The 57671-nt window shown below is 67.8% G+C and carries 52 protein-coding genes, 4 tRNA genes and 1 other RNA gene (1 of these 57 running past the window's edge); 36 read left to right on the top strand and 21 right to left on the bottom strand.

All coding sequences use genetic code 11. The annotated features are described in order from the left end of the window. Together MOM01_RS13225 and MOM01_RS13220 are read right to left on the bottom strand one after the other, a co-directional pair. A protein-coding gene (locus MOM01_RS13225) for a TOMM precursor leader peptide-binding protein (RefSeq protein ID WP_241385894.1) crosses the window boundary here: on the bottom strand, positions 1–415 show its 5' portion. 482 nt of this gene lie to the left of the window's left edge; the window shows 415 of its 897 coding nt (coding positions 1–415); the start codon lies at positions 413–415; its stop codon lies off the left edge, out of view. Positions 416–510: 95 nt separating this feature from the next. Further along, a complete protein-coding gene (locus MOM01_RS13220; RefSeq protein WP_241385893.1) occupies positions 511–1959 on the bottom strand; it encodes a zinc-dependent metalloprotease in 1449 nt (482 codons plus the stop codon). 87 nt (positions 1960–2046) lie between these two features. Between MOM01_RS13220 and MOM01_RS13215 the strand changes: the two genes are divergently transcribed. Further along, complete coding sequence (locus MOM01_RS13215) at positions 2047–3072, top strand: YlbL family protein (RefSeq protein ID WP_241385892.1); 1026 nt, start codon at positions 2047–2049, stop codon at positions 3070–3072. 27 nt (positions 3073–3099) lie between these two features. Here the strand turns inward: MOM01_RS13215 and MOM01_RS13210 are convergent, their stop codons facing one another. Further along, positions 3100–3702, bottom strand: coding sequence for a PPA1309 family protein (locus tag MOM01_RS13210; protein ID WP_241385891.1), 603 nt, complete (start codon positions 3700–3702; stop codon positions 3100–3102). Positions 3703–3894: 192 nt separating this feature from the next. Between MOM01_RS13210 and MOM01_RS13205 the strand changes: the two genes are divergently transcribed. Both MOM01_RS13205 and MOM01_RS13200 read left to right on the top strand, forming a co-directional pair. Then, positions 3895–6903: a UPF0182 family protein gene (locus MOM01_RS13205; protein WP_241385890.1), complete on the top strand. Its 3009-nt coding sequence runs from the start codon at positions 3895–3897 to the stop codon at positions 6901–6903. Between the two features lie 112 nt (positions 6904–7015). Continuing rightward, positions 7016–7092: transfer RNA gene (locus tag MOM01_RS13200), tRNA-Met, on the top strand. A 55-nt stretch (positions 7093–7147) separates the two neighbouring features. Here MOM01_RS13200 and MOM01_RS13195 read toward each other — a convergent pair. The 4 genes from MOM01_RS13195 to hisN all read right to left on the bottom strand — a co-directional run bounded on the left by MOM01_RS13195 (position 7148) and on the right by hisN (position 12599). After that, positions 7148–8857 carry an acyl-CoA synthetase gene (locus MOM01_RS13195; protein WP_241385889.1) on the bottom strand — a complete coding sequence of 570 codons (1710 nt, stop codon included), beginning with the start codon at positions 8855–8857 and terminating at the stop codon, positions 7148–7150. 208 nt (positions 8858–9065) lie between these two features. Next, complete coding sequence (locus tag MOM01_RS13190; RefSeq protein ID WP_241385888.1) at positions 9066–10280, bottom strand: acyl-CoA dehydrogenase family protein; 1215 nt, start codon at positions 10278–10280, stop codon at positions 9066–9068. Positions 10281–10308: 28 nt separating this feature from the next. After that, positions 10309–11703: an acyl-CoA dehydrogenase family protein gene (locus MOM01_RS13185; protein ID WP_241385887.1), complete on the bottom strand. Its 1395-nt coding sequence runs from the start codon at positions 11701–11703 to the stop codon at positions 10309–10311. Between the two features lie 110 nt (positions 11704–11813). Next, a complete protein-coding gene (gene hisN / locus MOM01_RS13180) occupies positions 11814–12599 on the bottom strand; it encodes a histidinol-phosphatase (RefSeq protein ID WP_241385886.1) in 786 nt (261 codons plus the stop codon). A gap of 108 nt (positions 12600–12707) precedes the next feature. Between hisN and prfB the strand changes: the two genes are divergently transcribed. From prfB to MOM01_RS13100, 16 genes are all read left to right on the top strand, one after another. Further along, positions 12708–13826 (top strand): peptide chain release factor 2, encoded by a 1119-nt coding sequence (prfB, locus tag MOM01_RS13175; protein ID WP_241385885.1) that lies wholly within the window; start codon positions 12708–12710, stop codon positions 13824–13826. Between the two features lie 21 nt (positions 13827–13847). Continuing rightward, positions 13848–14735 carry a mechanosensitive ion channel family protein gene (locus MOM01_RS13170; RefSeq protein ID WP_241385884.1) on the top strand — a complete coding sequence of 296 codons (888 nt, stop codon included), beginning with the start codon at positions 13848–13850 and terminating at the stop codon, positions 14733–14735. Next, complete coding sequence (locus tag MOM01_RS13165; RefSeq protein ID WP_241385883.1) at positions 14732–15205, top strand: hypothetical protein; 474 nt, start codon at positions 14732–14734, stop codon at positions 15203–15205. Before MOM01_RS13170 ends, MOM01_RS13165 begins: the two co-directional genes overlap by 4 nt. 31 nt (positions 15206–15236) lie before the next feature. Further along, entirely contained in the window at positions 15237–15926 is a 690-nt protein-coding gene (ftsE, locus tag MOM01_RS13160) for a cell division ATP-binding protein FtsE (protein ID WP_241385882.1), read from the top strand. A 46-nt stretch (positions 15927–15972) separates the two neighbouring features. Continuing rightward, on the top strand, positions 15973–16878 hold the full coding sequence (gene ftsX, locus MOM01_RS13155; protein WP_241385881.1) for a permease-like cell division protein FtsX: 906 nt from the start codon (positions 15973–15975) through the stop codon (positions 16876–16878). Between the two features lie 69 nt (positions 16879–16947). Beyond that, on the top strand, positions 16948–17424 hold the full coding sequence (smpB, locus tag MOM01_RS13150; protein ID WP_241385880.1) for an SsrA-binding protein SmpB: 477 nt from the start codon (positions 16948–16950) through the stop codon (positions 17422–17424). After that, a complete protein-coding gene (locus MOM01_RS13145) occupies positions 17421–18278 on the top strand; it encodes a DMT family transporter (protein WP_241386101.1) in 858 nt (285 codons plus the stop codon). Before smpB ends, MOM01_RS13145 begins: the two co-directional genes overlap by 4 nt. Positions 18279–18381: 103 nt before the next feature. Then, the gene (locus MOM01_RS13140; RefSeq protein WP_241385879.1) at positions 18382–18807 is read left to right on the top strand and encodes a TIGR03667 family PPOX class F420-dependent oxidoreductase; all 426 of its coding nucleotides are present in this window, start codon (positions 18382–18384) and stop codon (positions 18805–18807) included. Positions 18808–18923: 116 nt separating this feature from the next. Next, positions 18924–19292, top strand: a transfer-messenger RNA (tmRNA) gene (ssrA, locus tag MOM01_RS13135). Positions 19293–20032: 740 nt separating this feature from the next. Beyond that, positions 20033–21661 (top strand): phosphoglucomutase (alpha-D-glucose-1,6-bisphosphate-dependent), encoded by a 1629-nt coding sequence (gene pgm / locus MOM01_RS13130; RefSeq protein ID WP_241385878.1) that lies wholly within the window; start codon positions 20033–20035, stop codon positions 21659–21661. 60 nt (positions 21662–21721) lie between these two features. Further along, positions 21722–22939 carry an MFS transporter gene (locus tag MOM01_RS13125; RefSeq protein ID WP_241385877.1) on the top strand — a complete coding sequence of 406 codons (1218 nt, stop codon included), beginning with the start codon at positions 21722–21724 and terminating at the stop codon, positions 22937–22939. 26 nt (positions 22940–22965) lie between these two features. Beyond that, positions 22966–23457 (top strand): MauE/DoxX family redox-associated membrane protein, encoded by a 492-nt coding sequence (locus MOM01_RS13120; RefSeq protein WP_241385876.1) that lies wholly within the window; start codon positions 22966–22968, stop codon positions 23455–23457. A gap of 37 nt (positions 23458–23494) precedes the next feature. Further along, the gene (locus tag MOM01_RS13115; RefSeq protein WP_241385875.1) at positions 23495–24244 is read left to right on the top strand and encodes a thioredoxin domain-containing protein; all 750 of its coding nucleotides are present in this window, start codon (positions 23495–23497) and stop codon (positions 24242–24244) included. 142 nt (positions 24245–24386) lie between these two features. Next, positions 24387–24459, top strand: a tRNA-Ala gene (locus MOM01_RS13110). A 73-nt stretch (positions 24460–24532) separates the two neighbouring features. Further along, positions 24533–24605 (top strand) — tRNA-Ala (locus tag MOM01_RS13105). A gap of 73 nt (positions 24606–24678) precedes the next feature. After that, positions 24679–24751, top strand: a tRNA-Ala gene (locus MOM01_RS13100). 90 nt (positions 24752–24841) lie between these two features. Here MOM01_RS13100 and MOM01_RS13095 read toward each other — a convergent pair. Together MOM01_RS13095 and MOM01_RS13090 are read right to left on the bottom strand one after the other, a co-directional pair. Continuing rightward, positions 24842–26686 carry a siderophore-interacting protein gene (locus MOM01_RS13095; protein WP_241385874.1) on the bottom strand — a complete coding sequence of 615 codons (1845 nt, stop codon included), beginning with the start codon at positions 26684–26686 and terminating at the stop codon, positions 24842–24844. A gap of 68 nt (positions 26687–26754) precedes the next feature. Then, the gene (locus tag MOM01_RS13090) at positions 26755–28347 is read right to left on the bottom strand and encodes an AMP-dependent synthetase/ligase (RefSeq protein ID WP_241385873.1); all 1593 of its coding nucleotides are present in this window, start codon (positions 28345–28347) and stop codon (positions 26755–26757) included. Between the two features lie 83 nt (positions 28348–28430). On the opposite strand from MOM01_RS13090, the gene MOM01_RS13085 reads away from it, so the two are divergent. After that, on the top strand, positions 28431–29708 hold the full coding sequence (locus tag MOM01_RS13085; protein WP_241385872.1) for a LuxR C-terminal-related transcriptional regulator: 1278 nt from the start codon (positions 28431–28433) through the stop codon (positions 29706–29708). A gap of 17 nt (positions 29709–29725) precedes the next feature. On the opposite strand, the gene MOM01_RS13080 is transcribed toward MOM01_RS13085, so the two are convergent. After that, positions 29726–31492, bottom strand: coding sequence for a cutinase family protein (locus MOM01_RS13080; protein ID WP_241385871.1), 1767 nt, complete (start codon positions 31490–31492; stop codon positions 29726–29728). Between the two features lie 283 nt (positions 31493–31775). On the opposite strand from MOM01_RS13080, the gene MOM01_RS13075 reads away from it, so the two are divergent. The 3 genes from MOM01_RS13075 (at position 31776) to MOM01_RS13065 (ending at position 34586) form a co-directional block, all read left to right on the top strand. Then, positions 31776–32861, top strand: a complete 1086-nt coding sequence (locus MOM01_RS13075; RefSeq protein WP_241385870.1) for an S-(hydroxymethyl)mycothiol dehydrogenase — start codon at positions 31776–31778, stop codon at positions 32859–32861. Continuing rightward, positions 32858–33493, top strand: a complete 636-nt coding sequence (locus tag MOM01_RS13070; protein WP_241385869.1) for an MBL fold metallo-hydrolase — start codon at positions 32858–32860, stop codon at positions 33491–33493. The genes MOM01_RS13075 and MOM01_RS13070 overlap by 4 nt, the downstream gene beginning before the upstream one ends. 70 nt (positions 33494–33563) lie before the next feature. Continuing rightward, positions 33564–34586 (top strand): CobW family GTP-binding protein, encoded by a 1023-nt coding sequence (locus tag MOM01_RS13065; protein ID WP_241385868.1) that lies wholly within the window; start codon positions 33564–33566, stop codon positions 34584–34586. 7 nt (positions 34587–34593) lie between these two features. Here the strand turns inward: MOM01_RS13065 and MOM01_RS13060 are convergent, their stop codons facing one another. The 4 genes from MOM01_RS13060 to MOM01_RS13045 all read right to left on the bottom strand — a co-directional run bounded on the left by MOM01_RS13060 (position 34594) and on the right by MOM01_RS13045 (position 38829). Then, entirely contained in the window at positions 34594–36024 is a 1431-nt protein-coding gene (locus MOM01_RS13060; RefSeq protein WP_241385867.1) for a DEAD/DEAH box helicase, read from the bottom strand. Between the two features lie 207 nt (positions 36025–36231). Then, positions 36232–36645: a molybdenum cofactor biosynthesis protein MoaE gene (locus MOM01_RS13055; RefSeq protein WP_241385866.1), complete on the bottom strand. Its 414-nt coding sequence runs from the start codon at positions 36643–36645 to the stop codon at positions 36232–36234. Next, the gene (gene moaCB / locus MOM01_RS13050; RefSeq protein ID WP_241385865.1) at positions 36638–37642 is read right to left on the bottom strand and encodes a bifunctional molybdenum cofactor biosynthesis protein MoaC/MoaB; all 1005 of its coding nucleotides are present in this window, start codon (positions 37640–37642) and stop codon (positions 36638–36640) included. The genes MOM01_RS13055 and moaCB overlap by 8 nt, the downstream gene beginning before the upstream one ends. Then, positions 37639–38829, bottom strand: coding sequence for a molybdopterin molybdotransferase MoeA (locus tag MOM01_RS13045; protein WP_241385864.1), 1191 nt, complete (start codon positions 38827–38829; stop codon positions 37639–37641). The genes moaCB and MOM01_RS13045 overlap by 4 nt, the downstream gene beginning before the upstream one ends. Positions 38830–38953: 124 nt before the next feature. Between MOM01_RS13045 and moaA the strand changes: the two genes are divergently transcribed. Both moaA and MOM01_RS13035 read left to right on the top strand, forming a co-directional pair. Beyond that, positions 38954–40012 carry a GTP 3',8-cyclase MoaA gene (moaA, locus tag MOM01_RS13040; protein WP_241385863.1) on the top strand — a complete coding sequence of 353 codons (1059 nt, stop codon included), beginning with the start codon at positions 38954–38956 and terminating at the stop codon, positions 40010–40012. Continuing rightward, complete coding sequence (locus tag MOM01_RS13035) at positions 40005–40283, top strand: MoaD/ThiS family protein (RefSeq protein WP_241385862.1); 279 nt, start codon at positions 40005–40007, stop codon at positions 40281–40283. The genes moaA and MOM01_RS13035 overlap by 8 nt, the downstream gene beginning before the upstream one ends. On the opposite strand, the gene nadE is transcribed toward MOM01_RS13035, so the two are convergent. Continuing rightward, on the bottom strand, positions 40280–41116 hold the full coding sequence (nadE, locus tag MOM01_RS13030; protein WP_241385861.1) for an ammonia-dependent NAD(+) synthetase: 837 nt from the start codon (positions 41114–41116) through the stop codon (positions 40280–40282). The two genes, MOM01_RS13035 and nadE, sit on opposite strands and share 4 nt — an antisense overlap. 74 nt (positions 41117–41190) lie before the next feature. Here nadE and MOM01_RS13025 point away from each other — a divergent pair, with 74 nt between their 5' ends. After that, the gene (locus MOM01_RS13025; protein ID WP_241385860.1) at positions 41191–41970 is read left to right on the top strand and encodes a fructosamine kinase family protein; all 780 of its coding nucleotides are present in this window, start codon (positions 41191–41193) and stop codon (positions 41968–41970) included. After that, entirely contained in the window at positions 41967–42515 is a 549-nt protein-coding gene (locus MOM01_RS13020; RefSeq protein WP_241385859.1) for a nucleosidase, read from the top strand. Before MOM01_RS13025 ends, MOM01_RS13020 begins: the two co-directional genes overlap by 4 nt. A gap of 12 nt (positions 42516–42527) precedes the next feature. On the opposite strand, the gene MOM01_RS13015 is transcribed toward MOM01_RS13020, so the two are convergent. Genes MOM01_RS13015 through MOM01_RS13005 form a run of 3 tightly spaced genes read right to left on the bottom strand, consistent with a single transcriptional unit; the run spans position 42528 to position 44408 of the window. Further along, positions 42528–42953, bottom strand: a complete 426-nt coding sequence (locus MOM01_RS13015; RefSeq protein WP_241385858.1) for an META domain-containing protein — start codon at positions 42951–42953, stop codon at positions 42528–42530. Between the two features lie 23 nt (positions 42954–42976). Then, positions 42977–43768 (bottom strand): META domain-containing protein, encoded by a 792-nt coding sequence (locus tag MOM01_RS13010; protein WP_241385857.1) that lies wholly within the window; start codon positions 43766–43768, stop codon positions 42977–42979. 4 nt (positions 43769–43772) lie between these two features. Continuing rightward, positions 43773–44408, bottom strand: coding sequence for a TetR/AcrR family transcriptional regulator (locus MOM01_RS13005; protein ID WP_241385856.1), 636 nt, complete (start codon positions 44406–44408; stop codon positions 43773–43775). 90 nt (positions 44409–44498) lie between these two features. Between MOM01_RS13005 and MOM01_RS13000 the strand changes: the two genes are divergently transcribed. After that, entirely contained in the window at positions 44499–45056 is a 558-nt protein-coding gene (locus MOM01_RS13000; protein ID WP_241385855.1) for an NAD(P)H-dependent oxidoreductase, read from the top strand. 52 nt (positions 45057–45108) lie between these two features. On the opposite strand, the gene fepB is transcribed toward MOM01_RS13000, so the two are convergent. Beyond that, positions 45109–46140, bottom strand: a complete 1032-nt coding sequence (fepB, locus tag MOM01_RS12995) for a Fe2+-enterobactin ABC transporter substrate-binding protein (protein ID WP_241385854.1) — start codon at positions 46138–46140, stop codon at positions 45109–45111. A gap of 154 nt (positions 46141–46294) precedes the next feature. Here fepB and MOM01_RS12990 point away from each other — a divergent pair, with 154 nt between their 5' ends. The 7 genes from MOM01_RS12990 (at position 46295) to nrdF (ending at position 54657) form a co-directional block, all read left to right on the top strand. Further along, on the top strand, positions 46295–46882 hold the full coding sequence (locus MOM01_RS12990) for a 2Fe-2S iron-sulfur cluster-binding protein (RefSeq protein WP_241385853.1): 588 nt from the start codon (positions 46295–46297) through the stop codon (positions 46880–46882). Continuing rightward, on the top strand, positions 46879–47880 hold the full coding sequence (locus MOM01_RS12985) for an FAD binding domain-containing protein (RefSeq protein ID WP_241385852.1): 1002 nt from the start codon (positions 46879–46881) through the stop codon (positions 47878–47880). The genes MOM01_RS12990 and MOM01_RS12985 overlap by 4 nt, the downstream gene beginning before the upstream one ends. Continuing rightward, the gene (locus MOM01_RS12980; RefSeq protein WP_241385851.1) at positions 47877–50000 is read left to right on the top strand and encodes a xanthine dehydrogenase family protein molybdopterin-binding subunit; all 2124 of its coding nucleotides are present in this window, start codon (positions 47877–47879) and stop codon (positions 49998–50000) included. The genes MOM01_RS12985 and MOM01_RS12980 overlap by 4 nt, the downstream gene beginning before the upstream one ends. 564 nt (positions 50001–50564) lie before the next feature. Next, a complete protein-coding gene (locus MOM01_RS12975; RefSeq protein WP_241385850.1) occupies positions 50565–50795 on the top strand; it encodes a redoxin NrdH in 231 nt (76 codons plus the stop codon). A 105-nt stretch (positions 50796–50900) separates the two neighbouring features. After that, complete coding sequence (gene nrdI / locus MOM01_RS12970; RefSeq protein WP_241385849.1) at positions 50901–51353, top strand: class Ib ribonucleoside-diphosphate reductase assembly flavoprotein NrdI; 453 nt, start codon at positions 50901–50903, stop codon at positions 51351–51353. Between the two features lie 84 nt (positions 51354–51437). Beyond that, positions 51438–53603 (top strand): class 1b ribonucleoside-diphosphate reductase subunit alpha, encoded by a 2166-nt coding sequence (nrdE, locus tag MOM01_RS12965; RefSeq protein ID WP_374112300.1) that lies wholly within the window; start codon positions 51438–51440, stop codon positions 53601–53603. A 52-nt stretch (positions 53604–53655) separates the two neighbouring features. After that, a complete protein-coding gene (gene nrdF / locus MOM01_RS12960; RefSeq protein ID WP_241385848.1) occupies positions 53656–54657 on the top strand; it encodes a class 1b ribonucleoside-diphosphate reductase subunit beta in 1002 nt (333 codons plus the stop codon). 74 nt (positions 54658–54731) lie between these two features. On the opposite strand, the gene MOM01_RS12955 is transcribed toward nrdF, so the two are convergent. Together MOM01_RS12955 and MOM01_RS12950 are read right to left on the bottom strand one after the other, a co-directional pair. Beyond that, positions 54732–55208 (bottom strand): NUDIX hydrolase, encoded by a 477-nt coding sequence (locus MOM01_RS12955; RefSeq protein WP_241385847.1) that lies wholly within the window; start codon positions 55206–55208, stop codon positions 54732–54734. Between the two features lie 46 nt (positions 55209–55254). Continuing rightward, positions 55255–56313, bottom strand: a complete 1059-nt coding sequence (locus tag MOM01_RS12950; RefSeq protein WP_241385846.1) for an ABC transporter substrate-binding protein — start codon at positions 56311–56313, stop codon at positions 55255–55257. Positions 56314–56653: 340 nt separating this feature from the next. On the opposite strand from MOM01_RS12950, the gene MOM01_RS12945 reads away from it, so the two are divergent. Continuing rightward, the coding region (locus MOM01_RS12945; RefSeq protein ID WP_241385845.1) for a cbb3-type cytochrome c oxidase subunit I at positions 56654–57671 on the top strand (1018 nt) is incomplete at its 3' end.

Here is a 57671-nt window from a genome sequence, read left to right as displayed (position 1 = left end):
AGCGCACTTCCCAGGGCGGGAGATCATCGACGATCGCAGCCGCGAGCGGTCCCGAACCGTACACGCGGACCCGGCGTGGACGCAGCCGTTCACCCGAGGGCCCCGGAGCTTGCCGGACCACGCCGCTCGCGACGAGTTCGTCGAGCAACTCGCGGACCGGGGCCGGCGACAATCCGCGCAGTGCGGCAGCCGCGAGCACCTCCTCGCCGGTGAGCCGCCCGTCGAGCAGACGGAGCAGTACGCCCACGTCGAAGCCGTCCATGCCCTCGGGGGGAACGACGACCGTCGCGGTGTCGGGACCCCAGCCGAGCTGGACTGCTCCGTCGGATCGTTCCAGCACCGGCAGTTCCGGATCGACGAGCAGACCGGAGGTCGCGGGCGGGGTGTGCGCGGAGACAGAGGATGCGGTGGTCATGCCCGTCACGGTGACATCCCCCGCACGCCCGACAGGCGTGCGTGGGGGAGTTGTCCACAGGCCCGACGCTCCGGCCGGGAGGAATATGTGCCGGTCTACGAGGTGCCGCTGTCTCCGGGGCGATCGTCCTTCGGCTCGTCGTTTTCAGCGGCACGTTCCCGCTCGGCCTGTTCGCGTTCCATCGTCTCGCGCAACTGCGCGATCGGATCCTCGAACGCCCCCGTACCCCCGCCGATCACCCGGTCGACGAACGCCGCCGGATTGTCGAGATCGGACGAGTCGGGCAGCAGGTCGGGGTGCGCCCACACCTGGTCCCGGGCATCGGCACCGGCATCGGTCGTCAGGCGCCGCCACAGTGCCGCCGCCTCGCGAACCTTGCGGGGCCTCAGTTCGAGCCCGACGAGCGTCGCGAAGGTCTGCTCCGCGGGTCCGCCCGTGGCCCGGCGCCGACGCAGGGTCTCGGTCAGGGCCGACACACCGGGCAGCCGGTCGCCGAGCGCGTCCGTCACGACCGTCTCGACCCAGCCTTCGACGAGCGCGAGCATCGTCTCGAGCCGCTCGAGCGCGGCTTTCTGCTCGGGAGTGGTCTGCGGCTCGAAGGCACCCTGCTTGAGGATCTCCTCGAGCTTGGAAGGATCGGTGAGTGCAGACGGGTCGATGCCCTGGGCGAGGTCCTCGATCGACGACATGTCCATGCGGATGCCGCGCGCGTACTCCTCGACCGCCGCCAGCACCTGCTGCCGCAACCAGGGCACGTGACTGTAGAGGCGCTGGTGAGCGGCTTCCCGTGCCGCGAGGAAGACGAGCACTTCCTGAGCGGGCTGTTCGAGGCCTTCTCCGAAGGACTCGACCGCAGCGGGGAGCAGCGCCGCCGTCCCGGCAGGGCCGAGGGGGAGCCCGATGTCGGTGGAGGTGAGCACCTCCTTCGACAGCTGCCCGAGTGCCTGGCCGAGCTGGGAACCGAAGGCCACCCCACCCATCTGGGAGAACATGCCCATCATGGGCCCGGCCATCGCCTTGGCCTCCTCGGGCAGGCCGGCCAGCATCATGCCGTTGACCTGCTCGGCGATCGGATCGCACAGGCGCTTCCAGGTGTCCAGGGTGTTGTCGAGCCAGTCGACGGGCGTCCATGCCACGGCTTTCGAGGCACCGGCCGGCAGGGTCGTGGCGGCATCGAGCCACAGCTCGGCGAGACGTGCGGCGTCGGCCACCGCGTCGGCCGTGCGCGAGGAGATCGGCGAGACCGAGCCGATCTGCTGTCGTGCGAGCTTCGTGGCGATGTCGTAGTTCACCGGGCCGGAGCCCCCGGAACCCATGGCGCTGCCCATGCCGGCGAGCATCTGACCGAACTGGCTGAGCATCTGACCGAACTGCGCGGGATCGAAGCCCTGCGCACCGAACGGATTGTCGCCGCTGCCCCCGCTGCCGGGGAGCCCGAATCCGAACGGCATACCGCCACCGGTGCCGCCGCTACCGGAACCCTCGTCCTTCTTGCGGTCGGGGTCGTCGTCGGGATTCGAGAATCCGAAGGGCGTGTCGCTCATGCAACCAACGGTACAAGGCATGGCGCCGGAGGATCCGCATCGTGGTCACGCTGACGGCGAACACGGTGCGCCCGATACCCTGGCCGGGTGAATCGTCGCCTCGTCATGCCGCTCGCGCTCGCGTTCCCGATCCTGATCATCGTGGTGGTGGCGTTCAACGTCCGGGCTCCCTATGTCGCGCTCGGTCCGGGCCCCACCTTCGACACGCTCGGCGAGATCGAGGGCACGCCGGTCGTCGAGATCGACGGGATCGAGGCGGACCGGACCGAGGGCAGCATGTACATGACGACGGTCGGCGTGACCGACAATCTCACCCTCGCCCAGGCGGTCACCGCCTGGATCAGCGGACGGTACGGCGTCGCGCCCCGCGAGCAGGTCTACCCGCCGGACCGCAGCAAGGACGAGGTGCAGGCCGTGGATCAGGCGCAGTTCGCGCAGTCCGAACGCTCCGCCGAACTCGCCGCCCTGCACTATCTGGACCTGCCGGTGACGCTGCGCGTCGCGGAAGTGGGTCAGGGCGCTCCCGCAGCCGGTGTGCTCGAAGCGGGCGACGAGATCGTCGCCGTCGGCGGAGAGGACATGACCACCGCCGGCCAGGTGCAACGCACGGTGGGCGCGGTGCGGCCCGGCGAATCGGTGGAGGTCACCGTCCGGCGCGGCGATACCGAGCAGACGCTCGAGGTGCCGGTCGGCGAGCGACCCGGCGAGTCGGACAAGGGATTCCTGGGCATCGCGACCGAGGAGGTTCCCCAGGTGCCCTTCGAGGTCACCTTCAACCTGGCGGACATCGGCGGCCCGTCGGCGGGTCTGATGTTCAGCCTGGCCGTCGTCGACAAGCTCAGCCCCGGACTGCTCAACGGCGGGATGAACGTCGCGGGCACCGGCACGATCGACTCGGACGGAAACGTCGGGCCGATCGGCGGCATCACCCACAAGCTGACCGCGGCGGCGGAGGACGGAGCGACGGTCTTCCTGGTTCCCGCAGACAACTGCGCAGAGGCGTCGAGCGGGGCTCCCGAGGGTGTCCGGCTTGTGAAAGTGGACACACTCGACGGCGCGATCGATTCCCTCGAAGCGATCGCGGCCGGGCAGGACGCGCCCGCCTGCAGCTGACCCACCGCGCCCGGCGGTAGCCGGAAGTCAGTCGTCGTCGCCCGCCTCGAGGGTGGCGTACAGCGCCGCGACGACGTGCGGGGCGAGATTGTCGTAGCTCCGCAGTTCGGCCCCCGCGAACGGATCGTCGTCGTCGAGCGGACGCAACTGCAGGAGGGAGAGCGACGGCCCGTCGCGCAGCACCGCGGAGATCAACCGCGCGGCGCGCCGTTCGGGATGGCTGTGGGCGGCGTGACGCGCGGCCTCGTCCGCCGCATGCGCGTCCGCGAGCAGCGGGGCGAAGGCGTCGTCGAGCTCGTTCTCCGCCGTAGGAGGAAGGATCACCACCTCCTGGACGAGGGCACACCCGGCGACCGAGTCCGGCCAGGTGGTGGTGGCGAGGAACTCGTCGAGGGCGGGGCTGCCGCCCTCGACGTCCTCGGGGAAGTCGTCCTGGGCGATCGGCGTGTACTCGTGGCCCTCGTCGAGCTGGTCGGCGAGTGTCGGTTCCGCGGCGGCGAGCAGCACCGTCGGGACGAGCGCGAACATGACGGGAGGGCGGTCCCAGCCCTCCGCATCCGCGAAATCGATGATCTCGTGGACGGCGCGCGCGAGTGCTCGTTCGGAAGGCACGGGAAGACGTTGGCTCACCCGCCTATCCTGGCACTCGTAGACGGGTGTGCGTTGCCGGACCCGAGTCGGACGACCTTCCCGTCGAGGATTCCGTAGAGTGGGGCGAAACGGTCACACCATGGAAACGAAGCATGTTCGCATGCTTCGTGCAGCGCGTGATGGACAGATGCGGTGCGAGCGCGCCGCCGGACGAGTTTGGAGTGTGGGCACGTGGGCATGAGGCCCCCGACCGGAGTACCTACATTGTCGAAGCGGAGCAAAGTTCTGCTGGTCCTGGCAGTGGTGGCCGCAGCGCTGCTTCTGCTCGGACCACGGTTGGTGGACACCTACACCAACTGGCTCTGGTTCGGCGAAGTCGACTTCCGGGGCGTTTACGTCAAAGTTCTCCTGACCCGGATCGTGCTCTTCCTGGTGGTCGGGCTGTTCATCGGCGGCGTCGTCTGGCTCTCGATGCTGCTCGCGTACCGATCCCGGCCGGTGTTCGTGCCGACCACCGGACCCAACGATCCGGTCGCGCGCTACCGCACCACCGTGATGACGCGTATGCGTGCCTTCGGCATCGGCATCCCGGTCGTTCTCGGCGTGCTCTCGGGTCTGGTCGCCCAGGCCGGCTGGGTCACCGTGCAGATGTTCTTCAACGGCGGAGACTTCGGCACCACCGATCCGCAGTTCGGCCTCGACGTCGGCTTCTACGCCTTCGACCTGCCGTTCTACCGCTTCGTGCTCAACTGGCTCTTCGTAGCGATCGTGCTGGGCTTCATCGCAAACCTCGTCACCCACTACATCTTCGGTGGGATCCGCCTCGCCGGTCGTGGCGGGAACATGTCGACGGCCTCGCGTGTGCAGCTCGCCGTCCTGGCAGGCCTCTTCGTCGCCTTCAAGGCGGTCGCCTACTGGCTCGACCGCTACGAACTGCTGTGGAGCAGCCGTAAGGAACCGACCTTCACCGGCGGTGGCTTCACCGACATCAACGCGGTCCTGCCGGCCAAGCTCATCCTCCTGGCCATCGCGGTCATCTGCGCGATCGCGTTCTTCGCCGCGATCTTCCTGCGCGACCTGCGCATCCCCGCGCTGGCGACGGCCTTGCTCGTGCTCTCGTCGATCCTCGTCGGCGCTGTCTACCCGCTGATGGTCGAGCAGTTCTCGGTTCGCCCGAACGCTGCCGACAAGGAGAGCGAGTACATCGAGCGCAACATCGCCGCCACCCGTGATGCCTACGGCATCACCGACGACAAGGTCGAATACGAGGACTATCCCGGGGTGGGCACGACCTCACCGGAGAACATCCCGGCCGACATCACCACGATCGCCAATGCGCGCCTGCTCGACCCGAACGTGCTTCCCCGCACGTTCACCCAGCAGACGCAGCTGAAGAACTTCTACGGTTACCCGGAGTCTCTCGACATCGATCGGTACGAGATCGACGGTCGCGTCGAGGACTACATCGTCGCGGCCCGTGAGCTCTCGCCCACCAGCCTGACCGGCAACCAGACCGACTGGATCAACCGGCACACCGTGTACACCCACGGAAACGGTCTCGTCGCGGCCCCGGCCAACCGGGTCAACGCCGCCGCGAGCGCGTCGGCCGAGGAAGCCGCCAACAGCAACAGCGGCTATCCGGTCTACTTCGTCAGCGACCTCGCGTCGCTCGGGGCCGAGAACCAGGTGATCCCGGTCGAGCAGCCCCGCATCTACTACGGCGAGGTCATCGCCGAGGCCGATCCCGACTACGCGATCGTCGGCAACAGCGGAGACGCGTCCGGCCCGCGCGAGTACGACACCGACACCGAGAAGTACACGTACACCGGTTCGGGTGGCGTGGACATCGGCAACTGGTTCAACCGGCTGGCGTTCGCCGCGAAGTACGGAGAGCGCAACATCCTGTTCTCGAGCGCGATCGGTGACGATTCGAAGATCCTGTTCAACCGCGACCCGCGTGAGCGTGTGACCAAGGTCGCGCCGTGGCTCACGGCCGACGGCGACGCCTACCCGGCGGCGATCGACGGCCGGATCGTGTGGATCGTCGACGCGTACACCACGCTCGACTACTACCCCTACGCGCAGCGTGCCTCCCTCGAAGGCCTCGTCGAGGACAGCATCGACCAGAACACCGGCCGGTTGCTGCCCCGCAAGGAGGTCTCCTACATCCGCAACTCGGTCAAGGCCACGGTCGACGCCTACGACGGCACCGTCACGCTGTACCAGGTCGACGAGCAGGATCCGGTCCTGAAGGCGTGGATGGGGGTCTTCCCCGACGCGGTGACCCCGCAGGACCAGATCTCGGACGAGCTGCGCGCCCACTTCCGGTACCCGGAGGATCTGTTCAAGGTGCAGCGCGAGATGCTCGCGAAGTACCACGTCGACGACCCGCGCGAGTTCTTCACGAACAACGCGTTCTGGTCGGTGCCGGCCGATCCCACCGTGGACACCAGCGCGAACCAGCCACCCTATTACCTGCTGATGGGTGATCGGGAGACGGCGGATCCCCGGTTCCGGCTGACCTCTGCGATGGTGGGCTACAACCGGCAGTTCCTGTCGGCGTACATCTCCGTCGAATCCGATCCGGAGAACTACGGGAAGTTCACGATCCTGCAGTTGCCGACGGACACGCAGACCTTCGGTCCCGAACAGACGCAGAACGCCATGATCTCGGACACCCGGGTGGCGTCGGAACGCACGCTGCTCGAACGATCCAACCGGATCCAGTACGGCAACCTGCTCACCCTGCCGATCGCGGACGGCGGCATCCTGTACGTCCAGCCGATGTACACCGAACGCAACGCGACGGCGGGCAGCACGTCGACCTTCCCGCAGTTGTCGCGTGTGCTCGTCAGTTACCGCGAACCCGGCGCGAGCGGCGGTGTGCGGATCGGCTACGCGCCCACCCTGGCAGGTGCACTCGACCAGGTCTTCGGATCCGGCGTCGGAGACGCCGCGACCGCTCCCGGTGGGGAAGCGGTGCCCACCGCCGAGGTCGAGGACGAGACCCGTGGTGAAGTGCCCGGCGAAGGCACGGCGGAGCAGAATCAGTCGGGAGAGCAGCAGCCTGCGACACCGGCGCCGTCGGCTCCGGCCGACCGTGATGCTGCCGTCGCCGAGCTGGATTCGGCACTCGCGGAGCTCGCCAACGCACAGAGCAGTGGCGACTTCGAGGCCTACGGCCGGGCCCTGCGACGGGTGCAGCAGGCGGTCGACGCCTACGAATCGGTCGGTGGCTGATCCCGAGCGATCGGACAGAAGGCAAGGCCCGCGGCGTTCACGCCGCGGGCCTTCGCCGCTTTCCGGGGGATTTGCATTCCGTTTCCGTGCTCGTGTACGTTCGTTCTTGCAACGCGGGGTGGAGCAGCTCGGTAGCTCGCTGGGCTCATAACCCAGAGGTCGCAGGTTCAAATCCTGTCCCCGCTACCACCACGAAGGCCGGCGGTCCGTCACGGACCACCGGCCTTCGTTCGTTTCCGGTGGATCAGCCCTGCGCGGCCGTGTATTCGCTCTCCGGCCCGTCGGCGCCGGGAACCTCCATCTCCATCAGCACCCGGCGCAGCAGCTTGCCGGTGGCGTTCCGCGGGAGTTCGTCGAGGAACACCACATCGCGCGGGACCTTGTACCGGGCGAGACCGGATTTCACGAAGGCCTTGATGTCCTCGGCATCGCGGGCCGAATCGGGGGAGGGAACCACGAAGGCGCGCAGCCGTTGACCGAATTCCGGATCGGGCACACCCACGACGGCCGCATCGAGCACGTCCTCACGCTCGGCGAGCAGGTTCTCCACTTCGAGCGGATAGACGTTCTCGCCGCCCGAGACGATCATGTCGTCGTCGCGACCGTCCACGAACAGCAGTCCGTTCTCGTCCCAGTGCCCGATGTCTCCGATCGACAACATCCCGTCGATGCGTTCCTTGTCGCGACCGTCGGTGTATCCGGAGAACGAGAGCCCGCTCGCGACGAAGATGCGTCCGGGCACGTTCGGTTCCGTGATGCGGTTGCCGGCCTCGTCGAACAGGACCACCCGGCAGGTCACCGGGGGCCGGCCTGCCGTACCGGGGGCCCGGTGGATGTCCTCGGGTGTCGCGACGGTCGCAACGGCGCATTCGGTGGACCCGTACAGATTGTGCAGCACGTGCCCGAACGCTTCCGTCGTCCGGCGGCACAGGTCCGGGGACAGGGACGAACCCGCGCAGAAGACGATCTTCAGGCTCGAGGTGTCGTATTCGGCGATCTTGTCCCGCCCGAGATCGAGAATCCTCTGCAGCATGGTGGGGACCACGACGAGCACGTTCGCACCGTGCTGTTCCACCAGGCTCAGGGCGTCGACGGGGGAGAATCTGCGCATCATCACCACGGTCTGCCCGAGCGCGAGTGCGAGCGCGAACTGCGAGACGCCCGTGCCGTGGAAGGCGGGCGCGGCCATCAGCATCGTCTGACCCGGCCGGAGGGGCACACGATCGAGGAACTGAGCGGACGCGAACGGCGACGTGCGGCCGCGCGGCGCACCCTTGGGGGTCCCGGTGGTGCCGCTGGTCAGCAACACGAATCCCCCGAAGACCTCGGGTGCCGGCAGGGACGAACCGTCGAGGCCGTCGATGGCTTCCTCGAGCGTCGGGATGCCGGGGACCTCGTCGTCCACCCAGGAGACGTAGCGGCGGACATCGTCCGGAAGAGCGGCGGCGACGTCGGCGAACTCGCTGTCGAAGACGAACGTCGCGACCTCTTCGCGGGTGGCGACGTCGACGAGCTGTCGCGCGCCGAAGCCGGTGTTCATCATCACGAGCCGTACGCCGAGCTTGGCGGAGGCGAGCATCGTGAGCACCAGGCCGCGGTGGTTGCGGGCCATGATGCCCATGACGGATCCCGGCACGACTCCGTCGCGCTGCCACGCGCGCACCAGGGCGTTCGATCGGGCTTCGAGTTCCTGGTAGGTCGTGTCGCCGGCTTCGTCGACGAGGGCGACGGCATCGAGGCCGCGCTGGGCCTGAGCGTGCACGGCTCCGGCGAACGGGCCGTACTTGCCGGCCGCGACGATCGTCCCGATGCTGTGGTCCACCCGTGGGAAGTGCAGCAGCCCTGCACGATGGAGCACGGCCAGCGATCCGAGGGTGTCCTTGACCTGTCCGATCGTGTCGTCGAGCGTGATCCGTCCGCCGGTGAGCCTGCCGAGAATGTCCTGACCGAGCATCCGTCCCCCTAGCTGTGTGTGGTTCAGCTCACACAGTATCCCGTGACGTATCTCACATTCCAGACGCGCTCCCCGAAAACGGCAGAACCCTCGCCGCCACCGCGGCGAGGGTTCGTCCCCCGATGGGTCCTCCGAGACACTCGGGCCCCTGCCGGACCCCGGTCCCATCCACCCGGAGCCCGCGTTCTCGGGCCCTGCGGCCCGAGTGCTATTTCAGTTCGGAGGACGACTTTCCGAGCACCCGCCGGGCCACGATGAGCTGCTGGATCTGCTGGGTGCCCTCGAAGATGTCGAGGATCTTGGAATCGCGCGCCCACTTCTCGAGCAGCGGACGCTGCGAGTAGCCGTAGGTACCGGCCAGTTCGACGGCCTTGAGTGAGACCGCGGTGCCGGTCCGGCCGGCCTTGGCCTTCGACACCGACGCCTCGAGGGAGTTGGGCTTCTTGTTGTCGGCCATCCACGTCGCGCGCAGTGCGAGAAGGTAGGAGGCCTCCCAGTCGGCTTCGAGTGCGAGGAATTCCGCCGCGGCCGCGTGCTGGTTGTTCGCGGGGATGTCGTAGGAGACCTCGACGCCCGCATCCTTCAGGATCGCGCGCAACTCCTCGAGGACGGCGCGACCGAGCCCTACGGCCATACCGGCGACGATCGGGCGGGTGTTGTCGAAGGTCTGCATGACCCCCGCGAAGCCCTTCTCGGTGTTCACCTCGGGAGAGCCGAGGATGTTGTCCTTCGGGATCCGGCAGTTGTCGAGCACGAGCACGGCGGTGTCGGACGCCTTGATGCCGAGCTTCTTCTCGAGGCGGGCGACGGAGAGCCCGGGGGCGTCGCGCGGAACGACGAACGACTTGATCGCCGCCCGTCCCTGCGACTTGTCGACGGTCGCCCACACGACGATGTGCGTGGAGCGCTCCCCGGCGGTGACGAAGATCTTCTCGCCGTTGAGGACCCACTCGTCGCCGTCGAGAACCGCGGTGGTGGTCACGGCTGCCGAGTCGGAGCCGAAGCCGGGCTCGGTGATCGCCATGGAGGCCCACACCTTGCCGAAGCGTTCGAGCTGTTCGTCGGTGGCCACGGCGGCGATCGCCGAGTTGCCCAGCCCCTGATAGGGGATCGACAGGGTCAGGCCCACGTCGCCCCAGCACGTCTCGATGACGTTGAGGAGACCGGCCATGTTCCCGCCGTTGGCATTGCCGGCCTGGGCGTCCTGCTTCGCTTTCGCGTCGCGGCCGAGCGACGCGCCGGCTGCGCCCTGCCCGGAGTCGTTGAGCCCCTCGACCATCGCGGCCATGGTGTCGAGTTCGACGGGGTACTCGTGTTCGGCGAGATCGTACTTGCGGGAGACGGGCCGGAAGATCTGCGCGGCGACCTGGTGGGCCTGGTTCGCGGAGGCCTTGAGCTTCCTGGGGAGTTCGAGATTGATCATCACAGGTTCCTTGTTCGGGTCGGGCCGATCAGACGAGGACGACGCCTTCGGCGACTCCGATGGCTCGTAGGTCGCGGTACCAACGCTCGACGGGGTGTTCCTTGGTGTACCCGTGGCCGCCTAGCAGCTGCACGCCGTCGAGGCCGAACTGCATGCCCTTGTCGGTGGCGAGCTTGCGGGCGAGGGCGGCTTCGCGGGCGAACGACAGGCCCTGCTCCGCGCGCGCCGCGCCGCGCAGGGTGACCAGTCGGAGCCCGTCGAGTTCGATCTTGATGTTCGCCACCATGAAGGCCACGGCCTGGCGATGGCTGATGGGTTCACCGAACGCTTCGCGCTCGTTCACGTAGGGGATCACGTAGTCGAGCACGGCCTGGCCGGTGCCCGTCGCCAGTGCTGCCCAGCCCAGGCGCGACAGCCGTACGGCGTCGGCGTACTGCTCGGCGCGCACATCCGGGTCGGCGTCGCCGAGGCGGGCGGATTCGGGCACGGCGACGTCTTCGAGGAGGAGCCGGCCGAGGCCGGCGGCGCGCAGGCCCATGCCCGGATCGGCTTCGATGACGACACCCTTGCTCTTCGCCTCGACAAGGAAGAGGGACGGCTTGCCGTCGAGTTCGGCCGCGACGACGAACAGTTCGGCACTGCCCGCGGCCGGGACGAAGGACTTCACGCCGTTGAGCCGGTATCCGCTGGGGGAGCGCACGGCCTTGGTCTGCAAGGCGAACGGATCGAACAGGGCGCGCGGCTCGGCGATGACGACGGAGGCCTGGGGCACGTCGTCGCCGGCGAAGGCCGGCAGGTACGTCTTCTGCTGCTCCTCGGTACCCCACTGCGTCAGGGCCACGGCGACGCCGCTGGGGGCGAGGATCGGCAGGGCGAGGCCCATGTCGCCGTGGGCGAGCGCCTCGGCGACGAGCACGTTGGTGACCACCCCGCGCTCGTCGGCGGCACCGTCGAACGCCTCGGGCACGTTGACCATCGTGATCCCGAGTTCGGCGGCGCGGGCGAGGAGGTCGGCCGGAGCCGCGGCCGCCTCGTCGGCGTCGTGGGCTGCGGGCCGCAGGATCTCCGCGGCGAACTCGCGCACCGTCTCGGTGATCATCTGCTGATCGTCGGTGGGCGTGAGATCGAAGAAGTCCGAGCTCTTCGCGGTGGTGAGGCGCTGGGGGCCCGAGGCGCCTCCCGACATCTTCTTGAACGTGCGGGTCGCGGCTCCGAGGGTCTTGAAGCCGGTCTTGGTGGACTGGTAAGTGACCCGGTCGATCGTCTCGCGGATCTTGTACCGATCTGCGAGCTCGGAGCCCGTGATCCGGGTGAGCATGCGCATGGCGGCGCCCATGGCGTCGCGTTTGATCGGATTGAGGCCGACGGCGGACGTGTCGCGAGGCGTGTGGCGGGCCACGCTGTCTTGCTTGCTCATGATCACCAGAAGTCTCTCGATGTGGCAGCGGACACCCTGATCTTACTTCCGAGTAAGGTTGCTGTCTACCGCGCGGTAAGTTCCGGGAACGGCGTGTCGGCGACCTCGGGTCGACCTCAGGACAGCCGCGACAGCACGTGCTCGTGCAGCGGGCCGTTGGTGGCTACCGCGCTGCCCCCGTGCGGGCCGTCCTCGCCGTCGAGATTCGTGAACCGGCCACCCGCTTCGCGGATCAGGACGTCCAGTGCCGCAAGGTCCCACAGCGACACCTCCGGCTCGAGAGCGATGTCGACCGTGCCCTCGGCGAGCAGGCAGTAGGAGAAGAAGTCGCCGTAGGCACGGACCCGCCACACCTCGTCGGTGAGCGCGACGAAGCGGTCGCGGATGCCCCGCTCGTGCCATCCGGTCAGGCTGGAGAAACTCAGCGACGCCGACGCCGGATCGGTCACCTCGGACACGCTGATCCGTCGGGGCTCCTCGCCGTCGTGCGAAACCCACGCACCGGCACCGGCCGCGGCCCACCACCGGCGGTTCAGAGCGGGAGCGCTGACGACACCGACCACCGGGACACCGTCTTCGAGCAGAGCGATCAAGGTCGCCCACACCGGCACGCCGCGGACGAAGTTCTTGGTCCCGTCGATCGGATCGACCACCCACTGCCGGCCGCGGAAGACCGCCTCCCCGCCGAATTCCTCCCCGAGGACCGCGTCATGGGGGCGGTGCGACTCGAACTCGGCCCGCAGCGCGCGCTCGGTCGCGAGATCGGCGTCGGACACCGGGCTCAGATCCGGCTTGTCGTCGACCTTCAGGTCGAGTGCCCCGAAGCGGTCGCGGGTGATCGCGTCGGCGGTGTCGGCGAGGCGGAGGGCGAGGTCGAGATCTGCGCGGTAGTCGGTGGTCATGACGGAAACGCTAGCCGTCGCAGCTGTCGGTCGAACAGTTCGCCGGCCGCGCCGGCAGGCTTGCCGCCCGCGACAGGGCCCACCGGCGCTCCGGTAGCCTGTTGAATCGTGCATCCCGATGTTTCCGCAGACCTGGCCGAGCTCGACACGACCCTCCGTACTGTGGAGACGGTTCTCGACGTCGAGGAGCTCCGCCGGCGCATCGACGAACTCGAGCACCAGGCCGCGGATCCCGAGTTGTGGAACGACCAGGAGCACGCTCAGAAGGTCACGAGCGAGCTGTCGCACGCGCAGGGTGAACTGCGCCGCGTCGAGGGGTTGCGTCAGCGGCTCGAGGATCTGCCGGTGCTGTACGAGCTCGCCGAGGGCGAGGAGGGCGAGGCCCACACGTCCGCGCTGGCCGACGCCGACGCCGAACGTGAGAGCCTGCGTGCCGACATCGAGGCGATGGAGGTGCGCACGCTGCTCTCCGGCGAGTACGACCAGCGCGACGCGCTCGTCAACATCCGTGCGGGTGCCGGTGGTGTCGACGCCGCCGACTGGGCCGAGATGCTCATGCGCATGTACATCCGCTGGGCCGACAAGCACGGCTACGGTGTCGAGGTCTACGACACCTCCTATGCGGAGGAGGCTGGCATCAAGTCGGCCACCTTCGCCATCAAGGCGCCGTACACCTACGGCACCCTCTCGGTCGAGATGGGCACGCACCGGCTCGTGCGGATCAGCCCGTTCGACAACCAGGGTCGCCGTCAGACGTCCTTCGCCGAGGTCGAGGTGCTCCCCGTGGTCGAGACCACCGACCACATCGACATCGACGAGAACGACGTCCGCGTCGACGTCTACCGGTCGTCCGGACCGGGCGGGCAGTCGGTCAACACCACCGACTCCGCGGTCCGATTGACGCACATCCCGACCGGCATCGTCGTGACCTGCCAGAACGAGAAGTCGCAGCTGCAGAACAAGGTCGCGGCCATGCGCGTCCTGCAGGCCAAGCTCCTCGAGCGCAAGCGTCAGGAGGAGCGGGCCGAGATGGACGCGCTCAAGGGCGACGGCGGCAGCTCCTGGGGCAACCAGATGCGGTCGTACGTGCTGCACCCGTACCAGATGGTCAAGGATCTGCGCACCGAATACGAGGTCAACAACCCGTCGGCGGTACTCGACGGCGACATCGACGGTTTCCTCGAGGAGGGAATCCGCTGGCGTATGAGGGAAGAGCAGAAGTCGTGATGGGAAACAGGAGAGGGGCCTGTGCCGTTTTTTCCCGGAAGTAGACTGCTCGACTGGTTGTCGACGAGTGGGCTGCAGATCGCACTCACGATTCTGGGGGCGGTGCTCGTCGCCCGCTTCGTCTCCTGGGTCGGTGGTCGCATCACCCGGCGGATCGACGAGCGCTACATGCAGTCCGACGATCTGGTGCGGTCCGAAGCGACCAAGCACCGTCATTCGGTCGCCCAGGTCGTCACGTGGATGGCGATCTCGTTCGTCTACATCGTCGCCACCTTGAAAGTGTTCGACCACCTGCAACTACCCATCGGCAGCCTGGTCGCGCCCGCGACCGTGCTCGGCGCTGCGCTCGGCTTCGGGGCCCAGCGCATCGTGCAGGACATCCTGGCGGGCTTCTTCATCATCACCGAGCGCCAGTACGGTTTCGGCGACACCGTCCAGATCTCCGTGACCGGCGCGTCCGAGGATGCGGTCGGAACCGTGGAGGACGTCACGCTGCGGGTCACCCGGGTACGCAGTACGGCCGGCGAGGTGATCACCGTGCCCAACGGGCAGATCAACAAGGCCGTCAACCTGTCGAAGGACTGGGCGCGGGCCGTGGTGGACGTGCCGATTCCGGTCTCCGCCGACATCGCGAACGTCACCGAGATCCTGCGCGAGCTGGGTGTGGCCGCCTACCACGAACCGCGCCTGCGTGAACTGCTGCTCGACGAGCCGAGCGTGATGGGCGTGGAGAGCCTCGAGGTCGATCAGCTCAGTGTCCGCATGGTCGCGCGCACTCTGCCGGGTAAGCAGTTCCAGGTGGGACGCCTGTTGCGGGCGCGCATTGCGGCGGCACTCCGCCAGCAGGGCATCACGGTCACTCCGCAGCTCGACACCGCCAGCGTCGTCGATCGTGTGGAGGCACAGTGAGCGAGCCCGTGGAGCCGCACCGCAGACGCATCCCGTCCCATCTCCTCGGCGGGCGGATCAGGACGACCACCTTCGTGCTGTGCGCCGTGTGGGTGGGCATGTGGTTGCTCTACCAGTTCCTCAACCAGCCCGAGGAGACCCCTCCCGCGCCGTCCACCGCGGTGATCATCTCCGAGACCCCCTACGTGCCGTACGTACCGCCGTCGGCCACGACGACCGCCCCGCCGAGCGAGTCGAATACGACCACCGAAACTCCCTACCCGTCGACGACGGTGCCGACGGCCCCGTCCGGCACGCCACTGCCGTCGGTCCCTGCACCCCAGCAGGGTGTCAGCCCGCAACAGGTCCCGACGACCCCCACGCCCACCACCACGACCAGGCAGTTCCCGTTCGAGCTCCCGCAGATTCCGGGGCTCTCCGAGAACCGGGAGGGGACGGTCCCCGAGGACACCGAGACGTCGACACCCTAGGTAACCGTCCGGTAACGGTTAGCATGTCCAGGTGATCCGGCTGGAGAATGTGTCCAAGTCCTACAAGACGTCCACGCGACCTGCACTCGAAGGGGTCTCCGTCCACGTCGAGAAGGGCGAGTTCGTCTTCCTCATCGGTCCGTCCGGATCAGGGAAGTCGACCTTCCTCCGGTTGCTGCTGCGTGAGGAGAAACCCACCACCGGCGACATCCACGTCGCCGACTTCCACGTCAACCGGCTGCCCGCGCGGCGCGTGCCGAAGCTGCGGCAGAGCCTCGGTTGCGTCTTCCAGGATTTCCGGCTGCTCCAGCGCAAGACGGTCGCCGAGAACATCTCGTTCGCACTCGAGGTGATCGGCAAGCCGCGCGGAGTGATCGAGCGGACGGTGCCGGAGGTTCTCGAGCTGGTCGGGTTGTCCGGCAAGGCGGATCGGCTGCCGGGAGAATTGTCGGGTGGTGAACAGCAGCGTGTCGCGATCGCGCGCGCCTTCGTGAACCGTCCGCTCGTACTCATGGCCGACGAGCCCACGGGCAACCTGGACCCCGAGACCAGCCAGGACATCATGCTGCTGCTCGAGCGCATCAACCGCACGGGCACGACGGTGCTCATGGCCACCCACGACCACCACATCGTCGACTCGATGCGGCGACGGGTCGTCGAACTCGACCTCGGACGTGTCGTGCGCGACGAGGCGCGCGGCGTCTACGGCGTCGGCCGGTAGATCCGTCCTCGAGCATCCCACCAGGCAACCGAAGGGTCCCCACTCGATGCGTGCCAGTTTCCTGTTCAGCGAGGTCACCACCGGCCTGCGCCGCAACTTCACCATGACCGTCGCCATGATCCTGACCACGGCGATCTCGCTCGCGCTGTTCGGTGCGGGTCTGCTCGTGGTCCAGATGGCGGGTAAGACCGAGCGCATCTTCCTCGACCGGGTCGAGGTGCAGGTGTTCCTGACCGAGGACATCTCGGCGCTGGATCCGGAATGCGAACAGGATCTCTGCGCGTCCTTGCGCACCGATCTCGAGAACACCGACGACGTGGTGTCGGTGCAGTACCTCAGTCGCGACGACGCGGTCGTCGACGCCACCGAACGTGTCTTCGCGGATCAACCCGAACTCGCCGAACTGGTGAGTGCCGACAGTTTCCCCGCGTCCTTCAAGATCAAGATGTCGGATCCGGATCGCTTCGCCGCGATCCAGGACGACTTCGGGACGCGACCGGGCGTCGACAGCGTGCTCAACCAGCAGGACCTGGTGGAGCGGTTGTTCGGTGTGCTCGGCGGCATCCGTAACGGTGCGTTCGCGATCGCGACGATCCAGGCCGTCGCCGCCGTGCTCCTCATCGCCAACATGGTGCAGATCGCCGCCTTCACCCGCCGCACGGAAGTGGGCATCATGCGACTGGTCGGTGCCACACGCTGGTACACGCAGTTGCCCTTCCTGCTCGAGGCGGTGATCGCCGCGATCGTGGGCGCCGCCCTGGCCATCGGCGGTCTGTTCGTCGCCAAGAAGATGTTCGTCGACGACATGCTCGTCGACGTCTACGAGGCGAACATCGTCGCGCGGATCACCGACAGCGACATACTTCTGGTGTCGCCCTTCCTGGTCCTCGTGGGTGTGGGCATGGCCGCTCTCACCTCGTACGTGACCTTGCGTCTGTACGTGCGTGAATAATGTGTTGTGCGAGGTTCCTATGCTGGACGATGTTCTGTTCGATCGATCGTGGACCGGAAAGGCCTGCACGTGAAGGAAAAGGGCCGGAAGGTCATCGCGACCAACCGGAAAGCGCGTCACAACTACACCATCCTCGACACCTACGAGGCGGGCGTCGCCCTCGTGGGCACGGAGGTCAAGAGCCTGCGAGAAGGCAAGGCCTCGCTGGTCGATGCGTTCGCGACCGTCGACGACGGCGAGGTATGGCTGCGCGGGCTGCACATCCCGGAGTACGGGCACGGCACGTGGACCAATCACGCTCCGCGCCGCACCCGCAAGCTGCTGCTGCACCGTCGGGAGATCGACGCCCTCGTCGGTAAGACCCGCGAGGGCAATCAGACCCTCGTCCCGCTGTCGATGTACTTCTCCGACGGCAAGGTCAAGGTCGAACTCGCGCTCGCCAGGGGTAAGCAGGACTACGACAAGCGCCAGGATCTCGCGCGCCGGACCGCCGAACGCGAGGTGACCCGCGAACTCGGCCGGCGGGTCAAGGGCATGAGCCGCTGATCGCGGTCGCGCTCGCACTGCTCGCGGCGGCCGCCTACGGCCTGAGCGATTTCGCCGGCGGCGCCGCATCCCGGCGTGCGAGTGCGCTCGGTGTCGTCGCCGTCACCTATCCCGTCTCTCTCGTGGTGTCGCTGGCTGCGGCGCCCTTCGTCGGAGGCGAGTTCACCACTGCGTCGCTCACCTGGGGTGCTGTCGCCGGTCTGGCCGGCGGTATCGCGATCTGGTGGTTCTACCTTGCGCTCGCGCACGGGCCCATGTCGGTCGTCTCCCCGGTCACCGCGGTGCTCGTGGCCGGCATCCCCGTGCTCGCCGGCATCGCACTGGGCGAGCGGCCCGGAATGCTCGCCTACCTCGGGATCGTCGTCGCGGTGGTGGCGGTGGTTCTGGTCAGTCGCGGGTCGGACGAGACGGTGACGGGTGTCGGGCACCCGCGGTTCACCGCGCGGATCGCGTGGTGGACCGTCGGGTCGGGAACGGCCTTCGCCCTGTCGTTCATCGCGCTCGGGCGAGTGGAGGCCGGCACCGGATTGTGGCCGCTGGCCGTATCCCGCGCGACCGCGATGCTCGTGGTGTGGCTGGTGATCGCCGTGTCGTGGCGCCGAGTCGTGTGGCCCGCTCGACCCCTCCTTCCGATCCTGGTCGGAATCGGAGTGATCGATGTCGTCGCGAACGGTGCGCTGATCTTCGCCTACCAGAACGGGATGCTCTCCCTCGTGAGTGTGATCGCCGCCCTCTACCCGGCGGTGACGGTGCTCCTGGCGGTGATCGTGCTCGGCGAGCGGATCGGACGGATCGAGCTCGCCGGTCTCCTCGCGGCGGGCGTCGCCGTCGCACTCGTCGGCCTGGCCGGCTGACTTTCTGCGGGCAGGGGAAGGATCGGTCGTCAGGGCGCGTTGAAGGGGGCACTGTGGAAATGTCCGCCAGCGGCCCCCGAAATCGGAGAAAGCCGAGGATGTCATGTCCGAGACCTCCCTTCCGTCCACCCTCTCGATACCCGACGATGTTCTGGCACGGCTGACCGACGAATCCGTGATCTGGTTGACCACGGTGAACGGGCACGGGGGACCGGTTCCCACGCCCGTCTGGTTCCTGTGGTCCGATACCGCCTTCCTGGTCTTCTCACAGCCCGGCACCTCGAAGCTCACCAATATCGCCGCGCGTCCGCGGGTGGCGTTGAACCTGGAGGCCGACAGGGGCGGCGGGCACGTGGCGGTGTTCACCGGGACCGCCGGGATCGGTGAAAGTGTCCGGGACGACGAATGGGCGCGCTACACGCGCAAGTACGAAGCAGGCATGCGGTCGCTCGGAGTCACTCCCGAGGCCTTCCGCGCCGACTATTCCGTTCCGATCCGGGTGACTCCGCGCAGATTCCGCGGCTGGTGATCCGGCGATGTGAGCAGACTCATCACCCCGCTGCGAAGCGGAAGCGAGAAATGGGAATGACATCGGGGCACGGTGTCGTTACAGTAGGTACTCCTGCGAAGGTCGCAGGTACGTACGGGGCTGAACGGTTTCGACTGCGTACGTTGAGTCAGGGGAAGCGTGTCGGTGCAGGCAAGAGACCACCGTAAGCGTCGCTGCAACCAATTAAGCGCCGAGTCTACTCAGCGCGAGTACGCCCTCGCTGCCTAAGCGAGCGCGTCTCTGTCAGACCGGGTTTGCTCTCGACCCGGATCCTGGCATCGACTAGAGAGCTCTACCGTGCGGCTCGGTCGCGGAGACGTACGGGACATCAAACAGTGACTGGGATCGTCATCTCGTCTTGTTCGCGAGAACGGGAGATCCGAGTAGAGGCGTAGCGAACTGCACACGGAGAAGCCCTGGCGAGGCGGCGGAGGACCCGGGTTCGATTCCCGGCAGCTCCACCGAACCCCAGGTGAGAGACCGAATCAGGTTTCTCACCTGGGGTATTTTTTGCCTCGGGCGGGTCGGATGCCGTGACGCACCCCGCTCGGCCGGCGTCGCCATGCGGCGATCGGCCAGAACAACCAGGTCACATAGTGACAACGCCCTGGCGCCGCCATGTGTTACCGGCGAGTAATACGACCGGGTCGACATTCGACCGTTCGGACGATACCGCCGGCCGTCCCGGGCATATAGGGGTTTCGCGACACGGGCTCGTTCACGGCGGTAACTTCTTCTCGTCGGGGGAGCATGCTCCGTTTCGCCCCCGCTCGGGGGGAGGGCGAAGCGGAGCGTCCCCGGCCGTCGCACCCGTCCATGTCGGGACCACCAGAGCCGTCGTCGGCGAGATCACGCCGGAAAAGCCCGCACACGACGATGCCCGCCGACGAGACTCGGGGTGCGAGTGGCCTCGTCGGCGGGCATCGGTCACGCTGTTGGTCCCGCAGGGCGTCGATGACGGAGTGCGGGACAGCGAGGGTGAAACGAGGCGCCGTCCTCCCCGGCGACGCTTTCATTTCAATCACTGAAATTAGTTGATCATGTTGTGAAGAAACAATATGACTTCGGAGTCGGAAACTTTGGTCCCTGCCCGATGGTGACCTTTCGACACCGAGCCGTACCGGAACGGCGATCGGGGTACTCATACCGCGCGCGTCGACCGGTCGGCGGGCAGGATGAGAACACATCTCGACGAGGAGGACACATGGCGCACGAACGAGCGGGACAGCCGGCCACGGCAGGGGATCTCGAGGATCTCGCGCATCTGGTCACTGCCTACTACACCGTGCAGCCGGATCCCGAGGACGTGACGCAGCAGGTGGCTTTCGGTACGTCCGGTCATCGCGGCTCGAGTCTCGACGGCGCGTTCAACGAACACCACATCCTCGCGACCACACAGGCGATCGTGGAGTACCGCGCCGCGCAGGGCACCACCGGCCCGCTCTTCCTCGGCCGCGATACTCATGCATTGTCCGAGCCTGCCTGGGCCAGCGCACTCGAGGTGCTCGTCGCGAACGGTGTCGAAGTGGTCGTCGATGCTCGCGACCGGTACACACCGACGCCCGCTGTCAGCCACGCGATCCTGCAGCACAACGCCGGCTCCGGGGCCCGCGCCGACGGCATCGTCGTCACACCCTCGCACAATCCGCCTCGGGACGGCGGCTTCAAGTACAACCCTCCCTCGGGTGGGCCCGCCGACACCGATGCCACGTCGGTCATCGCTGCCCGGGCCAACGAACTGCTCGCCGCCGGACTGAGCGGCGTGAAGAGGGTGCCGCTCTCCTCGGCCCTCGCCGCCGCCGGGCGCCACGACTTCCTCTCGGCCTACATCGACGACCTGCCGAACATCGTCGACCTCGACGCCGTCCGGGCAGCCGGGCTGCGGATCGGCGCCGACCCTCTGGGTGGCGCGAGCGTCGACTACTGGGGTGAGATCGCCGAACGTCATGCGCTCGACCTCACCGTCGTCAATCCGCTCGTCGACGCCACCTGGCGGTTCATGACACTCGACACCGACGGCAAGATCAGGATGGACTGCTCGTCGCCGAACGCGATGGCCTCGCTGATCCGTAACCGTGAGGCCTACGACCTCGCGACCGGTAACGACGCCGACGCCGACCGGCACGGCATCGTCACCCCCGATGCCGGTCTGCTCAATCCCAACCACTATCTCGCTGTGGCGATCGACTACCTGTTCCGGAACCGGCCGGGCTGGGCGGCGACCAGCAAGGTGGGCAAGACCCTCGTGAGTTCGTCGATGATCGACCGGGTGGCAGCCGGGCTGGGCCGGGAACTGCTCGAGGTGCCGGTCGGGTTCAAATGGTTCGTTCCCGGTCTGAGCGACGGATCGCTGGGATTCGGAGGGGAGGAGAGCGCCGGCGCCTCCTTCCTCCGTCGCGACGGCTCGGTGTGGACCACCGACAAGGACGGCATCGTGCTCGCTCTACTTGCCGCCGAGATCACGGCGGTGACAGGCACGAGCCCGTCGCGGTACTACGCAGAACTCGTCGAGCGGTACGGAGACCCGGCCTACGCACGGGTGGACGCGCCGGCGACGCGCGAGCAGAAGGCCGTCCTGTCGAAGTTGTCGCCCGAGCAGGTCGGTGCCACCGAACTCGCGGGCGAGAGCATCACCTCGACCCTCACCACGGCGCCCGGCAACGGCGCGGCGATCGGCGGTCTGAAGGTGACCACCGAGAACGCGTGGTTCGCGGCGCGGCCCTCCGGCACCGAGGACGTCTACAAGATCTACGCCGAATCGTTCCGGGGGCCGGAGCATCTCGCGGCGGTGCAGGACGCTGCGCGCGAACTCGTGTCTTCGGTCCTGTCCTGACAGGGGGCTGTCGACCGCGCGCCCGAGCCAGGTCGTGCGCATCGCTAACATCGTGGCATCATGCGGACACGTGACGCGGCACTGCCGCGGGAAATCTGGGTTCTGGTCGTCGCGAGCTTCGTGATCGCGCTCGGCTTCGGTCTCGTCGCTCCCGCGCTGCCGCAGTTCGCACGCAGTTTCGACGTCGGCGTCACGGCCGCGACCGTGGTGGTGTCCTCCTTCGCGGCGATGCGGCTGCTGTTCGCGCCGGCCAGCGGCACTCTGGTGCAGAAACTCGGGGAGCGGCCCGTCTACATCACGGGCCTGCTCATCGTCGCCGTGTCCACGGGCGCCTGCGCCTTCGCCGAGAGCTACTGGCAACTGCTCGTGTTCCGGGCGCTCGGCGGTATCGGTTCGACGATGTTCACGGTCTCCGCGCTGGGTCTGCTCGTGCGGATTGCTCCCGCCGACGCCCGCGGCCGTGTCTCCGGCCTGTACGCGACCAGCTTTCTCATGGGCAACATCCTCGGCCCGCTCTTCGGCGGCGCCCTCATCGGACTGGGGTTGCGGGCGCCCTTCCTCATCTACGCCGTGGCGCTGCTGGTGGCCGCCGCGGTGGTGGGGATCAGTCTGCGGTCGTCGCATCTCGCCCGCCCCGACACCGGCGACGGCGTACCGGTCATGAGCCTGCGGCAGGCACTGGAATCACCCGTCTACCGGGCTGCGCTCGGGTCGAACTTCGCCAACGGCTGGCTGGTGTTCGGGGTGCGTGTGGCGATGGTGCCCTTGTTCGTCGTCGAGGCGCTCGACGAAGGCGAAGCCTTCGCGGGTGTGGCGCTGACCGCTTTCGCGGTGGGCAACGCTCTGGTCCTCATCAAATCCGGCAGGCTGTCCGACCGATACGGCCGCCGCCCCTTCGTCCTGGCCGGCCTGGCGGTGTGCGGCACCAGCACCATCCTCATGGGCTTCACCGAGAGCGTGGTCTGGTTCCTCATCACGTCGTTCGTGGCGGGTATGGGTTCGGGACTGTCGAACCCGTCGCAGCAGGCTGCGGTCGCCGACGTGATCGGCAGCAAGGCGCGCGGCGGGCCCGTGCTCGCCGCCTTCCAGATGGTCGCGGACGTCGGCGCGGTGATCGGTCCGATCGCTGCCGGTTTCCTCGCGGACCGGCTGTCGTATTCCACGGCCTTCGCGGTCACGGGCGTGATCATGCTCGTGGCGACCGTGCCGTGGCTCGTCGCCGGGCGCACCCGCAGTGCGCCGGCAGAGACCCCGGTGACAGACGACACTCCCCGGTGAGACCTCCGCTCGGTACTGTCGGCGACATGTGGGTCCGTCTCGTCTCCACGCTCGCGCGATACGGTCTGGCGGCCGTCTGGCTCGTCTCCGGCTGGGTGAAGTTCTCCGATCCGACTCAAACCGTCGTGGCGGTACGCGCGTACCAGATCCTTCCCGCCGACCTGGTGCGACCGTTCGCCGCCGTTTTCCCGGTGCTCGAACTGCTGCTCGGTTCGATGCTCCTGGTAGGCGTGGCGACCCGTCCCGCAGCAGTGCTCAGCGCGCTGGGCCTGGTCGCGCTCATCGCTGCGATCGTCTCGGCGTGGGCGCGCGGTCTGTCGATCGACTGCGGATGCTTCGGTGGGGGTGGTGTGGTCGAGGGCATCGACGGCCGCGACTACGCGATCGAGATCGCCCGGGACGTCGGCTTCCTGGCGATGTCGGTGTGGCTGACGGTCCGTCCGCGGACATGGTTCGCGCTCGCACGGGGTTCTCGTGCTTCCCTCTCAGCGGCCCCTCAGCCGACGATGGCAGAGTGAGAACGTACTTCGTATCGACGAGCAGAGGACAGTATTCGTGAGCGCGAAGAAGGTCTCATCCGGCAAGTACTCACCGGAGCCGACGTCGAACAGGGTCACCTACATTCTCGGCGGCATCGCGATCCTGGTGATCGGTGCCCTCGTCATCGGTGGTGTCCTGTGGTCCTCGCGTGGCAGCGACGCGCGCAACGACGGTTACGGCACCGTGCAGAACTCCGCGGTGGAGGTGGCGATCGAGGACGACGGCGCGATCCTGCTGGGCCGACCCGACGCGGCGACGACCATCGATCTGTACGAGGACCCGCTGTGCCCGTACTGCGCCGAACTCGAACACAAGCATTCGCAGGAGCTCGCGCAGGCGATCGACGAGGGCCAGGTGGCGGTTCGCTACCGGATGCTCGCCTTCCTCGACCGCGCGTCGAGCAGCGGTGACTATTCCACCCGTTCGGTGGCCGCAGCGCAGTGCGTCGCCGAGACCGGGGACGCCCAGGCTTTCTCCGCCTTCCACGACGCCTTGCTCTCCCCGGACAACCAGCCTGCCGAGGGTGGTAACGGCGACATCGACAATGCCGGTCTCGCACAGATGGCACGCGACGCCGGAGCATCCGACGACGCGGTGCAGTGCATCGCCGACGGCGCGCGGACCGAGCAGGCAGCCGCCGACGCCGAGGCCGGCCGGCAGTTGCTCGCGACGACCGGTGCGGCCGGCACCCCGGCGGTCGTGCACGAGGGAACCGTCGTCGACGCCCTCGGCAACGAGAACTGGGTGGCCGAACTCGTCGGATAGGCGGGCGAAGGTGGTGGGAGAGGCGGCATTGCTCCCACCACCTGCACCCTGCTCACCAGCCGATTTGTTGGCGTCGAGCGCGATGGTGTAGTTTTCTTTCAGCGCGAAGGGGTGACCGGAGCGCAGCGGTACAACCGAATACGGGGCTATGGCGCAGCTGGTAGCGCACCACACTGGCAGTGTGGGGGTCAGGGGTTCGAGTCCCCTTAGCTCCACAAGATCGCTACAGGCGAGAGTGCATACTCTCGCCTGTAGTCTTCGGTGGCGGTCCCCGTAGAGACCGCGCAAGGGGCTATGGCGCAGCTGGTAGCGCACCACACTGGCAGTGTGGGGGTCAGGGGTTCGAGTCCCCTTAGCTCCACAAGATCGCTACAGGCGAGAGTGCATACTCTCGCCTGTAGTCTTCGGTGGCGGTCCCCGTAGAGACCGCGCAAGGGGCTATGGCGCAGCTGGTAGCGCACCACACTGGCAGTGTGGGGGTCAGGGGTTCGAGTCCCCTTAGCTCCACCCTTCGGGCCTGTTCCGCACTGCGAGTGCGTGCGGCACTGCGAGTGCTGCGGCCCCGCGGTTCGCGAGGCCGCAGCAACGGCGCATTCCCTATCCCGTCGAGCCGACGGACGTGTACAACGTCAGCCCCCAGCCCACCGTGGTGCGCTCGGGTTCCTCGAAGCCGGCCGCGTCGAACAGCGCCAGATACTCCTCGTGGGAACGACCTCCGCCGCCGCTGAGCGCGAAGTCGATGAGATCGTCCTCGAAGTCGTGGTCACGGGCGAGCTCGTCGAGGACGTCACCGAAGACGAGGATCCGCCCACCGGGGTTCAGCCCCGCTGCGGCCTGCTTCAGCACGTGGACCGCGTCGGCGTCGGGCAGTTCGTTCAGCCGTCCCGTCAGCAGGATCGCGTCGACCGGCTCGGGACGGGCGTCGAGCATGCTGCCGGGCACATATCCGACCCGCTCGTGCTCACCGTGGATGCGGCGCAGGATCTCGATCTCGGAGGGCGCAGCCACCACGGTCACCCGTGCCCCCGGGTTCGCGCGGACGAGGGCACGGGCATAGGAGCCGGAGGCTTCACCGGCGACGACGACGGTGGAGACACCGGAGGGGACCTTCGCTGCGAGCGCGTCGGCGAAGTAGACGGCCGTTTCTGCCTCGTGCTCGAGACGGTCCGTCAGCAGCGCCGCGTCGTCGGCGACACGCTGGGCGAAGCTCTTGCCGAATCGGTGGGTGTCGTCACCGCGACCGGTGCGCACCGCGGTGAGCAGCGCGAGCATGCCGGCCAGCTCCCGCTGCGCGTGCACACCGTCGAGCCGGAGTTCGTCGACGTGATGATCGTCCTCGAGCTCGCGCCCGACCCCGGTGAGCTCGAACCGTCCGTCGCCGAGATCCTCGGCGACGCCGACCGCGACGAGATAGCGCACCAGTTTCCCCAGTCCCGTCCGGTCCGCCCCCGTCTTGGTCACCAGTTCGTCGAGCGTCCGTGGCGAGGCGTCGAAGGCGGTCGCCAGCCCGATCGTGGCCGCGACCCGGAGTGCGAAACCCGGTGCGATCTCCGCGAGTTCGTCGAAGCGATCACGCTCGTCCTCCGTGGCCTCGAAATCGGGGAGGGAGGCGTCGCCCTCCGACACCGCGACTTCCTGGCGGCGCCAGTAGCCGGTGACCTCCACCTGTTCCTTGGGCAGACCCTTCTCGTTCCGGAGCCACCGCCGGATCGGGGTGAGCGTGAGGGTCTCGCCGGCCACCCAGGCGAAGACCTTCCCGTCCCACCAGTCGGCGGCCCGGATGGCGTCGAACAAGAGGGTGGTCGTGCCCGGCTCGGCGCCGTCGCGGCTCAGCCAGGTCAGCTCCACCCCCGCGGGAACCGGCAGATCCTGACGGTGCGAGTCGTCCGCGATCTCGACGAACACCTGGCCGCGCTCGCCGGCGGGCCAGTTCTCGAGCCACCGCCCGATGGCCGGCAGTGCCGTCTCGTCGCCCGCGAGGAGTGTCCAGTCCGCATCTTCGGGGTGACCGGACGAGGACTTCGGTCCGGCGATCTGGATGGTCTCCCCGGGCTCTGCACGATAGGACCAGCTCGACGCGGGACCGACCCCGTGGCGCACGAAGTCCACGTCGATCTCGCCGGCGACCGGATCCCACCGGCGCACCGTATAGGTGCGCATGAGCAGTTTCGGATCCCGCGGCCAGTTCACCACGCCGTCGGCCTGACTCGGACCGAGTGCTTCCTCGAGATCCGGGTGCTTGAACATCAGCTTGAACTCGTCGTCGACCCCGTCCGACCGGAATGCCGCGACCGGATAGCCGTTCGCCGCGACATGGGCCTGCAACTGTTCGCCCCCGAGTGTCACCCGCCGCATTCCCGGACTCACGTCCGTCACGCGGAGCACGGTCAGATACCGCGTGGTGATGGGGAATACCTCGATGGGGCGAAGACTTCGAGCCATGTGTGTTCTCCTCGGCAGGGGTCGTGGGCGGCGACACGGCCGGGGACCCGGCCCTACGGCGACCTGTTTTAGGCGAACCTTACTTCAGATGTCCCGAGGTGTGACGCGGCACGCCCGGTCGGCTTCGCGCCGTGCGCGTACAACGCTTCGACCGTCTCCGCGTAGCGGGCGAGCACACGCCCACGGATGGGCCGCCCGGCGCCATCCTGGTCCGCCTCGTCGAGGGGAGTGCGCACCGTGGCGAACCGGCGGATGTGCTCCCAGGGCTCCGACCGTGCGTTGAGCCGATCCACCGCGGCGGCGACGACCGACTCGGGAGCGGTGCCGAACACGAGTCCGACGCAGTACGGACGCAGCTCGCCGGCGACGACCAGTTCGGCGCCCGGGCACACCTCTCGCCACCGGGCGGCCAGAGCGGTCGGACCGACGTACTTACCGGTGCTGGTCTTGAAGGTGTCCTTCCGATGGCCGGTGACGGTGACGAAACCGTCGGCGTCGATCTCGGCGAGATCGCCTGTGTGGAACCAGCCCTCGGCATCGAGCGCGGCCCCGGTCTTCGCCGGATCGTCCTCGTAGCCGGTCATCACCCCGGGACTCCGGACGAGCAGTTCGCCGTTGTCGGCGATGCGGATCTCGGTGCCGCGCAAGGGTCGTCCGAGGGTGCCGGAGCGGTGCGCCCCGAGAAGGTTCACGCACGACGGCCCCGAGGTCTCCGTGATGCCGTAGCCCTCGAGGACCGGCACCCCGAGTCGCTCGAGCCGAGCGGCGATCTCACCGGGCAACTGCGCAGATCCGGAGATCACGAAGCGCAGCCGCCCCCCGAGTTCGCCCCGATCGAGTCGGGCGATCTTGGCGAGTACGTGGGGGACCGAACCGAGAAAGGTCGGCTGCACCGAACGGAGGTTGCCGATGACCCGATCGGCACGGCCGTCGACGGCCGTGGTCGCTCCCGCATGCATCGCCATGAACAGCAGTGATCGGCCGAACACATGCGAGAGCGGAAGCCACAGCAACTGTCGATCGGCCGACGAGATCATTCCGGTCTGCGCGACGGCCCGAGCACCGTAGGTCGCGCCGCGGTGCGTCAGGCACGCGCCCTTCGTGCGCCCGTCGTCGCACGCGGTGTAGATCACGGCGGCGGTATCGTCCGCCGACAATCCGGCGATACGCCGCGAGACGGCGCCGGGGTCGCGGGCGAGCAGGCGGCGGCCCTCGCACGCGAGTTCGCCGAGACGGTCGAGACTCCGGAAGGGGGCGAAGGGCACCGCCCGGTCGGTGATGCCGAGGACGGTCCGCGCGCGGAGGAGCTGGGAGCGCACCTCGTCCCCGCGCGTCGCCGGATAGATCGGGACGGTGACAGCGCCCGCGCATGCGACGGCGAGATCGGCCAGCACGGACCGGTAGGACGTGATCGCGCAGATCGCGACCCGCATTCCGGGTTCGACACCGCGGGCGATCAGACCCGCGGCGAGCTCGAAGACGTCCTCGCGGACCTCGGCCCACGTCGAACGGCGCCAATGACGACCGACGGGCCGGAGGTAGGCGACGGCGCCGGGGGAGCGGGTCACCCGGTCGAGCAGCAGAGCCGGGACGGTGACCGGACCGCCGACAGGATCGTCGGCCGCGGTGGGGCCTGTCGTCGCCGGGTGGGTGTCGGCCACTGTCGCAGCACCTCCCACGGGCGGAACGTCGATGTCGTCCGTGCGAAGAATGTTACCGCTCGGCACGTGGATATCGTGAGCACGTGAGCAACGCTGTCCGCCGTCCCGACGTCCTGATCTCCGAACTACGCGATGTTCTCCCGGGACCGCTCGCGGAGATAGCGCAGCGATTCTCCGGGTACGTCGACGACCTCGTGCCCCACTCCGCAATGGTGATCTTCACGCGGGAATGCACCGGCAGACCCCGCAAGGTCGCCGGCGATCCCACGGTCGTCGACCGCGTCACCGTCACCGAACTCGATCGCGTGCGCACCGAACTCGCCCCGGGTGAGATCCGGCGAGGCAGCTTCCGGATCGCGGGCCGCGACCGGGAGGTGTGCGCGATCCTCGACAGCACCGACACACTGTTGCTCTTCGTGCCGCACGGACCGCGCGCGACGCCGGCGGCTCTCGAGCTCGTGCGGGCGGCGTTCGGTGTGGTCGCCACGGCGATCCGGTTGCAGGTGCACACGGCGAGTCCCGCCTATCTCGCAGAATCGCGGGCTGCGTCGGCCGAGCGGGCACGCACCGTCGCCGAACTCACCGAAGCGCACGCGGTGACCCTCGAGACGATCCTCGCGACGCTGCGGTCGAGGGATCTCGACGACACCCGCGCCCGGGTCACGGCCCGCGAAACGGCGACCGAGGCACTCATCGGCTTGCGATCGTCGGTGGACCTGCACCGGGAACTCGCGGAGGAAGCGCTGACCACTGCATTCGCCCGGCTGCACGGCGAACTGCGTGATCTGGTGCGGCACCGGCCGCTCGACCTGCAGATGATCACGCCTCCGGTAGGCGGGCGTGGCCTGCCCGGTGAGGTCGCGCACGCCGCCCGGGCCGTCGTCCGCGGGGCCGTGCTCGCGATGTCGGGCCAGTGCGATGTGTCCCGTGTCCGCGTCGCCTGGAGCTGCGACAACTCGACACTGCTGGTCGATGTGCGCGACGACGGAAAGGGCGAACTCGATGTCGCCGACCTCGAACGTCAGCTGCGCGACCGCGTCGAGACCCTCGGTGGCGGGATCGAGTCCGAGTCCACTCCGGGATGGGGGACGCGGGTCGCGGTGAGTTTTCCGCTGGATCTGCCCGTCGCGGCGACGGACGGGCCTGCCCTCGACGCGCTCGCCGCCCTCGGCCCCCGCGAGATCGAAGTGCTCGAACATCTCGTCGCGGGACGCCGAAATCGCGTCATCGCCGAGCGTCTCGGTGTGAGCGAATCGACGGTGAAGTTCCACGTCGCCGGCGTACTACGAAAACTCGGCGTCAGCACCCGCGGGGAAGCCGCAGCACTCGGGGCAGAGGCCGGGATCCGCGCAGCGAGCTGACGCCGAGTTCTCGATTGTCAGGCAGCCGGGGGAGCCGGCGTGGTGGTCGTCGGGACGGTGACCGTGGGGGTGGTGCTATCGGGCGTGGTGGTGTCCTCGGCTCCCGGGGTGGGCTCTGCCGTTGCAGGCGTCGTGGTCTCGGCCGGGACGGGGGCGGGAGTCGTGGGGGTCACCGGTGCCGGTGCACCTGCCTCGGGAGCGCCCGGGACGGCCGGCGGCACGGCGGGATCTCCCGCGGCGGGGGCCGGGAGACCGTCGACGGGCGCGGGCACTGTGCTGCCCTCGGCCGGCGCGCCTTCCGGAGTGCTCGGGGCCGGCGAGGGCGCCGGTGTGGTGGATACCGGGGTGGTCTCGGCCGCAGCCGTCTCCTCGGCGATCATGAGCACCGCGGCCTTGTCGACCTTCGCGGGATCGACCTCGTTGCCTTCCTTGGCCTGCCGGGCGAGGTGTTCGAGCCATGCGGCCGCGTACTCGACGGTGGTCGTGCCCTTGCCGTCGATGTCGTCGTCCCAGTAGTCGAAGTGGTGACCGTAGTGGTCGTCCGTCTCACGGTCGTAGCCGAACGTCTGGTCGTAGGGATCGGCGAGCACCACCGCGAGGGTGTTCTGGTTGGTCCGGATGAACCCGACGAGCTCCTTGACGATCTTCTCGGGCAGGTATGCGAGGTTCGCGAGCCGGTCTGCCGGGATCGGTGCTTCGGCGTCGCCGGTGGAATCCTCGTCGGAGGCCACCGGCGTGGTCGGGCGCGGTGCTGCGGGATCGTAACTCGGATCGGAGACCTTGATGAGAACCTCGAGGAAGGTCTCGTCCGAACGCATCCAGTCCTCGTCCGCCGAGATGTCGGCGAGGGCGAGCAGTGCGATCCTGCCGATGACCTGGGCGAGGTCGGCGCCGGTGGCCTCGGTGAGGCCTTCGCGCTCGAGCGCGTCGCCGTTGACCTGCCGGCCGACGTTCGCGAGGAGTTCGATCAGCGCGATGTTGTCGGGGGCCGAGCAGGTGAAGTCGCCTTCGGAGCAGAACGACGCGATCTTGCCGTCGAGGTGGCCGAATCCGCCGGCGGTGTCGGGAAGCACTCCGCGGCCGGGAGTAGCACCGCTGCCCGGCTGGTACGGACGGTCGTAGCCGTTCGGATTGTCACCCTCGGCGCCCGGGAAGAAGCCCTCGCCCTCCGCGCGGCCGGCATCGGAGAGGATGACGACCCCGCTGACCGCGCCGGGGTCGACGATGGCCCACGAACCGTCCGCAGCCTGCTGCTGATTGCCGATCTGCATCGCTGCCCGGCGAGCGACGTCGGCGCCCTCACTGAAGCCGACGATGGCGAACTGGGTGTTCGGGCAGGACCGCCGGATGGCCTTCATCACCTCGATGGTGTTCTCGGCACCGGTGTTCACGGCGTTCTCGTAGCTGGCGAGGTCGGCGGGGTACTCGATGTAGATCGCCGCGTATCCCTCGTCCTTCTCGTGATCGGCCAGCGGCGCGCTGATCACGGGCTCGACCCAGTGGCTGCGGTAGGCGCCCTGCTGGGCGGCGGGCAGCTTGTTGCCGTTCTCGTCGACGAGCATCTTCGCCTGATCGCGAGGGATGTCGCCGCGACCGCCGATGCCCAGACTCACCATGTCGTGACATTCGGTCGTCGTCGCGAGGCCTGCGAGATACGGATCGGCCACGGTGGGCGCGTTCTGCTGGGGCAGCACGATCGCGGCGGCTGCCGCGACGCCCAGCGCGGTGGGGGCGAGTATGCCGGCAAGGATCTTCCGACGCGACAGCGATTCTCGAAGTGCCATGGGTATCGACCAATCCGTTTCTCACCGTGGAATTGCTGCCCGCCGAAGTGCGGCGGGTCGTAACAATCGTCGTAGGACGCGGCCGGAGTGTTACATCGCAACCGATCCGCACGGCCCAGCGTTACCGGCCGGGCCTGGCCGTTCGACGGGGTCGTCCCCGCCGTTCGAGCAGGAGCAGAGTGCCGGAACAGTGGCTAGGGTCGGAACTACCGCACAGTGCCGGTCGTATCACGCATGGCCGGTCGCATCACCGATGGCCGGTCGCATCACGAATGGAGACACCATGTCGCAAACAGTCCGCGGAGTCGTCGCTCGCTCGAAGGGAGCACCCGTCGAGGTGGTCCCGATCGTGATCCCCGATCCCGGACCGGGTGAGGTCGTCGTCGCGATCGCAGCCTGCGGTGTGTGTCACACCGACCTGCACTACCGCGAAGGTGGCATCAACGACGAGTTCCCGTTCCTCCTCGGTCACGAGGCCGCCGGTGTCGTCGAGTCCGTCGGCGAAGGCGTCGACTCGGTCGCCGTCGGTGACTTCGTCGTGCTCAACTGGCGCGCGGTGTGCGGACAGTGTCGCGCGTGCAAGCGGGGCCAGCCGCAGTACTGCTTCGACACCTTCAACGCCACGCAGAAGATGACGCTCGAGGACGGCACCGAGCTCACCCCCGCGCTGGGTATCGGAGCGTTCGCCGACAAGACCCTCGTGCACGCGGGTCAGTGCACCAAGGTCGACCCGAGTGCCGATCCGGCCGTCGTGGGCCTGCTCGGCTGCGGCGTCATGGCCGGTCTGGGCGCGGCGGTCAACACCGGTGGGGTGACCCGCGGACAGTCCGTCGCGGTCATCGGCTGCGGCGGTGTCGGTGATGCCGCGATCATGGGTGCGCGCCTGGCGGGTGCCGGCACGATCATCGCCGTCGACCGCGACGACAAGAAGCTCGAGTGGGCCACCGACCTGGGCGCGACCCACACCGTCAACTCGACCTCCGTCGACGCCGTCGAAGCGATCAAGGAACTGACGAACGGTTTCGGCGCCGACGTCGTCATCGAGGCGGTGGGCCGTCCGGAAACCTACAAGCAAGCCTTCTACGCGCGCGATCTCGCCGGCACGGTCGTCCTCGTCGGTGTGCCCACGCCGGACATGACCCTCGAGATGCCGCTCATCGACTTCTTCTCGCACGGAGGCTCGCTCAAGAGCTCCTGGTACGGCGACTGCCTGCCCGAGCGCGACTTCCCGACCTATGTCGACCTCTACCAGCAGGGCCGTCTGCCGCTCGAGAAGTTCGTCACCGAGCGCATCGGCATCGAGGACGTCGAGAAGGCCTTCGAGACGATGCACCGCGGTGAGGTGCTGCGTTCGGTGGTGGTCCTGTGAGCACCTCGCCGATCCGCGTCGACCGCGTCGTGACCTCGGGCACTTTCGCGCTCGACGGAGGCGAATGGGAGGTCGACAACAACATCTGGCTCGTCGGCGACGACTCCGAGGTCGTGGTGATCGACGCGGCGCACACAGCCCAGCCGATCATCGACGCCGTGGCGGGGAGGAAGGTCGTGGCGATCGTGTGCACCCACGCACACAACGACCACATCACCGTCGCTCCGGAGCTGTCCGAGAAGCTCGACGCTCCGATCCTGCTCAACCCGGCCGACGACATGCTGTGGGAGATGACCCACCCCGGCGTCGCCCACGGCACGCTCGAGGACGGAGAACGGATCAGGGTCGCAGGCACCGACATCCGGGCGATCGCGACTCCGGGGCACTCGCCCGGCTCGACCTGTCTGTATCTGCCCGAGGCGGGTGAGCTCTTCACCGGCGACACCCTGTTCTCCGGTGGACCGGGAGCCACGGGACGTTCGTTCTCGGACTTCCCGACGATCATCGGCTCGATCCGCGACAAGCTGTTCGCCTTGCCCGCCGAGACGAAGGTGCACACCGGCCACGGCGACGGCACGACGATCGGCACCGAGTCGCCGCATCTCGAGGAATGGATCCGACGGGGAAGCTGACACCAGCGGTGCCGTGGTCCGGTGGCATCGGCTACCGGACCACGCACCACGGCACCGTTACCCTCACCTCATGGCGAAGAAGCAGATTCCGGTGATCGTGGTGGCCGGCTTTCTCGGGTCGGGGAAGACGACGCTGCTCAATCACCTCCTGCGCAACACCCGCGGTGCGCGTATCGGAGTGATCGTCAACGATTTCGGTTCGGTCAACATCGATTCGATGATGGTCGCCGGGCAGGTCGACTCGATGGTCTCGCTCAGCAACGGATGCCTTTGCTGTGCAGTCGATGTCAGCGACATGGATGCGATGCTCGACAAGCTCGCGCATCGCTCGTCCGATCTCGACGTGATCGTCGTCGAAGCGAGCGGACTCGCCGAACCCCGTAACATGATCCGGCTCGTCGCCGGTTCGGAGAACGAGTTCGTCACCTACGGCGGTCTCGTGCTGGTCGTGGACGCGGTGGAGTTCGAGGCGGCCGCGGCGCAACATCCCGAACTCGAGCAGCACGTCGCTCTGGCAGATCTGTTGCTGCTCAACAAGATCGACCGCATCGACGGTGACGCCCACGACGAGTTGCTCACCCGGCTGTGCCGCATGAACTCGCGCGCCGCGGTGGTCTCGACCGAACACGGCCGTATCGACCCGGCGTTGCTGTTCGACATTCCGGACCGCCCGGATCCGCAGCCCGGCGAGCAGTTGACGCTCGACCGGCTGCTCTACGAGCAGGACGACGACCATCACGCCCACCTGCACGACGGCTACGACGCGATCACGTTCGAGTCCGCGAACGCACTGCACCCCCGCCTGCTGGTCGATTTTCTCGAGAACCAGCCTGCGGGGGTGTTCCGGATCAAGGGGTACGTGCGTGTCGCCGCCGGATTGAACAGCGGCAGTTATCTCCTGCACACCGTGGGCGACTACATCCGGTTCGATCCGGCCGGTCGCGGTGACGACATCCCCGACGGTACGCAACTGGTGGTCATCGGCGCCGATCTCGACACCGAGGATGTGCGGGAGCGGCTACGCGCATGCGTGCCGGCCGAACCGGTGTCCGCGGACGCGATGTACGCGATCCACCGGTTCACGCCACGCTGAACCGACCTCAGTGGGACGCGGAGGTGCGGCGCTGGGGACGCCGGCGACCGCCGGTCGTGGCTGCTGCGCCCTGACCCGATGAACGCTGTCCACCGGAGGAACGCTGGCCACCCGAAGAGCGCTGCCCGCCGGACGAATGCTGTCCCCCCGAGGAACGCTGTCCCGAACCGGAACGCTGGGCGGAACCCTGGCGCGGAGCCGACGACCGTCGACCGCTGCCGTTGCGCTGCGGCCGCGAAGGCGCGGCAGCCTGCTTCGGAGCCGGCGCGACGTGCGGGGCGATCTCGCCGACGAGCTTCAGCACGTGCTCCGAATCCGCCGTCACCTTCACGGGGGTGACGTCGATCGCAGCCTTGCGCATGATGACCGCGAGATCCTTGCGCTGGTCGGGCAGAACGACGGTGACGACGTCGCCGGCGCTCCCGGCGCGGGCGGTACGACCGGACCGGTGCAGATATGCCTTGTGCTCGGCGGGCGGATCCACGTGCACGACGAGCTCCACGTCGTCGACGTGCACACCGCGCGCCGCGACGTCCGTCGCCACGAGCACCCGGGCCTCGCCCGACGAGAACGCGGCGAGATTGCGGTCGCGTGCGTTCTGCGAGAGGTTGCCGTGCAGATCCACCGCGGGAATCCCGGAGTCGGTGAGCTGCTTCGCGAGCTTGCGGGCCTGATGCTTGGTGCGCATGAACAGGATTCGGCGTCCGGTGCCCGAAGCGAGGGTGCGGACGAGATCCTTCTTGGCGTCGACGCCCGCGACGTCGAAGACGTGATGGGTCATCGCGGCGACGGGGGAGTGGGCCTCGTCGACCGAGTGCAGGATCGGATTCTTCAGGAAGCGCTTGACGAGCTTGTCGACGCCGTTGTCCAGGGTGGCCGAGAACAGCAGGCGCTGACCGTCCTTCGGGGTCGCGGCCAGGATCCGGGTGACGCCGGGCAGGAATCCGAGGTCGGCCATGTGATCGGCCTCGTCGAGCACGGTGACCTCGACGTCGTCGAGGGTGACGAACTTCTGCCGCATCAGGTCCTCGAGGCGGCCCGGGCACGCGATGACGATGTCGACACCGCGACGCAGCGCCTCGACCTGCCGCTTCTGCGACACACCGCCGAAGATCGTGGTGACCTTCAGTCCGGTGGAATGCGCGAGCGGTTCGACGACCGCGGCGATCTGGGTGGCCAATTCGCGAGTCGGGGCCAGGATCAGGCCACGCGGGCGCCCGGCTGCCCGGGTGCTCCGGCCGCCGAGGCGGGCGGCGAGCGGGATCGAGAAGGCCAGGGTCTTACCGCTACCGGTGCGTCCGCGGCCGAGCACGTCGCGACCGGCGAGGGTGTCGGGGAGCGTGTCCACCTGGATGGGGAAGGGGCTGGTGATCCCGGCGTCGTTCAGAGTGGCGACGAGCGGGCGGGGAACTCCGAGTTCGAAGAAAGATGTGGTCATAGGACAGCGCTGCCTTTCGATGCGGCGTGTGTGCACTCGACGGGCGGAGCCCGTGGTGCTGTGCGATCGCCGCAAGGAAGGCCGGTGCATCTGTGCATGCGGGCCGGGCACGATCCCGGGCCGCCGGTATCCCACGACGGTGGGTGTCGTCGTGACACCCGAACCATGTCACCCTACCGCACCGCCGCGTGACTCCCGTCGTTCCAGCTACAGACCCACCCATTCGGAGACGCCGGTGGGGAAGTGCTGGCGTTTCCAGATGGGCACCTCGGATTTGATGCGTTCCACCAGTTCGGCGCACGTGGTGAACGCTTCGGCGCGGTGCGGAGCGGCGACGGCCGCGACCAGCGCGAGGTCGCCGATGGTGAGATCGCCCACTCGGTGCACGGCCGCGACCGGCAGTCCCGATGTCGCGGCGACGTCCTCGCAGCACCGCCGCAGGAACGCTTCGGCGTCGGGATGCGCCTGATACTGCAGTGCGCTCACGGACCGGCCGCCGTCGTGATTGCGGACCACACCGGTGAAGACCACGACCGCTCCGTGCTCGGCACCGGCCACCGCGGCGTCCACCACGGCGGGATCCAGCGGCTCCGAGGAGATCCGGGCCAGCAGTTCACTCATGGGCGCCGCCTCCTGCGACTTGGGCCAGCAGATGATCGAGGATCGGGTCGAGGGCGGCGAGACCGTCCTTCACGCCGCCGGGAGAGCCGGGAAGGTTCACCACGACCGTGCGCCCGACGAGTCCGGCGACCCCGCGGGAGAGCACGGCGTGCGGAGTGGCGTCCAGTCCTCGCAGCCGGATCGCGTCCGCGATGCCGGGCAGTTCGCGATCGAGCAGGGCGAGAGTGGCTTCGGGAGTGGCGTCGGTCGGGGACGCTCCGGTCCCGCCCGTCGTGACGACGAGAGCGGGCGCCGGACGGACCGCGTCGGTGAGACCGGCCGCGATGTCGGCATCCGCGTAGACGACCGGGCCGCGGACCTCGAATCCCCTGTCCTCGAGCCAGGACCGGATGAGCGGGCCGGTGCGGTCCTCGCGGGTGCCTGCTGCGACACCGGTCGAGGCGACGACCACCGTGGCGGAACGCCCCGTCGCAGACGTCGCTGCCGGTGCGGCGTCCGGTTGTTCGGCCTGCACGGGCGCGGACACCTCGTCGCGGGTCCACCGCCCTCGCTTGCCGCCTTCCTTGGACACGAGCCGGACACCGTCGAGGACTGCGGCCGGGTCGACGGCCTTGACCATGTCGTGCAGCGTCAGCCCGGCGACGGCGACGGCGGTGAGTGCTTCCATCTCGACACCGGTGGGACCCGTGGTCTTCGCCGACGCCTCGATGGTGATCGAGTTGTCGGTGAAACCGAAGGTCACCTTCACGGACGACAGCGCCAGCTGATGGCACAGCGGGATCAGTTCCCACGTCCGCTTCGCCGCTGCGATTCCCGCGATGCGGGCGGTGGCCAGGACGTCGGCCTTCGGCATGCCGTCCGCCCGGACGAGCGCGACCACCTCGGGGGTGGTGACGAGTTCGCCTGCCGCAACGGCGATCCGGGCGGTATCGGTCTTCGACGACACGTCGACCATACGGGCGCGTCCCTGGTCGTCGAGATGGCTGAGATCACTCACAGAATCAGTACTTTCACGAGGTCTCCGGCTTCGAGGGAGGTGATGTCGGCGGGGATGTCCAGAAGGACGTCGGCGGTGGCGAGACCGGCGACGAGGTGCGAGCCGTGCCCGCGGAAGGGAGTCACGCCGTTCTCGTCGAGCCGGCCACGGAGGAACTGCCGACGATCCGCCACCGACGTGAGATCGGCGGTGAGCGGCACGATCCGGGAAGGCGCCGGGGGATATCCGGCGGCAGCCCGCAGCGCCGGTCGGGCGAACACCTCGAACGAGACGAGCGCGCTGACCGGATTGCCGGGGAAGGTCAGGATCGGCACACCGTCGATCACCGCGGTGCCCTGAGGGCCGCCCGGCTGCATGGCGACGGACACGAACTCACCGCCCCGCGGTCCGAGCGTGTCCTTCACGACCTCGAAGTCACCCTTCGACACTCCACCGGAGGTGAGCACCAGATCGGCGACCTTCACGGCGTGGTCGAGCATCTTGACGAACTCGTCCGGATCGTCGTGGCAGTGGTCGACGTCCACGACGTCGGCGCCGTTGGCAGAGGCGCTCGCGGCCAGAGCAGGTCCGTTGGAATTGAAGATCTGTCCGGGGCCCAGCTCGCCGCCGGCCGTCACCAGTTCACTGCCGGTCGAGATGATCGCGACCCGCGGGCGCGGACGGACGGGGACCGCGGTGAGGCCCACCGCGGCGAGGGCGGCGATATGCCGTGCGGCGAGCACCGTTCCGGCAGGGAGCAGCGGTTCACCTGCGCGGACGTCGGTTCCCGCCTCCCGCACGTAGGTCCCGGGCGTCACCCGGCGTTCGAGGACGACACTCCCGGCTCCGTCGATACGGGTGTCCTCGACAGGGATCACGGCGTCCGCTCCGTCGGGGACCGGCGCTCCCGTCATGATCTTCAAGGCGTGTCCCGGCGCGAGCGCTGCGACCGCGTCGCCCGCGGCCAGCACGCCCTGGACGGGCAGGATCGCGGGGGTCGACGAGAGATCGTCCGCGCGTACCGCGTAACCGTCCATCTGCGAGTTCCGGAAGGGCGGCAGATCGATCGGCGCGTCGATGTTCTCCGCCAGGGTGCGGTGCAGTGCGTGGGCGAGGGGGACGCGCGAGGTGTTCTTCTCGTGCAGAGGCCGGAGCAACGCCGCAACGTGCTGTTCGTGTTCCTCCACGGACCGTCTGCCGCTCGTCATGCCGCCATCCTAGGCACACAGGAGCAGGGCACCCCCTGGACGCGCCGTGCGTGCCGTCGACGTCCGATACGGTGTCGTGATCGCCGGTAGTGGGCATACTGGGCTGTATGAGAGCGGTGGTCGCATGACATCGGTGGACATGGGCATCCCCGTCGTTCGCCATCGCGCAGACGATGTGTCCGACCGGCCCGACGTGCCGGAACTGCTCGACCGGTTCGGTCGCGTCGCCCGGGACCTGCGTGTCTCGCTCACGGAGAAGTGCTCGTTGCGCTGCACCTACTGCATGCCCGCCGAAGGCCTCCCGGAGATCCCGCGCGCGAAGCTGCTCACGACCGACGAGATCGTGCGTCTCGTGCGTGTCGCGACCGGACGGCTCGGCGTCCACGAAGTGCGTTTCACCGGTGGTGAACCGCTCATGCGGCGCGATCTCGAGGACATCCTCGCCGGCTGCGCGCGCGAGACGCCCGGTCTTCCGATGGCGCTGACCACCAACGGCGTGGGGCTCGAGCATCGCGCGCGGGCTCTGGCCGGGGCGGGGCTCACGCGCGTGAACATCTCGCTCGACACCCTCGACCGCGAGCATTTCGCCCGGTTGACCCGCCGCGACCGTCTCGGTTCGGTCCTCGCCGGGATCCGCGCGGCCGCGGCGGCCGGTTTCGCGCGCATCAAGGTCAATGCCGTCCTCATGCCGGAGACCCTCGCGGGGGCGGCGGACCTGCTCGAGTGGTGCCTCGCCGAGGGAGTGGAACTGCGGTTCATCGAGCAGATGCCTCTCGATGCCGACCACACCTGGGCGCGCGCACGGATGGTGTCCGCCGAAGCCCTGCTCGACGTGCTCGGGCAGCGCTTCACGCTCACGGAGACCGAACGCGAGGATCCGTCCGCGCCGGCCGAGCGCTGGTTCGTCGACGGGGGCCCGGCGACGGTGGGGATCATCGCGTCGGTGACCCGCTCGTTCTGCGCCGACTGCGACCGCACGCGCCTGACCGCCGAGGGCACGGTCCGCTCCTGCCTGTTCAGCGATCGGGAGACCGATCTGCGTGCCGCACTGCGCGGAGGCGCGAGTGACGACGAACTCGCTGCGCTGTGGCGCGGGGCGATGTGGAACAAGTGGGCCGGACACGGAATGGACGCGGCGGATTTCGCACCGCCGCAGCGCAGTATGGGAGCAATCGGTGGCTGATGTGACGACCGGGATCGAGGTGCGGTACTTCGCCGCGGCGGCCGACGCGGCGGGGCGGGAGAAGGACACGATCGACCTGTCCCCGGATGCCGACCTCGAGGCCTTGCGAGCCGTCCTCGTCGACCTCTACGGAGCGGACATGGAGCGCGTCCTGTCGGTGGCGGCCTTTCTGCTCGGCCCCGGTGACGGGGGATCGGGCGAACTCACCCGGGACCTCGGCCGGCGGGCCGGGTCCCGGGTGGACGTCCTGCCTCCCTTCGCGGGTGGTTAACTGCTGCGCCACCAGGTGTCGAACGGCGCGACCGGCATCACGCGCTTGTGGCGTGTCTCCAGAAATTTCGATTCGAGACGCGTGCTCAGTTCGGCGGTGACGTCCTTGCCTTCGAGGTAGTCGTCGATCTCGCTGTACTTCATGCCGAGTGCTTCCTCGTCCGGCAGCGCCGGGCGATCGTCCTCGAGGTCGGCCGTGGGGATCTTGATCCACGTGCTCTCCGGTGCGCCGAGCTCGCGCAGCAGCGCCGCCCCCTGCCGCTTCGTGAGCCCGGCGAGGGGAGTGATGTCCACTCCGCCGTCGCCGTACTTGGTGTAGAAGCCGGTCACGGCCTCGGCGGCATGATCGGTGCCCACCACGAGATGGCCGAGTTCACCGGCGATCGCGTACTGGATCATCATGCGCTCGCGTGCCTTGATGTTGCCGCGCACGAAATCGCGCAGGCGCGTCTCGGTGCCGTAGAGCGCCCGCGCGGCCTCCGAGGCGGTTGCGTCGGCACCCGGCTTGACGTCGACTCCGAGGGTGCGATCCGCGCCGATGAACTCGAGGGCGACGAGGGCGTCGTGCTCGTCGGCCTGTTTGCCGTAGGGCAGCCGGACCGCGACGAACTCTGCCGGATGTCCCTCGGCACGCAGCTTCTCGGCTGCGAGCTGGGTGAGCTTGCCGGCGAGCGTGCTGTCCTGGCCGCCGCTGATGCCGAGCACGAACCCCTTCGCCGGTGTGCTGCGAAGGTAGTCGGCGAGAAACTGCACGCGTGAGTCGATCTCGGCGCGAGGGTCGATGGAGGGTTTCACCCCGAGTTCTTCGATGATCCGATCGCGAAGGTTCGTCATTCGGAAAACCCTAGCGCTCTCGTGTTACTGCTGCGATACAACGGAGAAGAGCGCGGGCGGGCACACTCGGACGGGTGAGTACCGGCGTCTCCTTCCGCAAACACGATCCGCATGCGCATCCCGACTTCTTCCGTGCCGAGGCGGCCGGACTGGCATGGCTCGCCGCCGCCGGTATGCCGGTCCCGGAAGTCCGGGAGGTGGGTGCCCACCACATCGAGCTCGAACGGATTCCCGAGGTGGCACCGTCCACCGACGCCGCGCGGAGATTCGGCGCGGCCCTCGCACGGATGCACGACGCGGGCGCGAGTGGTTTCGGTGCCGCCCCCGACGGATACGACGGGCAGCTGTTCATCGGACGCCGTCCGATGAGCCGCACCGTGCACCCGCACTGGGGAGCCTTCTACATCGCCGAGCGTGTGCTGCCCTTCCTGCGGATCGCGGTCGAGGCCGGGAGCGTCACCGAGCCCCAGCGCCGCGACATCGACGCCGCCTGTGGGCTCGTCGCCGAGGGAACCTTCGACGACGACGACGAGCCTCCGGCACGGCTGCACGGCGATCTGTGGAACGGCAACGTGCTGTGGTCACCGAGCGGTGTGGTGCTCATCGACCCGGCTGCGCACGGAGGTCATCGCGAGACCGACCTGGCGATGCTCGCCCTCTTCGGGTGCCCGGAGCTCGACGAGATCGTCGACGGATACGAGTCGGCCCATCCGCTGCGGGCGGGATGGCAGCAGCGGGTGCCGATGTACCAGCTCCATCCACTCGCGGTACACGCCGCGGGATACGGTGCCGGATACGGGCGGGCGTTGCACCGGGCAGCTCTCGCGACACTCGAACTCGGAGGCAGCAGTTGAACGGGATCCTCGTCGTATCCGCCACCCGATCCGAGGCGGCGTACGTCATGGACCGGTACGAGACGGTGATCACGGGAATCGGGAAGGTGGATGCGGCGGTGGCCGTCACGTCGGCGCTCGCCTCGTATCCAGCCGATGCACGACCGCTCGTGATCAACATCGGGACCGCCGGCGCGCTGCACACCCACCATTCGGGTCTGTTCCTCCCGTCGGCCGTCCTCAACCACGACATCAGCAGTGAGGTCCTGAGAAGCCTCGGGCACCCCGTGGAGGACGTCGTCGAGATCGACGACGGGGACGGCAGCGTACTCGCGACGGGCGATTCCTTCGTCTCCGACGCGCAGATCCGCGATGCGCTGGCAGCCCGCGCCGATCTCGTCGACATGGAAGGGTTCGCGGTCGCCTTCGCCGCGCGCCGCATGGGCGCGCGGTGCCGGCTCGTCAAGCACGTGAGCGACCACGCGGACGACTCCGCGATGGACTGGCCGCAGCAGGTCGACCGCAGTGCACGAGAACTCGCGCGGTGGCTCGCCGAGCGGTACTGATCTCCACGTCGTTCAACGACGGTCGGCGCGTTCGGTGAGCGTGACGGTCGCAGCGCCCGTGGTGAGGGTGAGGACGTCCCCGTCCAGGGTCCACCGTGGCCTGCCGTCGAAGAGGGTGCGCATCCAGTCGTCGGCGCCGTCGAGCCGGGGAGGACACGACATCGGAGTGGATGCGAGCGCTCCGGCGCGGATCGTCCCACCGGACAGGTCGACAGTGCCGGTGAGCCGGTTGCATCCGGCGGTGGCGGCGAGACGCTCCCGGGCGGGGAAGGACAGCACGAGGGGACCACCCCCGGGGATGGGTCGGCCACCGACCTCGGTGGACACGTAACGCCGGCCGGTCGGATCGGCCGGCGAGGGATCCGATTCGCCGAGCCCGCACGAGAACAGCAGCGAACTCAGTGCGAGGAGAGCGATCACGCGGACTGCTCCGGGCATGTCTTTCACGGTACCGATCAGGGTCAGCGCGCCGTGAGGTCCAGCCCGTCGGTACCGTTCGATGCGGTGAGGCTCAGGGACGACCCGTCCACGCGGTAGGTCGCCTCGCCCGCCAGGACCTCGAGGATGTGTGTCTCGATGCCGGTGACTTCCGGATCTCTGCACGCCGCACGTGTCATCGTGAGCGGTTCGAAGAGGATCATTCCGTCGCCCACTTCCGCGGAACCACCGAACTCGTTGCAGCCCGTACTACCGGTCACCGTGCCGTCCTCGTCGATCCGGAGAGTGGGGGCGGCGTCGTCGAGCGCGACGGACGAGACGACGGCGTCGGCGGTGCGCAGCGAGGTCACCACCCATTCGGTGCCGGTGACCGGCCGATCGGGATCGACGACCTTCTCGTCCTCGAGTGCGACCGTCGTGTCGTCGGTGGTCAATGTGAGCGTGGTGCCGTCCAGCGACCAGCGGGGCCCGGCCCCGAACAACGAGGAGAGCCACGCATCGGATCCGTCGCGGTCCGGGGAGCAGGCCATCATCGTGCTCGCCAGGTTCTCCGTCTTCACGGTGCCGTCGGCGAGATCGGCTGCTCCGCTGAATCGGTTGCATCCGGCGGTCGCGGCGATCCGACCGTCCTCGGGGAATTCGACGACCAGCGGCCCGCCACCCGGGATCGGTGTTCCGGTCACGTCCGTCGAGACGAAGGTGCGACCGCGAAGGTCGCCGGGAGCGGCGGAGTCGGAGGCTTCGCCGCCTGCGCTGCACGCGGAGACGACGAGCGCCACCGGTACGAACGCCAGTATCCGGAATGTGTGCATCATGCGCTCACCCTTCCACGAGGGCGCCGCGCAGGGAGACGCTCGTTCCGGTCACGATCCGGTGGGCGAGTTCGGCCCAGTTGTCCGCGAGCCGACGGAGCGGGTAGCCGAGTTCGCGCCACTGGTGGAGGACGAGTGTCGCGTCGAGTGAGGCGACCAGTGATGCCGCGAGCAGGCGGGTGTCGCCGATGATGCCGGCGGCACGCAACAGGGAGTCGACGTGGGCGAGCGAGACCTGATGGGCCGGGGCGATGTAGCGGGAGTTCGCGGCGGATTCGGCCGCCCGCAGGAGTTCGCCCTGGACCTCCACGAGTTCGATGCGGGCGCGTCCGAAGGCCACGAGTCGCTCGAGCGGAGCGGCGTCCGGCCCCAGTGGCGGTGGCCCGAACAGGAAGCCGTGCTGGAACTCCCGCTCGCTGTGGTCGAGGAGTGCGCGCAGGAGGCCGGCGCGTGAACCGAACCGGCGGAAGACCGTGCCCTTGCCGACCCCGGCCCGCGCGGCGACGGCGTCCATCGTCATCGCGTCGACGCCGCGTTCGGCGACGAGGAGGGCGGCCGCATCGAGGAGGCGGCCGCGGTTGCGTGCTGCGTCGCCCCGCTCGGTGATCAGATCGTCCGCCAGAGGCAAGGGGCGAATGTTCACAAGGTCACATTCTAACGGGGGCGGGGAATGAAATGGACCGCGGTCCGTTTATCATTGAGTAGTCAATTACTTCGACCCGAGGATGTTCCCATGACCCGAGTTCTCGCCCTTGTCGGAAGCCTGCGCGACGGATCCGTCTCCCGGCAGCTCGCCGAGACCGCCGCTGCCGTCGCTGCCGAAGGCGTCGAGGTGACCCTGTACGAGGGTCTCGCCGACGTCCCCTTCTACAACGAGGACCTCGACGGTGAGGCTGCTCCGGCTGCGGCCGTCGCCCTGCGTGACGCAGCTGCCGAGGTCGACGCCGTCCTGCTGGTCACGCCCGAGTACAACGGCACCGTCTCGGCCGTGCTCAAGAACGCCGTGGACTGGCTGTCCCGCCCCTACGGCGCGGGCGCGCTGGGCGGCAAGCCCGTCGCCGTCGTCAGCCAGTCGCCCAGCCAGAACGCCGCGAAGTGGGCGCTCGACGATGCGGTCAAGGCCGTGGGCATCGCGGGTGGCGCGCTCGTCGACGGCGGATCGCTGTCGGTGGGTGAGACCTTCGGCAAGTTCGGCGGACAGCACGCCAAGGAGCATGCCGAGACCTCGCAGCAGATCGCTGCGGTCGTCGCTGCGCTCGCCGAGGCCACGAAGGTGCCGGCGAACGCCTGATCGACGGTCGTCGCAGGGCCGGAAGCCCTTCTCAGGCTTCCGGCCCTGTCGCTCAGCTCAGCGCGTCGACGATGCGCTCGACGACGTTGTTCGCGCTGTAGTAGTCGAGCCGGAAGCTGTCGTATCCCAGCGCGTAGACCCGGTCGTTCTCCACGGACGGCACCGAGGCGAGCGTCGGATCGGCCTTCAGCCGTGCGGCATCGGGATCCGTCGCGTTGATGACGAAGGTCGTGTCGCCGGTGAGTGCGAGCGGAAGGTTCTCGACCGCGACCGACACGACATCCGATCGCGCATTGCCGTCACCCGGGCGCGCGACCTCGTCGGGGACGGCGGCGACGGTGAAGCCCAGTCGAGCGGCCAGCCGGCCCTGCGCCGATTCGGCGGTGAAGATCCGCGAGTCGTTGGGGGAGTTGTAGGTGAGGATGCTCAGGGTGGGGTTCTGTGCCAGAACCGGAGCGATCGCCTCCTTGGCCTTCTCGATCGTCGCGTCGAACTCGGTGATCAGCTCCTCGGCGCGATCCTCGGCCCCGACGGCGGTCGCAAGCTGCCTCGTGAGGTCCTGCCACGACTTGTCCGAATAATCGAAGACGAGAACGGGCGCGATCTGCGAGAGCAGATCCACTCTCTCGGACGCGGAATCCGCGCCGCTGGTGGAGACGACGATCAGGTCCGGGCCTGCGGCCGTGATGGTCTCGATATTGGGCTCGCCCTGGTAGAGCACCTCGACGTCCCGTTCCTCGGCGATCTCCGCCCATTGGCTGAACAGTCCGGCATCGTCGGTCACGGTGCTCGGAGGCTGAGCGCCGGTGCCGATCAGCGGTGCGTCCAGGGCCAGTAGCGAGCCGGTCAGCGTCACGCTGGTGGACACGATGCGTTCGGGCCGGCTCTCGAGGGTGACGGGTCCGTCGGCGGTCTCGACGGTCCGTGGCCACTCGCCGGTGACCTCGGTGGAGGTGGACGCCGGGGGCGTGTTCGTGTCGTCACCGGACGAACATGCGGTAAGGGTGATCCCGAGGGTCAGTGCGCCGAGTGCGGCAACGAAGCGGGCGCCGACGGCCCGGCGCGAAATTGGGCTTTGCAACAAAGGTTCCTCCTGAAATTGGTGCAAGGGCATAGTACTTAGGTGAGGTTTACCTTATTGCTCGGGGTCTGTCCGGTCCCTTCGTGGAAGCCCGACGATTCGACTCCGCCCCCGAGGGGAATGCCCCGAGCACAGCCCATCGTTCGGAGGTTCGCCCATGACACCCGGGGATACGCAGACCGGCCGCGGTCACGGATCCGATCTCGACATCGTTCTCCACGTCGACGGAGTCGAGCATCGTGTCCCGATCGACGTCCGCACCACCGTGCTCGACGCGTTGCGTGACCGTCTCGGGATCACCTCCCCGAAGAAGGGATGCGATCTCGGCCAGTGCGGAGCGTGCACCGTACTCCTCGACGGACGTCGCGTCGTCTCGTGCCTGAGCCTCGCCGTCTCGCACGACGGAGCCGAGATCGTCACGGCCGCCGGGCTCGCCGAGGGCGGACTGCATCCGCTCCAGGCGCAGTTCATCGAGGACGATGCGTTCCAGTGCGGCTACTGCACGCCCGGTCAGATCTGCTCGGCGGTCGGCATGTTCGACGAATTGGCCGACGGAGCACCGAGTCACGTCACTGCAGATCTCGACGCCGCCCCGGAGCTCGACGACGACGAGATCCGGGAGCGTATGAGCGGCAACCTGTGTCGATGCGCCGCCTATCCGAACATCGTCGCTGCCATCCGCGCGGTCGCAGGCCGCGACACCGACGCGGATACGGCATCCGCGTCCGCCGGGGAGGGCCGATGAGATCCTTGCGATACGAACGCCCGGCCGACCCTGCCGCAGCCGTCGCCCTCGTGCGCGACACACCGGGCGCGGTCTTTCTCGCCGGCGGAACGAACCTGGTCGACCACCTCAAACTCGGCGTGGCCACGCCCGAACTGCTCGTCGACGTCTCCCACCTCCCGCTCGACACCGTCGAGGAAACGGCCGACGGGGGAATCCGAGTGGGCGCCAACGTGCGCAACAGTGACCTCGCCGCGCATCCCTTCGTGCGAAGCAACTATCCGATGCTCTCGCGAGCCCTGCTCGCCGGCGCTTCGCCGCAGCTCCGGAACGCGGCGACCACGGGCGGCAACCTGCTTCAACGCACCCGCTGTTCCTACTTCCGGGATGTGACCACAGCCTGCAACAAGCGCGAACCGGGCACCGGCTGTTCGGCTCTGGGTGGCTACACCCGCTACCACGCCGTACTCGGCGCCTCGGATCACTGTGTGGCCACCCATCCCTCCGACATGGCGGTGGCATTGCTCGCTCTCGACGCCGAAGTCCTGGTCCTCGGCCCCGACGGCGAGCGCGCTGTCGCGGTGGAGGACTTCTACCGGCTCCCTGGCGACAGCCCGGAGCGCGACACCGTGCTCGAACGGGACGATCTCGTCGTCGGTGTCCGGATTCCCGCCCCCCAGACCTCACTGTCGACCTACCGCAAGGTGCGCGACCGGGCGTCCTATGCTTTCGCGCTGGTCTCGGTGGCGGCCGAGATGACGGTCGCGGACGAGGCGATCACGGGCTGCCGCATCGCGTTCGGAGGAGTGGCACACCGGCCGTGGCGGGCACACCGCGCAGAAGCCGCACTGCTCGGGCAGCGGCCCACCGCTGAGATCTTCGCCGCCGCGGCCGACGCCGAACTCGCCGACGCGCAGCCTCTCGACGGCAACGCCTACAAGATCCCGCTGCTGCGACGCACCGTCGTGGCGACCCTGCGTGAACTCGACGAACGACGCGAGCGAGGTGAATCCGCATGAGCCCCGAGCCGATCCGAGCGGGCGGACGCTCCACCGCACGAATCGACGGACCGGCGAAGGTCGCCGGGACGGCGCCCTATGCGTACGAGCACCCGGTCGACGACCCCGCCTATCTCGTACCCCTGGTCTCGAACATCGCGCGGGGACGCGTCGAGCGGATCGACACCACCGCAGCAGAACAGCTACCCGGGGTGCTGAAGGTGCTCACGCCGTGGAACGCCCCGAGGCTCACCGACGAGGCGGAGGGCGAATACTCCGTGCTGCAGACACCCGAGGTGCTGTACCGAGGGCAGATCGTCGCAGCAGTCGTCGCCGAGAGTGCCGAGATCGCCCGCGAAGCGTGCTCCCTGCTCGAGGTCGAGTACAGCGAGCAACCGCACGACGTGGTGTTCCGCCCCGACCATCCCGACGCCTACACCCCCGAGACGGTCAACGGCGGCTACGAACCCGATACCGCGCGAGGCGATGTCGACACCGCCTTCGCCCGCGCCGACATCGTGCTGGACCGGTGGTACTCCACGCCGGAAGAGCACAACAATCCGCTGGAACCGCACACCGTCGTCGCGGTGTGGATGAGCGATTCCGTGTCCTCGGACGGGGATTCCGGTGAGCCGACGCTGACCCTGTACACCTCGACGCAGCACCCGCACGGTGTCGTCGGCACCCTCGCCCCGGTGTTCGGACTGGAACCGGAGGGTATGCGGGTGATCTGCCCGTACATCGGTGGGGGATTCGGCTCGAAGGGCGGACCGCACGCGCACGATGTACTCGGTGGCCTTGCCGCACAGTCTCTTCCGGATCGTCCGGTGAAGTTCGCCGTCTCGCGCCAGGATATGTTCGGCTACGTCGGCTACCGTGCCCCGACGGCCTCGCGGATCAAGCTCGCAGCGGACCGCGAGGGCAGGCTGAAGGGCCTCGTGCACGAGGCGTTCACACAGTCCTCCCGGGTCACCGAATTCGTCGAGCAGGCCGCGGTGCCGTCCCGTAATCTCTACGACGTCGCCAACGTCCGCACCTCTCATCGGGCGATCACACTCGACGTCCCCGCACCCTTCTGGATGCGTGCCCCCGGCGAGGCGCCGGGCATGTTCGCCGGTGAGGTCGCGATGGACGAGCTCGCTGCCGAACTCGGTATCGACCCGATCGAGTTGCGCATCCGGAACGAGCCCGAGGCCGATCCGGAGTCCGGCCTGCCGTGGTCCTCGAGACGGCTCGTCGAATGCCTCCGGGAAGGCGCGCGGCGGTTCGGATGGGATCCGTCCGATCGGGAACCCGGTACCCGGCGCCGGGGCAACACACTGGTCGGGACCGGAGTCGCTGTCGCGACCTACCCTCACATGGTCAACCCCGGTTCGGAGGCGCTGATCCGGTATCTCGGGGACGGCCGGTACTCCGTCCGTATCGGAGCGACCGATCTGGGCACCGGTGCGTGGACCACGCTCACGCTCATCGCCGCCGATGCTCTGGGTTGCCGTCCCGAGGACGTCGACCTCGAGATCGGGGACAGTGCGTTGCCGAACGGCACGGTGGCCGGCGGATCGTCCGGAACGTCGTCCTGGGGCACTGCGATCGTCACGGCCGCCGAGGAATTCGGCAAGCGTTTCGGCGACGATCCCGCCCAGGGCTCCGAGCTGTCGGCGACCGCGGCGGAGAATCGCGAACTCGAGCACTACAGTGCCCAGTCCTTCGGCGCGCACTTCGCGGAGGTGCACGTGGACGTGTACACCGGTGAGATCCGGGTGCCCCGCATGTTCGGGCTGTTCTCCGTCGGCCGGGTGATCAACCCGCGGACGGCGCGCTCGCAGTTCATCGGAGGTATGTCGTTCGGTATCTCGATGGCGCTGTTCGAGGAGAGCATCCGTGACCCGCGTTTCGGGCACGTCGTCAACCACGATCTCTCCGAATACCACGTGCCGACGAACGCGGACATCCGGGAGGTCGAGGCGGATTGGCTCGACGACGAGGATCTGCACGCGACACCCATGGGCTCGCGGGGAATCGGTGAGATCGGAATCGTCGGAAGCGCAGCGGCGGTCGTGAACGCCCTGTGGCACGCGACAGGAGTGCGCGTGCGGGACCTGCCGGTGCGGCTCGACGACCTACTGCCCGGCCTGCCCTGAAGCGCCGGACCGGTAACACGCCGGGTGCCTGCCCGGCGGCAGTGCTGGAGCTCGGCCGATCGCAAATCCACCCGGGCGGGCGCCGTCGTCGACGAACACGGCTTCGAGACGATCCGGGGACGGTGCCAGGTGCAGGCTCACCGTGGTGGGCCGTAGGGCCGCCGGGTTGCCGATGCCGACGCGGGCATGCGTCGCCGGGCCGGGTAGGGGAAGGGTGGCGAGTCGGCATGCCCGGCGGGGCCCGCAGGGCGGCACGCGGGGGACTGTCGGTGATGCCTGCCACACTGTGCTCGAGGTCTCTCGTGACATCGTCCGGCGACACGCCGGGACACGCCGGAAAGCCGCCGGAAGGGAGGGTTGCGACCTGGGAATATCAGCTTTGTAAGTCACAACATCCTGGGTTCTGTGTATCCCGGGGGCACAAGGTGTAGTGTCTAGACCGCTGGAAGGCCACTAGTGCCGACGGTCTCTCGGGGAAGCGGGATCGGACGGATTCGTGGGCTTCCGGGTAACGCGCAGCAGTCAGTCGTCAGGCCGCCCACGGCCGTCGGAAAAGGGGCATTCATGAACATCACCGTCTACACCAAGCCTGCCTGCGTCCAGTGCACCGCCACCTACCGCGCTCTCGACAAGGCCGGTATCGAATACGACATCGTCGACATCAGCGAGAACCCGGAGGCCCGCGATTACGTCATGGCCCTGGGCTACCTCCAGGCGCCGGTCGTCGTCGCCGGTGACGATCACTGGTCGGGTTTCCGCCCCGACCGCATCAAGGCGCTCACGGTCGCTGCCTGAGCCCCGGGTCGCCTTCGCGGCCCACCCGATCGTCGTCGTCTCCGGCCGGAGTTCGTGTCCGTCCGGACCGGTCTTCGTACATCGAATGAAGAGTGGTGACTACCGATGGCTTCGCTGGGGCCGATCCCGGGAACGTCGCTGGTGTATTTCTCGAGTACATCCGAGAACACCCACCGATTCGTGCAGAAATTGGAGATTCCGGCCAGCCGGATCCCTCTGCACGATCGCGAGGGTGTCTTCGAGGTGTCCGAACCGTACGTACTCATCGTGCCCACCTATGGCGGAGGGACGACCGCCACGGGACGCGATACCCGCTATGTACCGAAACAGGTCATCCGATTCCTCAACAACGAGCACAATCGGAGCCTGATCCGTGGGGTCATCGCGGCGGGCAACACCAATTTCGGCGACTCGTACTGTTTCGCGGGAGACATCGTCTCGCGGAAGTGCAAGGTGCCGTATCTCTACCGATTCGAGTTGATGGGCACGGCCGACGACGTCGAACGCGTCCGCGACGGCCTCGCCCGATTCTGGGAGTCCGCTCTCCAGAACGCTTGAGCCACATCCGTATCCGTACTCCACGCGCGTCGCGGACGTGACTGCGCGGCCGTTTTCCTAACTCCGACAAGTGGGGACAGCACTGTGACCATTACCGATCCCGCTCCCGCTGCGAGCGCGCACCTCGACGACTCGACCAAAGATCTCGATTACCACGCGCTCAACGCGATGTTGAATCTGTACGGCCCCAACGGTGAGATCCAGTTCGACAAGGATGTGGCCGCTGCCCGCCAGTACTTCCTGCAGCACGTCAACCAGAACACCGTCTTCTTCCACAACCTCGACGAGAAGCTCGACTATCTCGTCGAGGAGAACTACTACGAACCCGAGGTGCTCGACAAGTACTCGCGGTCGTTCGTCAAATCGCTGTTCGACCACGCGTATTCGAAGAAGTTCCGGTTCCCGACCTTCCTCGGCGCTTTCAAGTATTACACCTCGTACACGCTCAAGACCTTCGACGGCAAGCGGTACCTCGAGCGGTTCGAGGACCGTGTGTGCATGGTCGCGCTGACGCTCGCCGACGGCGACGAGATCCTCGCCCGGCACCTCGTCGACGAGATCATCTCCGGTCGCTTCCAGCCCGCGACCCCCACCTTCCTCAATTCGGGAAAGAAGCAGCGCGGCGAGCCCGTCTCGTGCTTCCTTCTTCGCATCGAGGACAACATGGAGTCGATCGGCCGCGCCATCAACTCCGCTCTGCAGCTGTCCAAGCGCGGCGGCGGAGTCGCTCTGCTGCTCAGCAACATCCGCGAGCACGGCGCCCCGATCAAGAAGATCGAGAACCAGTCCTCCGGCGTCATCCCCATCATGAAGCTGCTCGAGGACTCCTTCTCCTACGCCAACCAGCTCGGGGCCCGTCAGGGTGCCGGTGCGGTCTACCTGCACGCGCACCACCCGGACATCTACCGCTTCCTCGACACCAAGCGTGAGAACGCGGACGAGAAGATCCGCATCAAGACCCTCTCGCTCGGCATCGTCATCCCCGACATCACGTTCGAGCTGGCGAAGAAGAACGAGGACATGTACCTGTTCTCGCCGTACGACGTCGAGCGCGTCTACGGAAAGCCCTTCGCCGACATCGACGTCACCGAGAAGTACTACGAGATGGTCGACGACAAGCGCATCCGCAAGTCGAAGATCAAGGCGCGCGAGTTCTTCCAGACCGTCGCGGAGCTGCAGTTCGAATCCGGCTACCCGTACATCATGTTCGAGGACACGGTGAACCGGGCCAACCCGATCGCCGGCAAGATCACCCACTCGAACCTGTGCTCGGAGATCCTGCAGGTCTCGACGCCCTCGGAGTACAACGACGACCTGTCCTACAGCCATGTCGGCAAGGACATCTCGTGCAATCTCGGGTCGCTCAACATCGCGAAGGCGATGGACTCGCCCGACTTCGCCCAGACCATCGAGGTCGCCATCCGCGGCCTGACGGCGGTCTCCGACCAGACGAGCATCGCCTCGGTCCCGTCGATCGAGCGTGGCAACAACGAATCCCACGCCATCGGCCTCGGTCAGATGAATCTGCACGGCTTCCTCGCTCGTGAGCGCATCTTCTACGGGTCCGAGGAAGGCGTCGACTTCACGAACATCTACTTCTACACGGTGCTGTTCCACGCTCTGCGCGCCTCGAACAAGATCGCGATCGAACGCGGCGCGTACTTCAAGGGATTCCCGGAGTCGAAGTACGCCTCGGGTGAGTTCTTCGACAAGTACACCGATCAGGTGTGGGAGCCGGCCACCGAGCGCGTCCGGCAGCTGTTCGCCGCCTCGGACATCGCCATCCCGACCCAGCAGGATTGGCGCGAGTTGAAGGAGTCCGTGCAGAAGCACGGCATCTACAACCAGAACCTGCAGGCGGTGCCGCCCACCGGCTCGATCTCGTACATCAACCACTCGACGAGTTCGATCCACCCGGTCGCGTCGAAGATCGAGATCCGCAAGGAGGGCAAGATCGGGCGTGTCTACTACCCGGCGCCCTACATGACGAACGACAACCTCGAGTACTTCCAGGACGCGTACGAGATCGGCTACGAGAAGATCATCGACACCTACGCCGCCGCGACGCAGCACGTCGATCAGGGCCTGTCGCTGACGCTGTTCTTCAAGGACACGGTCACCACGCGCGACGTGAACAAGGCGCAGATCTACGCGTGGCGCAAGGGAATCAAGACGCTGTACTACATCCGCCTGCGGCAGATGGCGCTCGAGGGCACCGAGGTGGAGAACTGCGTCTCCTGCATGCTGTGATCCGCACTTCGTGACAGTCCTTGCATCAGCACACAATTCAGGTAGGTAACCGATGACTGCAGCAGCTCACTCGCCGGCCGACGGCGTGCGCGTCAAACTCATCGATCGCGTCTCCGCGATCAACTGGAACCGCGTTCCCGACGACAAGGACGCCGAGGTCTGGGATCGCCTCACCGGCAACTTCTGGCTCCCGGAGAAGGTGCCCGTCTCCAACGACATCCAGTCGTGGGGCACCCTCACCGAATACGAGCAGGAACTGACGATGCGGGTCTTCACGGGCCTGACGCTCCTCGACACCATCCAGGGCACGGTCGGTGCGGTCTCGCTGATCCCCGATGCGGTTACCCCGCACGAGGAAGCGGTGCTGACCAACATCGCCTTCATGGAGTCGGTGCACGCGAAGAGCTACTCGCAGATCTTCTCGACGTTGTGCTCGAGCCGGCAGATCGACGACGCTTTCCGCTGGTCGGAGGAGAACGAGCACCTGCAGCGCAAGGCGCAGATCATCCTCGACTACTACAAGGGCGACGACCCGCTCAAGCGTAAGGCGGCGTCGACTCTCCTCGAGTCGTTCCTCTTCTACTCGGGCTTCTACCTGCCGATGTACTGGTCGTCGCGGGCGAAGCTCACCAACACCGCCGACATGATCCGCTTGATCATCCGTGACGAGGCCGTCCACGGCTACTACATCGGGTACAAGTACCAGCGCGGCCTGGAGAAGATCACCCAGACCGAGCGCGACGAGCTCAAGGACTGGGTCTTCGAACTGCTCTACGAGCTGTACGACAACGAGACCCACTACACGGCAGATCTCTACGACCAGGTCGGCCTGACCGAGGACGTCAAGAAGTTCCTGCGGTACAACGCCAACAAGGCGCTCATGAATCTCGGATACGAGGCGCTGTTCCCCAAGGACGAGACGGACGTCAACCCGGCCATCCTGTCCGCGCTGTCCCCGAATGCCGACGAGAACCACGACTTCTTCTCCGGTTCGGGTAGCTCGTACGTGATCGGCAAGGCCGTCGTCACGGAAGACGACGACTGGGACTTCTGACCCGAACCGCTCACCGACGGCCGGCCGGTCTCCTCTCCTCGGAGTGGGGCCGGCCGGCCGTCGGCGAATCCGGGTCAGCTGTGACGGAACCACGCCTCCGCGCGACCTGCGAGCGCCTTCTCCAACCGCAGGCGCGAGGTGTCGGTTAGTGGTTCCGGCAGTGCGTCCGGCGCGAACCACGCGACCTCGAGGTTCTCGTCGTCGGCCACCCGCGCGCGTCCGCCGATGGCGCGCAGCAGGAAGCAGACGTCGAGATACCGGGCGACATCCCCGTTGGGGTAGGTGATGGGCGCGGTGACGTCCACACTCGTCAACCGGACGACCTCGGCGTCGACCCCTGTTTCCTCGAGTACCTCCCGCACGGCGGCGACCGCGGGTTCCTCGCCGGGCTCGAGGATTCCGGACACCACCGCCCACATGCCGTTGTCGGCGCGCCGGGTGAGCAGTACGCGACCGGCGTCGTCCATGACGATCGCGCTCACCCCCGGAAGCCACAGGGGAGCGGTTCCTACATGCGAGCGGAGTTGGACGACGAATTCGGGTATCGGCACGCCCTCGTTTCTATACCGGGATCCGTCACGGCGCCGGACGAGGCGATCAGCTCGAGTATCCGTTGAGTGTGTGTGTCAGGTCGGTGAGGATCGCGCGCGCGGCGACGGGCCCGGGCGTCGACCACACGTCGTCGCTCACAGAGAACAGCCGGTTGTCGCGGACGGCACCGAGGTCGAGCCATTCGTCGGTCCGCATGTATTCCGTGCCGCGCTCGAGCCCTTCCTCGCCGGCGAAACGGACGAAGATCACGTCGCCGTCCGCCGCAGCGGGGTCCGCGGTGTCGACGGGCTGCCACGGGCGTCCCTCGACCACCGCGAACCGCTGAGCGGGCGGCCGCGCGGCCCCGAGATCGCCGAGCACCTGACCGGCGAACGAGGCCGTGCCTTCCACAGTCGGCCCGTCGGGCGTGAACCGGACGATCGATGCCTGGGTCTGGGGCGAGGCCAGTTCGCGGCCCAGTTCACGCGCTGCCGTCGTGTAGTCGTCGAGCACACGCCGAGCCGCGTCCGTGCGTCCGAGCGCCTCGCCGACGCGCAGGAACTGTTCCCGCCAGAACACCGGGTCGGAGCCGACCAGCACGGTGGGAGCGACAGCGTTCAGGGAGGTGTAGGCGTCGGGATCGGTGGAGGAACCGAGGATCACGTCCGGTCGGGCGCGCTCGATCGCCGCGACGTCCGGGGCGCCCGCCGCTCCGACGGCCGGCAACTCGCCGATTCCGGTACCCAGATATTCCGGCCGTCCGGAGACCTCGGCGCTCGCTCCGACGACGCGTTCCCACAGACCGAGCGCGCAGACCGCGTCGAGTGCGGCGGTGTCGAGGACGACGATCCGCTGCGGGTCGACGGGAACGTCCGACCGTCCCGCGGTGTGCAGGACCGTCCGGGTGCCGTTCGCCGGTTGTCCCGGATCGAGAGGGGAGGGCAGGGCGCACGCGGTGGAGGTGTCCCGGTCGATACCCACGACGGACGCTCCGGCGATACGAGTCGTGGTGCGCACGATCTCGGATGCGTCGTCGTCGGGCGGGGTGGAGCACCCGGCCAGAGTTGTCGCCACCGCAGCGACGGCTGCGACGAGCACTGCTCGTGACCGGTGCACGGAAATCACGTCGGACCACTCCTGTAGGACGCTGCTCGGATCGGACGGCTCAGGCTATCCCGTCGGTGTCGGTCGATTCCGAAGGTGTCCGCGAGGTCGACGGGAGTTCGGTGGGTCCTTCGTCCCAGCTCCGCGGTGCGTGTGTCAGCGCCTGTGGCTGCCGACTGTGAGGTGTGGCACAGGCTCGGATGGTGGTTGTGTGCTCCTGCCCAGGTAGCGTCACACGTCGAATACGACACTGAGTAGGACCCGGAGGGCGACCGTTTCGGGGAGGGTCTACGATTCGATGAGCGCAAGCCAGAGACCGTTCGCCTCCAGCCCGAGGTCGAGCGCGCATTCAGGAGGATTAGTGACTGCCGTAGCGCCCCAGCCAGTCCCAGAGATAGCTGCAGCAAGGCCGTACCCGCCGCGGCAGGGACCCAAGGGTTCGTTCATCTACAAGATGATCACGACCACAGATCCCAAGATGTTGGGGATCATGTACCTGGTCACCTCGTTCGCCTTCTTCCTCATCGGCGGCCTGATGGCCCTGCTGATGCGCACCGAGCTCGCGGTCCCCGGCCTGCAGTTCCTGTCGAACGAGCAGTTCAACCAGCTGTTCACCATGCACGGCACGATCATGCTGCTGATGTACGCGACGCCGGTCGTCTTCGGCTTCGCGAACTACATCCTGCCGCTGCAGATCGGTGCTCCCGATGTCGCGTTCCCGCGTCTGAACGCCTTCAGCTACTGGCTGTACCTGTTCGGCGCGACGATCGTCATGCTCGGTTTCGTCACCCCCGGCGGCGCTGCGGACTTCGGCTGGACGGCCTACACGCCGCTCACCAGTGAGATCCACTCTCCGGGTGTCGGCGCCGACTTCTGGATCCTCGGCCTCGGCGTGATGGGTCTGGGCACCATCCTCGGTGGCGTCAACTTCATCACCACCGTGGTGTGCATGCGTGCACCGGGCATGACCATGTTCCGGATGCCGATCTTCACCTGGAACATCCTGATCACCAGCTTGCTGATCCTGCTCGTGTTCCCGCTGCTGACCGCCGCCTTCATGGGTTTGTTCGTCGACCGTCACCTCGGTGGCCACATCTACGATCCGGCCACCGGCGGCGTGCTTCTGTGGCAGCACCTGTTCTGGTTCTTCGGTCACCCCGAGGTCTACGTCATCGCGCTGCCGTTCTTCGGCATCGTCTCGGAGATCTTCCCGGTCTTCTCCCGGAAGCCGATCTTCGGTTACACGGGTCTGGTCTACGCCACGATGGCCATCGCGGCGCTGTCGATCGCAGTGTGGGCGCACCACATGTACGCCACCGGCGCCGTGCTGCTGCCGTACTTCGCCTTCATGACCTTCCTGATCGCGGTCCCGACCGGTG

It is taken from the genome of Rhodococcus sp. CH91, from assembly GCF_022554085.1.
GTDB lineage: Bacteria > Actinomycetota > Actinomycetes > Mycobacteriales > Mycobacteriaceae > Rhodococcus.
The sequence above is the reverse complement of the archived record's forward strand: the minus strand, read 5'-3'. Positions and strand labels throughout refer to the sequence as shown.

What these genes read in the sequence shown, in the direction of transcription:
- MOM01_RS13220 (WP_241385893.1), bottom strand. Translation starts at nt 1,959, where the DNA reads ATGAGCGACACGCCCTTCGGATTCTCGAATCCCGACGACGACCCCGAC.
- MOM01_RS13195 (WP_241385889.1), bottom strand. Translation starts at nt 8,857, where the DNA reads ATGCTCGGTCAGGACATTCTCGGCAGGCTCACCGGCGGACGGATCACG.
- MOM01_RS13190 (WP_241385888.1), bottom strand. Translation starts at nt 10,280, where the DNA reads ATGATCAATCTCGAACTCCCCAGGAAGCTCAAGGCCTCCGCGAACCAG.
- hisN (WP_241385886.1), bottom strand. Translation starts at nt 12,599, where the DNA reads ATGACCACCGACTACCGCGCAGATCTCGACCTCGCCCTCCGCCTCGCC.
- ftsX (WP_241385881.1), top strand. Translation starts at nt 15,973, where the DNA reads ATGCGTGCCAGTTTCCTGTTCAGCGAGGTCACCACCGGCCTGCGCCGC.
- MOM01_RS13140 (WP_241385879.1), top strand. Translation starts at nt 18,382, where the DNA reads ATGTCCGAGACCTCCCTTCCGTCCACCCTCTCGATACCCGACGATGTT.
- pgm (WP_241385878.1), top strand. Translation starts at nt 20,033, where the DNA reads ATGGCGCACGAACGAGCGGGACAGCCGGCCACGGCAGGGGATCTCGAG.
- MOM01_RS13125 (WP_241385877.1), top strand. Translation starts at nt 21,722, where the DNA reads ATGCGGACACGTGACGCGGCACTGCCGCGGGAAATCTGGGTTCTGGTC.
- MOM01_RS13120 (WP_241385876.1), top strand. Translation starts at nt 22,966, where the DNA reads ATGTGGGTCCGTCTCGTCTCCACGCTCGCGCGATACGGTCTGGCGGCC.
- MOM01_RS13095 (WP_241385874.1), bottom strand. Translation starts at nt 26,686, where the DNA reads ATGGCTCGAAGTCTTCGCCCCATCGAGGTATTCCCCATCACCACGCGG.
- MOM01_RS13080 (WP_241385871.1), bottom strand. Translation starts at nt 31,492, where the DNA reads ATGGCACTTCGAGAATCGCTGTCGCGTCGGAAGATCCTTGCCGGCATA.
- MOM01_RS13075 (WP_241385870.1), top strand. Translation starts at nt 31,776, where the DNA reads ATGTCGCAAACAGTCCGCGGAGTCGTCGCTCGCTCGAAGGGAGCACCC.
- MOM01_RS13065 (WP_241385868.1), top strand. Translation starts at nt 33,564, where the DNA reads ATGGCGAAGAAGCAGATTCCGGTGATCGTGGTGGCCGGCTTTCTCGGG.
- MOM01_RS13060 (WP_241385867.1), bottom strand. Translation starts at nt 36,024, where the DNA reads ATGACCACATCTTTCTTCGAACTCGGAGTTCCCCGCCCGCTCGTCGCC.
- MOM01_RS13055 (WP_241385866.1), bottom strand. Translation starts at nt 36,645, where the DNA reads ATGAGTGAACTGCTGGCCCGGATCTCCTCGGAGCCGCTGGATCCCGCC.
- MOM01_RS13045 (WP_241385864.1), bottom strand. Translation starts at nt 38,829, where the DNA reads ATGACGAGCGGCAGACGGTCCGTGGAGGAACACGAACAGCACGTTGCG.
- moaA (WP_241385863.1), top strand. Translation starts at nt 38,954, where the DNA reads ATGACATCGGTGGACATGGGCATCCCCGTCGTTCGCCATCGCGCAGAC.
- nadE (WP_241385861.1), bottom strand. Translation starts at nt 41,116, where the DNA reads ATGACGAACCTTCGCGATCGGATCATCGAAGAACTCGGGGTGAAACCC.
- MOM01_RS13015 (WP_241385858.1), bottom strand. Translation starts at nt 42,953, where the DNA reads ATGCCCGGAGCAGTCCGCGTGATCGCTCTCCTCGCACTGAGTTCGCTG.
- MOM01_RS13010 (WP_241385857.1), bottom strand. Translation starts at nt 43,768, where the DNA reads ATGATGCACACATTCCGGATACTGGCGTTCGTACCGGTGGCGCTCGTC.
- MOM01_RS13000 (WP_241385855.1), top strand. Translation starts at nt 44,499, where the DNA reads ATGACCCGAGTTCTCGCCCTTGTCGGAAGCCTGCGCGACGGATCCGTC.
- MOM01_RS12990 (WP_241385853.1), top strand. Translation starts at nt 46,295, where the DNA reads ATGACACCCGGGGATACGCAGACCGGCCGCGGTCACGGATCCGATCTC.
- MOM01_RS12985 (WP_241385852.1), top strand. Translation starts at nt 46,879, where the DNA reads ATGAGATCCTTGCGATACGAACGCCCGGCCGACCCTGCCGCAGCCGTC.
- MOM01_RS12980 (WP_241385851.1), top strand. Translation starts at nt 47,877, where the DNA reads ATGAGCCCCGAGCCGATCCGAGCGGGCGGACGCTCCACCGCACGAATC.
- MOM01_RS12975 (WP_241385850.1), top strand. Translation starts at nt 50,565, where the DNA reads ATGAACATCACCGTCTACACCAAGCCTGCCTGCGTCCAGTGCACCGCC.
- nrdI (WP_241385849.1), top strand. Translation starts at nt 50,901, where the DNA reads ATGGCTTCGCTGGGGCCGATCCCGGGAACGTCGCTGGTGTATTTCTCG.
- nrdF (WP_241385848.1), top strand. Translation starts at nt 53,656, where the DNA reads ATGACTGCAGCAGCTCACTCGCCGGCCGACGGCGTGCGCGTCAAACTC.